This window comes from Streptomyces sp. NPDC005374 (genome assembly GCF_042872225.1).
Taxonomy (GTDB): Bacteria; Actinomycetota; Actinomycetes; order Streptomycetales; family Streptomycetaceae; genus Streptomyces.
In genome coordinates, this window is the sequence record NZ_JBIAKA010000006.1 from 1 (window position 1) to 57,671 (window position 57,671).

The window sequence follows — 57,671 nt, forward strand, 5'->3', positions numbered from 1 at the left end:
TGGCAGCGCGGCCTGGCAGACGCGGGGTCATATCTCAGATTCCCACCAACGCCCCTCTACCGAGCACTTATTGAAATACGAGCCCCCGCGGTGCCGGAGTACTGCCGTTGCACTCCTGCCGATCGGGTGCCCTTCTTCAGGAAGCCGGTGTCGTCGACGATGAGCACCGCGTCCCGGTCGCCGAGGTTGTCGACCACGTATTGGCGCACGTCGTCGAGGACCTCGTCGGCGTCCCACTCGATCCGGTTCAGCATCCGCTGGATTCGGTCCGGCCCGTCATGGCCGGCCTCCTCCGCCAGCGTCCAGCCGTTCTTGCGCTCCAGCGGAGCAATCAGCCCCCGCATATAGGCAAGAGCCGATTGACGCGGCTCCGACCTGTTGAAACGGTGCACGAACCGCCCGTGCACCGCATCCAGTTCACTCGCCCACACACGCACATCAGCAAGGTCCCCACCCATAACCACACCAACGACCGAGCTGGCCAGCAGTCACGGTAGACACCGTTGCAGTACTAAGCCCAGTCGCCTTCACGGTTGACGACGGTCGGTTCGGTGATGCGCGGGCCTGTGGTGTGTTCCACGTCCAGGTGGAGTCTGGAGCAGGCACCGTACAGGGCGGTCAGCTGCGGGTCGTGGTCTTCGAGGAGGATCTCGCCGAGCGTGTAGCCCCTCATCCGCAGGCCCACACGGGTGAGCATCGTGGCCGTTTCCAGACAGGCCCTCTCAGGGTCGTACTCGACAATGGCCCCGGTTGCGGAGTGGTGGAGCACGACGGGCTTGTCAGGCCACGCCGTGCCGCGGCGTACCCGGACGGGCACGAGGCTGAGCCAGCAGCGCGTGACGGTGGTCATTGCTTCACTCCCATCTCCTCGAGGATCCGGCAGACGGCCCGAAGCCTCAGGCTGGGATCTTGGTTCACGGCAACCGCGATGGTCCGGTCGTCCCGGGAGTCGTGGAGAGCCATAACGCGGTCGCCGATGTTTCCGACGAGCTGCGTGAAGTCTCGTTCCTCGATCGTCAGACAATGCTTGGCGACCAAGGCCTCGAGAGCCGCGGCAGCCCGCTCCTCAGAAACAGGCCCGCCGGCGACTGGTTCGGCGGGAGCGACGGGGAGCCTCACGCGATCGCCTCCGCTCCCCCACCCAGGCGGTGGCAGTGCGCTGCAGGGACCCCCGCGAGCAGCAGGGAGGGCACGCTCGTCGGCATAGTGCAGGGCCGGATCAGTGGGCACTTCATGTGTCTTCTCCTCATGGGTCGGGCCAAGAGGCAGGCCGCCAGCCAAGGACGGCTGTGCCGCATCGTCCACCGATATGGCGTCCAGGCCCACGGCCGGGCTCGGGCTCGGGCTCGGGCTCGGGCTCGGGCTCGGGCTCCCAGAGGAACACGAAATGCGCAGCCGCCTCAGCGAGGTGGCGAACTCGCCTCAGAAACCGAAGAGTTGCTGGTAATCTGCGTCCGCTTTCGCCGATCGACGCCGGGAGACTCCGCGGTGCTCTGTCGCCGTGCCCGTACCTCCCTGCGGCGCCCAGCAGGCACGGGACGTCGTCGAACCCGCCTCATGGTGCTGCTCTGTCTGGTCCGGGCTCAGCGGTCTTCGTCAGACGCCGGTCCGTGCGGTTGCTTCATCTTCCCGAAAGGGGACGTGCACGCCTGGCGTGGAGCTGTTGGTGATGGGGCTGCTCACGCCTTGAACTCGGTGTCGCCGCCGACGTCCATGGTGAGGAGCACTGTGCCGTCGGGACGCACCAGTTCGGCTTCGGCGGTGTCCAGGTCGGCGTTCGCACTGGAGTACCAGCTGCCGAACTGCTTGATAGCCGGGCTGCCTACGCGAGCACCGAGGCCTCTTACGCCGGGCTCCGCTTGGCTCCTGGGGCCTCACATTCATCAATCCGCTTTTTGACCTGCGGGTGGTCGGCCAGCTGCTCGGGAAGTTCCGTATCACGGGTGATGTGTGCCTTGATGAGCTGGCGGACGCTCAGTCCTCTGGCGGTCCTCAGGTTGGCAGCAGTGAGGTCAGGGTGTGCGAGGTCGGCGTGTGTCAGGTCGGCTGCGCCGAGTTCGGCCCCGGTAAGGTCTGCTGCCTGGAGTTTCACGCTGACAAGGTCAGCGCTGTTCAAGTCCGCTCCCTCCAGGACCGCCCCGCTCAAATCGGCATGCTCGAGTCTTGCATGACGCAAGACTGCCGTCCTCAGGTGTGCGCGCGTCAGAGTTGCAGAGGACAACTCTGCATGGCTGAAGTCAACGTGGGAGAGGTCCGCCCCCACGAGAATCGCTCTCGTCAGGATTGGGTTCGTGAACTTTGTGCCCACGACGTTCACTGCGGTGAGGTTGGCATCCGGGGCGATCGCGTAGGAGAGATCGCCTTCCTCGAGCGTGGCACCGGTCAGCGTCGCCGATGCGAGAGAGGCACCGGTCAGGACGACGCCTTGCAGTCGGGCACCCGTGAGTTCGGCGCCGCGCAGATCCGCGTCCTGGAGGTCTATGTCGTGGACGGTGGCTCCGGTGAGGCGGGCATGGCGCAGGTCTATCACGAGTTGGCCCTGCCGCGGCGGCTGGCGCCCAAGAACTGTCAAGGCGGCAGTGACGTCAGGGGTGAGAAACGTGCGGGGTCTTTGCGCCGAGTCCTCATCCGCGTCGTCTCTTGTCCCATGGTGCGGCCTGTTGGCGTCCAGTGCTGGGGTGCGCACGAATGCCGACAGGACCTCGATGACCGTCTGATGGTCCTTCTCGCTGTCGTTCATGATGCGTTCGAGGCTGTAGATACCGCCGAGCCGTTCGTGAAGATTGCCGGATCCGAGCAATTTGATCGCTTCGACGTATCGCTCGGTGACTTGTCCCTCCCGTGTCAGCTCTGCCTGCTCACGGTCCTTTTCACGCAGGTGCGTGAACTGCTCCTGGCTGTGTTCGTACAGCTTCTCGGCATGCCGATGGTTACGGTGGGTGTAGTAGAGGCCGAGGCCGGCGATCGCCCCTGCGCCGACTGCGACAAGCATGGTCCGGAAGCCGGTGATGACCACACCGTCGGCTGGCTGGAGGTTCTTCTCGCGAAGGTGGGCGCCATCGATCCACCACGGTCCGCGCCACAGGAGCAGGACATACCCGATGGCTGCGGCCGTGCTCGCTGCGGCGAGAACAATGCGCCTGGTCTGCGGCTTCATGCTGTGCATGATGGACCGAACTCGCTGCAGCGCACGTATGAACAGTCCATCCCTGAGGTGAAGTTGAGCCTTGAGACGGCAAGCGCAGTGAGGCGGATCAGTCCGATGGTGTCCGGTGAAATCATCTGCGCCGAGCTGGGAGGTGCTGTGCGCTGCCGTGGTGCGGGCGTGGTTCCGCCGGAGCCTGGCGCGGCGAAACACCCGGGTCGCTCACGTCGGCAGGGCCGGCGCCGGGGCTGTCCTTCGGCTTCGGCTGGTCTATGCCGATGTGCGGGCCCAGCGCATGTCCAGAGCCTCGAGTGCGTCGAGTTGTTCGCGGCTCAGGCGGTAGGGCCGCAGCCGTTTGTCGGAGATCCACTCGCCCAGGTGGAAGGACCTGCCGCGGTCCCAGACGACATGGTTGTAGGGAACGTTGAGGTGTTGATGGGTTCGCCAGAATGCGTGGGCGTAGCGCAGTCCGTGGACGAAGGCGCGTTCGCTCTGGCTGCGGGGCGGGCGTAACAGCAGGGCGAGGGGATGCTCCAGTGGCAGCGCGCCGAGGAGGTTGTGCTGGTCATGGCTGAGGGTTGGCAGGGCCCACAGTTGCTCGTCGAGCCAGGACTCCAGTGGTGAGTCGTCCTGGTCGGGGGCGAGGTCGGGGAAGGTGAGTTCGCCGCGGCGGGCGGCTGCCAGGGCGCGCGCATAGCTGCGCCTCCATTCTCCGCGTTTGTCCCATCCGGCGTTCCACCATGGGTTGATGTCGGTGAGGGCGCGCTGGTAGCAGTAGGGCAGTTGTCCACGCAGGGCTTTCTTACGGCAGGTATTGAGCCAGTGGCCGATGTCGATTCCGCCGTAGCGTTCCCTGCTGAGGGGTGCGAGGTGGCCGTGCTGTGCGTGGTAATCGCGGACGATGTTCAGTCGGTGCTCGATGCTGGTGCGGGGGTGGTCCCAGATCATGTCCAGTGCGTCGAGGGCCTCGATGCGTTCGGGTTTGAGGCTGTGGTTCATGCGCAGGGATCGCTGGTTGCCCAGCCACCAGCCGAGGTAGAAACGGTCGGGGCCGCAGTAGGTGCTGGGGACCTTGAGGTGGCCGTGTTGTTCGCGATAGCGCCGTGCGCACTCGAGGCCGATTTTCCAGACGCTGTTGTGCGGGTCTTCAGCGTAGGGCCGGAGCAGGGGGATGAGTTCGTCGGCGCGTTCGGGGCGGGCGGCGGGATGCAGGGGGTTGCTGATGGAGTGGCGTAGTTGGAAGACACGGTGGAAGACGTGCTCGTCGTAGAGCGAAAGGGCGAACAGAACCTGGTAGAGGATGTGGAAGGGGGTGCCTTTGGCGGCATCGGCGAGGTCTTGGCCGGGGGCCTTGTAGATGGGGACGATGATGTGGGCGACCTTGGCCTGGCCGGGCAGTGGACGCAGGGCGCGGCCGACGGCCTGGACGATCTGGTAGGTGCTGCTCTTCGGGCTGGTGAACAGCACGGCGTCGATGGCGGGGACATCGACGCCTTCGGCGAAAATCATGCAGTTGGTCAGGACGGCCCGCAGCGGCTTCTTGTCGCTGGACGTCAGGGATGCTTCTTTGAAGGCGCTGATCTGGTTGAGCCGTTCGTAGCGGCTCTGGTTGCAGTTGACGGTGCCGACCTGGAGCGGGCCCTGCATCCGTTTGGGCATCAGGGCGGCCGTTTCCGGGAGAGTTTCGGCGAAGATCTCGGCGACGGCGATGCGGGGGCAGAAGACCAGGACGCGTCGTAGGTCGTGTTTGTGCATGGCGCGCTGCAGGGCGACCTGAGCGGCCGCCACACGCAGGCCTTCGGAGTCGGCGGCGAGCATGGGGTTGCGGTTGAGGATGGTGCGCAGGTCGGCGTCGTCCACGTCGACGGCGACGATGCGGTAGTCGGCGAGCAGTCCCCGGTCGATGGCGTCGGCCAGGGAGAGGCGGAAGACGGGGGGCCCGTAGAGGTTGAAGTCGTCCATCGAAGCGACCTCGATGTCGACGGGGAGGTCTTGGCCCGGTGTGGGCTGGAAGTTGCGGGGGGTCGCGGTGGTGAAGAGGCGGTGGTGGGCGAAGATCCGGTGGTTGTCCAGGAGTTGGGCCCAGGGCTTGTGGAGGTTGCCTGCCGTGCGGTGGGCCTCGTCGCAGACGAGTACGTCCCAGGGCGGCATGTGGAACAGCCGGTGGGCTTCGGCGACCTTTGTCAGCGAGTGATAGGTCGCGAAGACGTTGACCGGGCCGTCGGCCTGGGAGACCTCGGCGGCCAGTGTCGCTGCGTCGGTGACTGCGGTCAGGGTGCCGCGCAGGGCCGGGTTCCTGGGCAGGTGCCGGTCACCGCTCAGTGCCAGGTAGCGGCCGGGGCGGCCTTCCTTGTGCCACTCCCCTGCGGTCTGCTCGAGGAGGTCCAGGGTGGGCACGACGACGATGGACGTGCCCGCGGGCGCCATGCGGTTGACGATGTGCAGGGCGATGAAGGTCTTGCCGCTGCCGGGGGGCGCGTCGATGCGGCAGCGGGGTGCGCCGAGGAGGAATTCGGTGACGCCGTTGTCGACGGCCTGCTGCTGGTAGGGGCGAAGTGGGGTGCGGAGCTGAGGCAGTTGGGCCATGACTGTGCTCCTTTCGGCTTCTTTTTTTGGGAGGAGCCAGGACTTGTTTCGAGGGTGGGAGGACGGTGCGACGGTCGGTGATGGCTAGACGCGGCTGCTTCACTCGAACGGGTGAGGGCGTCTTGCGCTCATGCACACCCGGGGGCTGGGATACGGAAGTTTCGTCGCGCGCTGCGTCCGCCGGGGCTGCGGTGTGCGGCCGAGCCGAAAATGCGCCGGTGGCCTGGCGGGGTGGGAGACGGGGATGGCAGACAGGACGGGCGTGTGGGGGCCGCAGCGGCGGCTGAAGGGGGTCGTGCCGTTTCTGGCCGGCGAGTCGGCTGGGTCGTTCGCCAATCGTCTGGCGCATGCGCACGGCCTGGAGCTGGGGGCGTTCCTGGACCGGGTGGGTACGGGCCGCCAGCCGGTCAATCCCCGGCTGCCGGCGCTGGCGGAGCTGGATGTCAACCGGGCGGCGCTGGACAACCTGGCGGTACTGTCCGGGAGGACGCCGCATCAGTTGCAGCTGGCCCTGACCAATCTCCAGGGCCGTTTTCTGCTGTCGGGTGATGATGCGGCCCGATGGCAGTGGCCGTTCAAGGTCCGGGAGGGGCACGTGGTGCGCTGCTGTGATCTGTGTGCGCGGGCCCGGGGCGTGGATGAGGCGGCGTGGCTGCTGTGGCCGGATCAGTGGCGGGTGTGCCTGCGCCATCGGCGGTTCACCGACGATCACCGTGGCCAGGGCCCCTGCGTGGTACGGCTGGACGGGCTGGCGGAGGTGGTACGTGCGCACAGCGAGCGGCTGCGGCTGGAGCGCCGTTTCGGCGCGGCGGGAGCGGAGCTGTTCGCCGACAGCTTCCAGGTCGTGACGCGCTGGTGGGCCCGTATGCCCACCGCGTGGTGCTGGACTCAGCGGGCCTGGCGGGCGGGTTTGGAGGCGCAGGAGCTGCGCACCGCCCCGTTGGTGATCTATCCGGAGGCCATCCAGTTGGCGCGGGAGATGCTGCGCTTTGAGCAGTGCGCTGAGCGCACGCGTGCAGTACGGGCGGTATGGGTGGCGGAGGTTCAGCAGCTGATGGCCGGGTGGGGGCTGGAGGATGTGGACGGTTGGGGTGAGCTGGTGCAGTGGCTGGATCATCACGCTCAGCCCGCCGCTGTCCCGTTCTCCGACGGTGCCGGTGGAATCCGTCGGCGACGTCGGCGGGTACTGGCCGTGGGGCACGGTCAACTCGCCGAGCCGTCCGGTTCGTTGGGGGATCGCTCCTGCATGGTGTGACAACTGATCCTTGTGAAGGGCGAGTTGATCCGAAGCGGAAGCCGGGGGGTTCGTCAAGCAGGTGTCACTCGTTCGGGTGACACCTGCTTCGCTGTGCTGTCAGTCGCCGACGCCAGACGGCCAGGCTGGCGCCACGGCTCGGCGCGGGGCGACAAACTTCGGCCGGGAGGTGCGCGGGCGGGAGGCGGCGGGTGCGTGAGGTGAAGGCGTGGCATCTCGACGAGGACGGCCGCTTGGTGTGCGTCGCGCCGCAGGCGCTGTGGGGAGTGGCGTTGGAGGAACGTCAGCCGCCCTCGGATCCGGTCGCCTATCACGGCCGGCAGGGCAAGCTCAGCGACTGGTGGTCGGCGACGACGGGCACGTTGGTGGTGTGCGGGTCCAAGCGGCGCACGTATGTGGCCACCGAGTTGGACTTCGATCCCGCGGTCCGCCGGTTCGCCGGGGAGCCGGTCGAGCTGCACTGGGAGCAGGGTCGCGTCCGGCACCGGTGGCGGCCGGACTTCATCGCCCTGACGCGCGAGGGGACGCGGCAGGCCGTGGTGCTCGCACCGCACCGGATGGGGCCGCAGTGGCGCGAGCGCCTGGCCGCGCTGGGCGAGGTCGCCGCTCAGGCCGGCTGGAGCGTGTGCGTGCGAGTAGTGCCGCATGGGGTGCGGCGGGAGAACCTGCTGCTGGTGGCGGACTACCGGCAGCCGGCCGTGTGCGAGGACGCGCATGAGCGGGCCCTGCTGGCTGCGTTTCGGCGGCCGCGGCCGCTGGCGGAGGGCGTCACCGTCAGCGGCGTGCCTGACTTCCTCGGCTTCGACCATGCGTACCGGCTGATCTGGCGTCGCCGCCTGGACATCGACTGGCGCCAGCCGCTGCTGCCCTTCTCTCCGGTCTGGGCGACGGGGAGGCGGCGATGACGGGCACGGTGTCGGGCTCGTTCGAGACCGACCGAGTCCGCCTGGGGGATCTGGTGCACTGGCGCGGTGGCGTGTGGGAGGTCACTGCTTTTCAGGGGCGGCAGATCAGCCTGCGGCCGTTGTCGGGCGACCAGGCGCCGGTGGACACCTTGTGGCGGGAGGTGGAAAGCGCCCCGGACTTCGCCGTCCTCGATGAGAACGGGCAGAGCATGGCCCGCCGGCGGCTGCCTGCGCTGGGCGAGCTGCTGGAAGCCGCCACCCCCGCCGAGCGGGAGAAGGCCCTGTGGTGGCACGAGCACATGAAGGAACTCCACACCGGGCTGCGGCCCGGCCGCACGACGGCACGTCCCGGCTATGACCCGGACACCACCACGTTCAAGCAGCGCTGCCAGACCAAGTCGGCCGAACTCGCCGCCGCGGGAATCGAGTTCAGCTGGCGGGCGCTGGACGACCGGCGCCGTGCCTGGAAAGCGGCAGATGAGAATCCGCTGGTGCTGCTGTACGACGGCCGCAAGACCCGCACCCCCGACCCGGGTGGCCGCACCGACAAGCGGGTCATCGCGCTGATGCACGAGGTCACCGCCCGCCATGCCCGCGAGTCCGGCGGCCGGGTCAACCGCGTGTACGAGGACGTGGAAACCCTCGTCCGTGAGCGTTACAGCCGGGAGCTGGAGGATCCGAGGGAGGTGGAGCGGCTGCTGCTGCCCCGCTCGACGTTCTACACCCGGATGCACGAGCTCGGGCTGACCGAGCAGCTCAAGAAGACCACGCGCCGGCGCTCACGCCAGGACAGCAAGCCGCAGCGCCCCTACACGCCGTCGGTGGCGCTGCGACCGGGACAGGTGGTGCAGATCGATACCTCTCCACTGAAGGTCAAGTTGATCGGGGACGACGGCCGCGCCGTCTCGGCCGAGCTGACCGCCGCGATCGATGTCGCCTCCCGCTCCTGCATGGCGCTCATGATTGTTCCCGTGGTGACCGGGGAGGGGCCGCCCGGCCGGCGTATCGGAGGCCGCGCCACCAAGGCCTTCGATCTGGTGCTGCTGCTGGCGCAGTGCTTCGCACCGCTGCCCATGCGGCCCGGCTGGGACCCGCTGACCGCGGCACGCGATTCGGCCCTGCCCTACGGCGGGCTGTGTGCGGCCGACGCCCGCTTCGCCGAGGCCGTCGCGGCCCGCCCGGTCATCCACCCGCGGACCATCGTCATCGACCAGGGCAGCCCCTATCTGAGCGACCACTTCAAAATGGTGTGCAGCTTCCTGGGCATCAGCATCGAATACGCCCGCAAGGACACCCCCACCGACAAGCCACTGGCCGAGGCCTTCTTCCATGGCTTCGCCGACACCTGCGCCCAGTACGTGAAGGGCTGGACGGGCCGCAGCTTCGAACAGCGCGGCTACGGCGTCGAGCGCCAGCGCCTGTTCAGCATCAATCAGATGCAGGCCCTTGCCGAGGAATGGGTGGCGCTCGACTACCAGCAGCGGCCGCACGAGGGGCTGCGCAGTCCTCTGTATCCGGGGATGGTGCTCTCCCCGAACCAGATGTACGACCTGCTGGTGGCGGGCTACGGCTATCGGCCCCGGCAGCTGACGGCCGAGGACAACCGCAAGCTGCTGGTGCCGGCCTGGGTCAAGGTCACCGACAAGGGCGTTCAGATCGAGAACCGTACCTACCGCTCCCTCGAGGGACCGCTGTGGGACCTGGAGGGCCTCGACTCCGGAATCGCGGGCAAGAACGGCCGGTGGGAGGCCCGCTACAACCCCTACTATCCCGACGTCGCCTGGCTGTACGACCACCGGCTGAGCGGCAGGTGGATTCCGGTGGAGTTCCTCTACCGGCACATGCTGGCCGACCTGCCGTGGACGCACTACCACTGGCAGGACGCCGCCGAGGAATGGGCGCTGGGCGGAGGCAGCCGCGAGGACGAGGTGGCCATCACCCTGGCCGTGAAGGAGCGCCACCGGCGCACCCGCCGCGGGCCGACCGCCCGGCAGGCGGCCGAACCCCGCCTGCCGTTCCGCGGCGTGCTCCGCCTCGAGACGGGCGACACGTCCGGCTCCGGGGCGCCGGCCACGCCGCTGGACCCCGACACCGTTCCCGCCGCACCCTCGCTGCCCGTGCCGGCTCGGGACGTCGGCAACGGCCGCTACACCCTGCCCTCCTTTGCCCCGGCCGACTCCGAGGACGACCCGCCACCGGCCGGCACCGCTGCGCCCGCATGAACCCGCCCCCCACTGCACCCGCCGAGGAGAGCTGAATGAAGACCACCGTGCCCGCCTCATCCGATGCCCGGGCCGAGATCGCCCACCTGGTGCGCACCGCGCCGCCGCTGCCCGCATGGCTCTTCTCCTGGGAAGGCTGGGACCGGTATGTGCGCACCGAGTTCAAGCCGCCCGACCTGCTGGACTGCGCACCGGCAGACGTGGACGTCGACGAGGACGACCCGCGGGTGGACTACCACCGCCATCTGCTGATGATCGACACCGCGTTCCTGAAGGACTGTCTGGTGCGGGCCCGAGGCACCTTCGGCGTCAACGGCAACCGGTATGAGGGCCTGCTCGACATGGTGATCGACGGCCCGGCCGGTACCGGTAAGACGTACCTGCTGCGGCTCATCGGCCGGGAGTTGCAGCGCAGGGTCGAAAAGCACTTCGACGACCGGGTCCCGGTCGTGCACATCACCGTCCCGTACGACCCGGAGAACAAACTCAACTGGATCTGGGAGATCGCGTCCTTCCTTGCCCTGACCCCCGAGCCCAAGAGCGAGGCGGAAGCCCGTCAGCCGCGCCGCATCCCCGACCTGTCCCTGCCCGTGCACACCGTCATGGAAAGGAAGCAGACCCGCCTGCTGCTGGTCGACGACATCCAGCGGGTCTCCCCCAGCCAACTCGCCCCGGTCCTGCACTACTTCGACTACCTGCGCACCCGGCTGGGCATCACCACCATCTTCTGCGGCACCGGCGCGACCGACATCGTCCACGCCGCCCGCAAAGGCTGCGACCGCCGCGACGACGCCCTGTGGACCGCCCACCAGCGGCTGCAGCCGAAGGCCACCCCCGCCCAGTTGAAGGCAGCACTGGCCAAGGAACAGAACGTGCGCAGCCTGCTGCCGGTCACCTGGGTAGACCCGCTGCCCTGGAGCGACGACGCCGAGGGCCAGGCCCCCTTCCTGACCGTGCTCAAGGGCTACGAGAAGAACCTGCGCATGCGTAAGCTGAGCAAAGACGTGCTCACCCAGCATGCGGGGTATCTGCACGATCGGACTGGCGGCTACTTCCTGCACTTGTCCCAGCTCATCTGCGGCGCCGCCGTCAACGCGATCCTCGACGGCACCGAGGACATCACCCGCAAGCACCTGGAGGCCGTCCGCATCGGCCGCGAAGAGATCCTGCCCCGGAACTGAGCGGACTGCGCACTTCGGCCGCGCACCGCCCGCGCCGGCTGCCTGCAGGACTTCGGCACGGTGCCAGCGCATGACAGCCCGCTTTCGCCTGCATCCCTTTGAGGACACCCGCTATGAGCGTGGATCGGACCGGCATCCAGGATGTCCATGCCCTGTGGCTTCAGACGCTGGACTTCCTGCGCTGCAATGCGCCCCAGACGTGGGCGGACATGTTGTGCAAGGAGGGAGTGACCTTCTTGATGCCGCCCGCTGTGGCAGCGCTTGAGCGGGCAGAGGATCAGGCCGCCGCCCTGGCCAACGCGGAATGCCGCCGGCTGCGCAAGGCGGACCTGTTCTACATCACCAGGGAAGCCGCCGAGAGCGTCACCGACCTGACGGGCATCCCGTGCATCGCTCAGATCGCCAGCATCGTGCCCTCACCATCTGGGCTGTTGGTGTGGGAAGAGCCGCCGGTTTGCATCGAGAGGGGTGTGGTGCTGCGGGCCGTGTCCTGGGGGCCCTCCTACGATGGCGGCACTTGGTGGTCCTGGTGGACGGATACGGCAGCCTGTGTGCGCGCCGGCATCGCCGTGCCGAGCATGCTGATGGTCAACGGCGGGCTGACCTTCCACGAGGAGGTCTACGCCGAGCCCGATTTCTGGCCGGTGCAGGCCGATGACCCCGCGCAGCCGGGGCACCTGCGGTTTCGTGCCTTGCTGTTCACGTGGATGGCGATCTCCTGTGGACTGCTGGTGTACCGCGAATCCGTGACTCCCAGCCAGGACATCCGCGGGCACCTGCGCCGTACAGGTGTGGAGTCCCGGCCGGTGCACCGGGTGATCCCGGCCAGCGGGGGCGAGCGGCCAGGGCTGGCGCAGATCCTGCGCCGCCAGCTTCAGCTGGACGGAACGGCCTTGGAGGAGCGGCCCTACCCGTGGCCCCTGCCGGCAGCGTTGGAGCCGTGGCACGTCTATGTGCCGGATCTCGGGCACCGTCTGATCGTGGAGATCCCCTTTCTTGAACCCCGGCAGACTGCGGTGCCGACGCTGGGCGCCGGAAGCAGGGTCGGCAACCTCGCGTTCGCGCCGGTCAGGGCGGTGCTGCGGCAGGGCTGGCAGTTCCACAACGGCTATGTGCGCTCCCCGCTGCTCTACGATCCAGAACTCGGGTTGCTCACCGATCCCGACGACGACGAGTTCTGACCGCGGACACCCGCCTGCCCGCAGACGCCACCGGACGCGGCGCTGCGGGAAGGGATGTGGGGGGAAGCGGGCGCGTCGGTCCACGGCGAATTCTGCACACGCCCGCATGTGGGGCATATTCCGCTTACCATCGTCTGCTGATCATCATCGCTCAGGGTGACGTGTCGGGGACGGGGGGCGGGCGGTGTACGTGTCCGAGGTACTGGTGGAGAGGTTCCGGTCGTGCGAGCGGGTCCGTCTGCCGCTGCGGCCGGAAGTAACGGTCCTGGTCGGGGAGAACAACGCGGGCAAGTCGAGCGTGATCGATGCGGTGCGGCTGCTCACGGATCCTCTGGACGGGCGGCGGATGCGCTATTTCGAGGAGGCAGACGTCCTCGCTGTGGCCGCCGAACAGGGCGGTCCCAGTCTGCAGCTGGACGTGGCCGCCATCGGCCCGCAGCAGAGCGGCGCGTACCTGGAGGCGCTGCTGCCTGAGGGGGCGCCCGAGAGCCGTACCGCGCGGTGGCAGGTGTCCTGGACGCCGCCGAAGACGGGCAGGCGGCGCGGCAGCACGGTCTGGACGCAGGGCGCGGGCCTTCCTGTGACGGGCGAGCCTGCCGCGCGGGGTGGTGTGCGGCATGTCTATCTGCCGGCGCTGCGTGATGCGGAGCGGGAGTTGGCGTCGGCTGGCGGGGATCGGGTGCGGATGATCCTGCGCGGGCTGCTCGGGGACGACGAGCAGGTCGATGCCTTCGTGGAGCGGATCGGCAGCGAGCTGAAGAAGGTGGCCGCGGACCCGGATGTGGTGAGGGTCGGTGAGAAGATCAACGAGCCGCTGCGGGACCTGACGGTCGGTGCGCATCCCCAGCAAAGTGAACTGGCCCTGGCCGAGCCCACGTTCGCGTCGATTGCCCGGTCGCTGCGGGTGCTGTTGGGTGATGCCTCCGCGCAGCCGTTTCCGCTGTCTGCGTCGGGGCTGGGGTATGCCAACACGCTGTTCATTGCCACGGTGATGGCGGAGCTGGACGCGGCGGCCGAGGCCGACCTGACGGTGCTGCTGGTGGAGGAGCCCGAGGCGCACTTGCACCCGCAGCTGCAGACTCTGCTGCTGCGGTATCTGCAGCAGCGGGCGCGGGCCTCGCGGCGCCGGCCTGCGGGCGATCCAGCGGAGCCGGCCGGGCATCTGCAGGTGGTGGTCACCACCCACTCCCCCATCCTGTCGGCCGCGGCAAGCGTGGAAGACCTGGTGGTCATGGCGCGTTGCCCGAGCGGACTGTCGGACGGCTGGCAGGCGCGTCCGCTGCCCATCCCGCGGCTGCAGTTGACCCCGGAACGGGTGCGGCATCTGGACCGCTATCTGGATGCCACGAAGAGTGCCCTGCTGTTCGCCTCCCGGGCGATTCTTGTGGAGGGCATTTCCGAGCTTCTGCTGCTGCCGGCTCTGGCTGAGCGGGTTCTCGCGGCTGGCGAGGGCGCTGACGCACCGGCTGTGCGGGAGGCGTTCGAGGCGGTGGAGCGGTTCTTCGGCACCACCCGGGTGATCGTCGACGGTGTCGGGTTCGAGGTCTATCTGCGGGTGCTGCTGGCGCCCGTCGACGGCATCTGTCTGGGACGGCGGGTAGCACTGATCACCGATACGGACGTGGCACCCGGACAGCCGGAACCGACACGGCTTCAGTCGCTGCGCAAGCTGCCGCAACGCTGGCATTCTCCTGGCGTGCTGCACCTGGCCGCGGCCCCGCGGACGCTGGAGCCGGCCCTGTGGTCGGACGGCAACGTCACCGCCCTGCGGGCGGCGTTCATCCGGTGCGCGCCCCGCTCGGAGAAACGCTGGGAGCAGGTCGTCCAGGCAGAGGACCCCGCGCTGGCCTTCGGGGAGCTGTTCGTTGCGAAGGCCGGCCGGAGCGTCACCGGTGCGGACGGAGAGCTCGCCAAGGGCACGCCCATCTCCAAAGGGGAGTTCGCGCAGCAGCTCGCCGACGTACTGGCCGACTGGACGGTGCCGTTCACCGTGCCCGCCTACCTCGACGATGCCATCCGCTTCATCACCGCTCCTGACGCCGGCTCCCCCACGGTGGGCGCGCCGTGACCCCTGCGGAGCAGAAGAGTGCAGTGCGGGAGGCCGCTGAGGCGCAGCAGCAGGCAGCCGTGGCCGTGACCGCGCCTGCCTTCGTACCCGCCTGCCCCGGGGCGGGCAAGACCTATGTGATCACCAACCGGCATCTGCAGTCGCCCCGGCGGCCGCTGCGCAAGGGCCGGGCTTTGATCTCCTTCACCCGGGTGGCGCGGGATCAGATGGCCCGCCGCTGCCGCCAGGCGGGCCGCGCCGACCTGGTCCAGGCGCCGCACTTCATCGGCACGCTCGACTCGTTCTTGTGGGAGTTCCTGGTCAAACCGCGGCGGAAAGCCGATCCGGAGCCCCGCCTGCTGGAATCATGGGCACGCATCAAGGCCCCGGTAGAAGGCGTGGACCGGGAGATCCCCCTGCACCGCTTCCCCATGACGTTGGACCCCTCGCACAACTCGGCGCACGGGAAGGTGGCCTGGGACAAACTCGACTACGACACGCGCCAGCTCATCGACGCCAGCGCCTGCAGCCGCTCGGTGTGGGAGGAGAAGATCCTCACCACCCGCAAGTCGTGGTGCGAGCAGGGGTATTTCACCGGGCACGAAGTGCGGGCCGTGGCCCTGTGGAACCTGCGCAACGCCAAGGCCGCCGCCGCATTGCTGCCGCCGCTGCGGTCCCGGTTCGCGGAAATCATCGTCGATGAGGCGCAGGACTGCTCCGCCGCCGACCTGGCGATCCTCCGGATGCTGCACGACGCCGGCCTGCCGCTGATCCTCGTCGGTGACCCGGACCAGGCCATCTATGCCTGGCGGGGCGCCGAACCCCAGGCACTCGGAGCCTTCGCGGCACGCCTGTCCCCCACCCCGCACCGCCTGACGGGCAACTGGCGCAGCTCCCCGGTCATCTGCCGGCTGGCGGCCACCCTGCGCACGGGGCAGCGCCCTCCGGACACGTCCGTCAGGCGTGACGACGACATCCCCGTCCTGCTGCTGCCCACCCACTTCGCCGCTAAGGGCAGCCGCCACATCCACGCCCCGACCGGCACCGGCATCGTCGACGCCTTCCGCACGCTCACCGAGGAGTACGCCGTCCCGGCACAGGACTGCCTGGTGACCGCCTACAGGTACGCCACCTTGCCGGGCATCAGCCGGGAGAAGCCCAACACCAACGCCATCACCAGCCTGGCCTGGGCCCGCACCGTCGCCCACACTCCGGGCGCCTCGGGCGACGACCTGGCGCGCGCCTGCGCGATCGCCGTGCGTGTCCTGTTCGGTTACTGGTACCCGGGCCAATCCGGCGGCCCCGACCGCATCATGGCCACCCACCGCCTCCCGGCCGACCAGGTCAACCGCACGGCCTTCGCGTTCCTGCACAGCCTGCCCCTCCCCCACAAGAAGTGGGGGGCGCAGGTATGGCAGGCCATGAAGACCTGGCCCGCTCTGCCCGGGGCGGCTCCGCAAGGCGGAAAGGGCCGGCTCGCCGGGAAACCCACCCTGTCCCGGCCCCAGCCGGCCACCGGCATACGCACCAACATCGTCCACCAGCTTAAGGGCGACGAAGCGGACGGCGTCCTACTGTTGCTGCCCGATGCCGGAAGCGTCCAGCGCTGGGCCACCGCGGACCCGGCCACCGACGAGGTACTGCGTGTCTGGTATGTCGCCGTCACCCGCGCCCGCCGCCTGGCCGCCATCGCCTTGCCCCAGGAGGAAATTGATGCGCTCACGCGGCTCTTGACCGGCCGCCAGGTACCGGTCCGGGTTGCATGACCCTTCGGGCGGCCTGTCTCCACACACCCGCGCGCCGGTGTGCCGGCCAGGGGGCGGGCCGAACGCCCAGCGGGGCGCGGACCGGGGATGGCGAACCTGCACGCTGCCGGGCAGCCGCAGGAGACAGCGGTCAGGTCGGTACCTGTACCGGCACCGCGAAGATCTCATGGTCCTCGGCCGACCCCCTGGTGGAGGAGACCTCCCGGTGCCACAGGCCCAGGACCAGTCCCGAGCCCGCGCGGTGTGCCGCCTGAATCCACTGCTCGCTGGCGTCGGCTGAGTGCTCGGGGACCACGGTGAGACGGCGGTGCGGCGGGCAGTGCGCCGGGCCCGGTCTCGCGGGCGTGTTCTTTGGTCATGGCGAGGGCCTCGAGTCTGCGCTCCCGGCCCCATGATCCGGTGCGCGGGATCGGGCGCATGTGGACCTGTTGGTCAAGCTGGTGAACAGCAGTGGGGTTACGCGCAGTTGATGCTGCTGGCCGCTCTCGATATCCCGGGCGCCTTTGCCGTATGGGACCGTTCATGGGCCAACCCCGGGCTTGGGCCGATGCGCTTGGCCTGTGGAGAGGTTAGCGTCTGCAGGCTGCTGTTCGGGGTGTTTCCCGGCCTCGGGTCTCTCGGACGCCAGGTACCAGTCCGTGGCATATGATCCTTCGCGGTGTGTCCCCGCATGCGCCGGGGACGGACGTACCAGTCAACGGTCGTGAGGGGTGAACCATCTCTGGATGGAGGCCACGTCCCTCAAGTGGGCGGTGTCGGAATGCAGAGCTGATCGTTCAGCCGCCGCCACGGCCGCCAGAAGCCAGTCCATGGGATAGTCGAACGGTGCGTCAAGAACGGCTGCGACCGCGTCGGGATCACCCAGGGACATGACGGCACGCTCGGGGCCGGGCTGCGCGGCGTAAGGGCTGTGTGTCGGGACGGACGGGCTCTGCGTCCGGGGGCCGAAGGCCTTCAATCCGTCCAGCAGGGACCGCGAGGGCGCCTGTTTCATCCGCTCGCTCAAGGCGTGCTGAGCAGGCCACGCAGCGCGACCATAGCGGGCCATGGCAGCAAGCGTTGACTCGTCCAGGGCGGAGAGTCGCCGGTCACGGCGGACGTGATGGGTGAGGAGATTGACGGTGGCAAGGCTTCGGTCGCCGGCCGTGGCCAATACGTCCGCGGACAACGGCCGGTTGTAGGCCGCCGATCCGATGCGGCTGGAGCTCAGACGCAATGCAGACAACGTTTCGTCGGGCAGCCTGCTGACGGCATCGTCCAGACGTTCGAGATGCTCGAGGGCGATGTCCTGGTCGGCGACGCTGATCAATGCCAGGACCCAGGTCGCGCGCGAGAGCGAGTCCGTGTGGGTGGCAAAGGCGTGTGTCCACCACGGGCTGTTCGCGCGGTTGTCACGCACCTCGTGCAGCAGGTGTCCGTAGTCGGGGTGAGGGCCGAAGGCCTCGGCCGGGAGAGGGAATTCGCCATCAGTCGCGACCACCTTGGGGTCCGTGGCGGCTCCGATGATGGCGATTTCAGCACCCAGCCAGCACGGACCGAACAGTTCGCCGACGGCTCGGGCGGTGCCGCCCCACAGCGCCGTCGTGTTGGTCTGCCCTGCGGAGATCTTCGATTGCCGCAGGCGGGAGAAGCGGGTATCTCTTTCGCGAAGGCGCAGCAAGGCATCCGCTCGAAGGTGCTGCGGCCGCCCGTAGCCCAGGGGCGACCGTTGGGCTTCATGCCGTGCGCGGGCTCTGCGCGTGAAGTAGGCGGGGTGCAGTACCTGCAGCACATCTCCGGCATATCCCGGGACGGGGTGGTCGATGGCGCTGGCGTGACCGGCGAGGACGGTGCGCAGCAGCGTGTGTTCTGCCGCGGAGCCTTCTTCCGGCTGGGCGCCGGCGGCGAGTGCCGCCGCTGCGGTGGCGGCGTCCGCCAGGGCGAGACGAGGCACGATTGCTGCGCCAACGCGGTTCAGGCTCTGTGCGGTCGAGGCAATGCCAAGCCAGGTGCGCTCATGGCCGGTGCCGACCGCAGCGAGCATGTGCGGGTGCCACCACGCGTCGAAAGCCGCGGGGTCCAGGCGCCATGCCAGTTGCACGCGTTCAGCGGTCGCCCGGCAGTCCGGCTCCTTGGCGACGAGCGCTCTCAGTTCGGCTGCCAGGTGGTTGCCGCCGCGGTCACCTGCCGTGTCGGGCAGTGCCCGGTGAGTCAGGCCGTGCTCGATGAGGCGGACGCTCAGATCGTCGAGGAAGAGTTCAGCGGCCCGGTTCTGCGAGCTCCTGCGTCCGGTGAACACGCCGTCGGCCAGCAGGTTCCAGGCAGCCGTGCGGACCTGGCCGGGGTGCATGCGTGCATCGCGTTCCTCTTCCAGCACCTCGACCATCCCACCGAGTTCGTTGGGATTGGCGAATCCGGCGTAGAAGCGCAGGGTGTTGAGCCAGTATCCGCGTCGGACCATGCTGCGCAGGACCTCGCCGGTGTCGAAGCCCCGCTGGTCGGCACCGGCGTACTCGTAGAGGTACCGGGCTGCGAAGTATTCGCGCAGCGGTTGCACGTCGAACTCGAACGTTCCCTGCACTTTACTGGTGAGGGCCCAGACCCGGTCGGTGACGGCGGTGAACAGGTCGCTGAACATCGACGCGTCCTTCTGCACGTCGAACAGGTAGTTCATGATGGCTCTGAGCAGCTCACGGGTCGGCAACTGGCCGTTGCCGTTCTCCGCTTCAGCGCGTGCCTGCAGATGCCATCCCAAGAACGCGGTGACTTCCTCCAGGTCGGCCCGGTGTCGGTGCACTGCGGGAGTTTTCGCCGCCTCCCGGTCCAGGAAGGTCTCCATGTAGGAGGTGTAGAGCGCAGTGCGGCTGTTGGGTACGGAGTTGGCGCGCCGCTGCATCAGGTACAGCAGGATCGTCAGCTGCATGGGGTTGTCTGCCAGTTGAGCGATGTGTGGTTCGGCGGAGCGGTGCTTGAAGGTGCGCTCCAGCTCGGTCAGGTCCTGTCCGGTGATGGCTCGGGCCCGCGCCCATTTGTGCAGGTAGGTGCTGCGCAGTTCGGGGCTGAGGCGGGTCAGCGTGATGGTTTCGAACAGTGACCCGGACGGTTCGGCCAGCTCTGCCGTGTTGGGCCGGGTAGTGACGATCATCTGTGGGCTAAATGCCATGCTCAGCCTGGCGGCGAAGCCGTCGATCTCGCTGACGACGCATGCGCGGGTGCTGGCACTGGCGACTTCGTCGAGTCCGTCGAGGACGACCAGCACGGGCAGCCGGGCCAGGAGATCGTGCACCACGGTGGTGTCAGCGGGCAGGCCCCCGCTGTGGGCGGTGAGGAATACGGCAAGGAAGTGCTCGAGATGCCCGTCGCGGCGCAGCCCTTTCTCGGCCGTTCCCGGTTCGTCGGCAAACGGTTCCTGGCCCACCAGCCAGGCCGCGTAATCCTGCAGGTCGACCCGCAGGGCAACCCGCGCATTGGCCGCGCCCTCCTGTGCCGCCGGGGCCAGGGCCGTGTCATCTGTTTCGTTGAGGTAAGCGGCACGGTGGCGCTGGCACACGTACTGGCTCAGGGTGGACTTGCCCTGGCCGGGTTCGCCGCGCACCAGGGTGAAGGGCCGGGAGGTGTGCAGCAGGTACTGGGCGGCGCCGGTCAGGTCGGCTGGTTCCTCGCCCAGCTCCAGCTGTTCGGTCCGGGCACGCAGGCTGCGCGGTTCGGACGCGCGGGTGGCTTCGACGTCGATGAACAGGTCGTCGAGGTCATGAGTGGTCAGTTCGACCTGCTTGAACTTGACCTTGGAATCCTCTTCCCACTGGGTGGCCATCACCTTCATCACCAGGGTGCGCAGTGCCTGGTCCCTGGCCGTGGCCTGGGTGCCGTGGACGAAGTAGCGCACCAGGTCGTGCCCGGCCAGCATGTCGGCGTGGGCCCACTTCAGTTCGGTGGGCGCGGCGTCGACGCGCGCGTCGATGTCGCAGCGCCACCACACGTGCATCGGGATGCCGAAGTCGCGTGCATGCCGGGCAAGTTCGACATCCAGGCGGTCCATGCTGCCGCGGCCCGGGACAGCGGTGCCGGCCACCGAGGTGATCAGCACGTACCGGGTGGCGCCGTCGGCCACCAGCCGGCGGATGTTGTCCGCTTCCTGCCTCACCGCTGCGCGGAGCCAGGCAACCGGGTTCTGGTCGTGTCGGCTGGCCCACTTCACCTGGTAGACGATGGCTTCATCGCCATCGGTGCGGGTCATGTCCCGGCCGCCGTCGGAGTGCCCCACCGGATAGCAGCGCGCGCCTGGGTAGACGTGGGCGAGAAGTGCTGCGCACAGACGCTGAAACGCCTTCTCCGTCAGCCGCTCGTAGAGATAGTTGCCCTGCCCCGTGCCGGCGTCCGCCACCCTGTTCCCCCGCTCGAACTCCTTGTTCCCGTGCAGAAAGACAACCCTAGAGGGCGCCTGTGACAACGGCGCCCGGCCTGACGCAGAGCCAGAGGAGACCGATGCGCTGGCCCAACTAATGGCCAGCCACCAGGTACCGGTCCGCGTCACACGAGCCCTGGTGCTGTCGGTCCCCGCACGCAGCGGGGCCGTTGGGGACCTGGGGCCCCCGCGGTCACCGGGCCGTCACTCCTTCAGAGCTGCAGTCGTGCTCGCACAGCGAAGATCTCCTGTGCCTGCACGGCATGGATGAGCGAAGTGAAGTCTCCGGTCCACAGGCCCAACACCACGACCGAGCCGGCACGTTGGGCCGCGTCGATCCACTCGCTGGTCGCCTCGGCAGGATGCTCCACCGAGCCGAGGGTCAAACTCCGACCGCCGTCCCCCTGGCGTACGCCCCAGGGGCGCAGTGTCGCCGAATGCTGCTGCAGGATCCAGGAGCTCACGTCAGGCAGCGTGTCCCACGCATAACAGGGGAAGCCGTAGCGTTCGGCGAGTTCCTGGATGCTGCCGCTCATGTCCGGTGACGCGAGGGTGAGGGCCGGGAACGGCCCTTGCGGGGTGGGGACGAAGCCCGTGCGGCCGGCCCGGTAGACCGGCGGTGGGGCCGGGGCCAGATCGATGATCATGGAGGTGAGGTCGGCCCCTGTCAACGTCCTGCCGCCCCCTCCCAGGTGCGGGACCACCATGGTCCAGATGCTGATCAGGTCCTCGAGGAAGTTCTGGCGGTCGACCGCTCCCAGACCAGCGGTGAAGACATAGGTGTACGGGTGGTGTGCGTGCGGCTGAACCTCGTCCCAGAAGACGTGGGTGACGGTGGAGAATTCCCGGTTCGGCACCAGTGGCAGGGAGGCGGCCAGCACGGCCAGGACCAGTGATTTGCCCAGCATGAGCCGGGCCATGGCGGAGGCCCGGCAGGGGTCACAGTCGGCCAGCCCGGCGCCGATGGCCGCGGAGGCGGCCGTCATGTCGGCGGTGTGAGGCACGCCGAACGGTGCGCCGCTGACAGGCACCAGTGTGGGGGCGGGGTGAGTGTGCAGGGTTCCGGCGTTGGCGGAGGTGTAGGACGATCCGGTGTTCTGCGCGGTACGCCGCACCCGGCGCTTGCGGGCGTGATCCTTGCTCATGGCATGGCCTCGAGTTCTGCGCTCCGGCCCCATGATCCGAGTGCGCGGATAGCGGGCACATGCGGATCTGCTGATCGCTCTGAACAGCTCTGGCGGTGCGCGCAGTTGATGCAGCTATGCCGTGCACGAGGCCCGGGCACCTTTGCCGGTGTGGGGCTGTTCATGGGCCAGCCCCGGCTTGGGCCGATGCGCTCGGCCCATGGGAAGGGTACCGCTGGCGGGGAGATCACAGATACTGATCCGCACGTTCGGCCGGGGAGAATCCGCGATGCTGGAGCAGTGCCGCGGCATCGCTCGCCCTGACGAGTCCGTGCTGCAGCTTGCCTGATGGATTTTCATATGTCTTGCCTTTAGCGATGATTGAGGTAGATCGGGCGATGAATCGGAAATCCGTTCGCTCATCCTCTTCGTGGAACTAGCCGAACGTCACCACCCGTCTCCTCGGTAAAGACAGTCATACACGGCACGCTGGAGGTCGTTCACGTGAGCTTCACTCCCGGCGATCCTCCCGCCTCCGCTCCCGGCTCTGGCGCCGGTGGAGCGGGGGGAGCAGGTGGAGAGGGTGGCGCAGGCAGCAACAGCGGAATCGGCGGGGCAGGTGGGGCGGGCGGAGCAGGTGGGGCGGGCGGAGCCGGTGGGGGGCCGAACAACAAGGTCTACCTCACCGGGGGCATCATCTTCGCGATCATCGCTGCCATCGGTGGCATCATCGCTGCCCTCATTCAGCAGAGCCACGACAACCCCAGCTCAACCAGCGGCACTCCCCCACCCGCAGTCCCCCCGAGCCAGTCCGCCTCGCCCTCGTCCGCCCCCGCCGCCTCTCCGGACACCGTTTCGTCCACTCCCGCCACTGTGGCTTCTGCAGCGGGCGCCTCCTCTGCGTGTTCTGGCTACCCAGTCACCCTCACCGGTCCGCAGAAGTCACAGCGGGCCTTCGACCTCGAATACACCGTCAACTGCGGCCGCCCACTCCCGGCCGGCAAGCATTACGTGGTCATCGCTGAGCGCGAAGATCCCGATGGAGCCGGGGAGAGTCATCCCGAGTTCTATCCAAAGGGGGAGCTGCAGGTGACGGGGCCCGGATCCCACTCGTTCCCTGTCAACCTCGAAGACGCCCTGGTCGGCTCTCATCGATATTTCTACGTCGTCCCGCTCACCACAGAGCAGCAGTCGCAGCTCAAGACGGGAGGCATGGCGTTGAAGTTGCCGACCGAGGCGAGGGTGTCGAACCGGCTGGAACACGTCATCCAGTAGACCCGGTGCGGGCAGTTCAGGCATCCTCGAGCGTGCTGCCGCCCCTCGGGGGTTGGAGGTGCACGGTGACAGCGGCGGTTCCCGTTGGACTGCCGACGATGACGTCAGGCGGCCGTCGCATGGCCACTGCCTCCTCGCCCCAGCCTCGTTATGGACCAGTGGTATCTCGGTGTGTCACGCCGGCCTCAACAGCGCCTGTTCCAAGTCCTGCCAGGCTGGTGGTGGTTGGGCCGCTGAGCGCACGACGGTGAGCAGGCGCCCGTCGAGGCAGGCGTCGAAGCGGCCTTCGGCCCGTGCGAGTCTCTCTCGGACACCGACTTGAGGTGGGGGCTGTTCGGCCAGGACGGCCAGCAGCACCTCGTGCTGGGCAGGTCCCAGCGCGTCGGCGGGCACCCAGGTGCCGCGGACGGGAATGTCTGCGAGTTCCGCGTCGAGTTCGGGGGCGGTGTCGTACAACCGCTGCACCATGCGGCCGGTCCGTGAGAGCGGGTCGACCCTGGGTGGTGTCGGGGCAGCAGCGTGCACCGACATCACCGGCTGCAGCGTGTCGAGCGGCGTGGTGGATGGCGTGGCGGGCGGCGGCTCGGGATCGTCGGCCGGCATCTGTTCAAAGGGGTCCTCGGGCGGTCTGCGCCGTCGCTCACGCACGGGAAAGCGCCACTGGTCGCCTGCGCTCTGCCGCTTCCAGCGGGCGTCCAGTGCACCGTCCCAGCGTTTGTCCTGAGGAAGGAAGATGTCTACGGCGACGCCGGAGCGACCGATCCAGACCCAGCTCATGAAGTAGGCGTGGTCGCGGTGGGACGCCGACCACAGGGCGAGTTCCTGCAGTCGCCTCTTCTGCTCGGCGAGTGGCCGCGTCGGCAGGAGCGTCTTGGCGCGGCGATGCCGACCCCGGGCCTCTCCCGCGACTCGGCCGCCAGGCAGATGGAACAGCAAGTCCGGCCTGACACCGCCATTTTGATAGCCCGTCAGCATTCGGCCGGGCAATGCGTCGAAACTGTGCAGGGCGTGCGCCGCGTTGTCCCAGGCGAAGAGGGCTTCGCTGGCCGCCGTCAGCATGCCCAGCCCTGAGCTTTCGGTGACGAAGCTGCGGATGTGCCGCGAGCTCGCCACAAATGCCCGGTGATCGACCTGGAGCGGGGCACCGGCGCTGGGGGCATCGAGATAGCTGGCCAGAAGGCGGACCTCGAGCTGCTTGGTCCGGTAGTCGACGACCCGGTTGAGATCGCAGGCGAGCGCATTGATGTGGATGAGCCGGGCCAGCCCCACCCCCAGGTCACCCTGTCCGACCTGTGTGGCGGTCACCATCGGCCCCTGCACCCGGAACTGCCACACCCGAGCCCATACGGTGTTCAACGTCGTGTTCCTCCCCGATGCGGTGCGCCCGCGTTATGGCGTGTCACAAGCCGTCACGTCCGATTCTCCCCGCCCTGAAGCCACCCAGGTGTCACGAGCGAGGAGTCCGTGCTGCCTGGCGTCAGTGCTGGAAATGGCGCAGGTACATGGGCAGGACGGTACGCATGAGCTGTTCACCGCGGGTGGTGATGGCTCAGGTACATGGGCAGGACGGTACGCATGAGCTGTTCACCGCGGGTGGTGATGGCGTCGAAGTGGGTGCGGTTCATGGCACGGAAGTCGGTGGGGTAGGTGGCTACCGCGCTGCGCGGGACGAGGTCGTCGGGCGGTGCGGGCAGGCGGTCGTCCTTCATGCCGAGGTAGGCCAGCGCGAAGCCGTCGATGCGTCCGTTGGCGGCCCATTCGTGCAGGCGGGAGCGTGCGGAGTCCTGGGCCTTGCGGTGGACGGTGGCAAAGGAGCGGCTGAGACGGCCGGCCATGAAGTGCGGTGCTTTCAGGGCCAGTTCGCCCTGGCCGGCGTCGCAGGCGATGATGAAGGGCACGTCGTAGACGTGCTGGGTGTGGTGGGGTGAGCGTCCGGGTTCCAGGACGGACAGGCCGAGGTTGTCGTAGACGCCGCCGTCGGTGAGCAGCACGGTGTGCTGCTGGCTGTGCCCGTCGCGGTGCCGGAAGGTGAAGGTGCGCTCCAGGGCTGGCAGGAGGGCGGGGTAGGCGGCGGAGGCGGCTACGGCGGTGGCGACGTGGATGGGTTCGGTGATGGTGCCGTAGCGGGAGCAGCCGCTGCAGGTGCTGCCGAAGCGGACGGCGTTGGTGGTGGCGAGGTCGGTGGCGGTCAGGACGACGTCCAGGCCGGGGTGGGTGACGTCGGCCATGGTGGCGGTAGTGAAGGCCTTGCGGGCCAGGACGGCGGCGAGCGCGTCGGTGCGGTTGGCGGGTCGGGCGACGCTGATGTCGGTGGTGCGGGTGAACAGGTGGCGTGCTCCTGCCCGGGCGGCCGCTGTGAGGTTGCGGGCGGCTGCGGAGGGCTTGAATGCCTGGCGTGCGATGTCCAGTTGCAGGCCGTGGCGCAGCAGGTCGGTGGCGTGGGCGTCGAAGTCGGCGAAGTCTCGCGGGCCGTAGGCCCACAGGGCGGCGAGCAGGGATCCGCCGGAGATGCCGGAGACGACGCGGATGCGGTCGAGGAGATCGCGGTCGTTGAGGGCGCGCAGGCAGCCGAGGTGGAAGGCGGCGGCGCGGGAGCCTCCGCCGGACAGGGCGAGGCCGATGGTGCGGGTCATGGGCGGGCATCGTCCGATCGGCGTGGGGCGGTCTGCGGTGGCGGGGCGGGTGGCGTAGCCGCCGGGCCACCACGTACCGGAGCCGTGTCGGGGGGGTGGTTGTGGCGGGGACGGCTCGGTCGAGGCGGAGGACGCGGTGCGGGTGGCGAGGTGTGCGTAGAGGTCGGGTCCGTCTGCGGTGGTGAGCCATGTGTCCCAGACGGGTTGCGGCCCTCCGGCGATGAGGACCAGGGCCCGGGCGGGGGCATCGTCCAGGGGCAGGGTCAACAGCTCCATGGCGGTGCGGTCGGTGGCGCTGGGCTGTGCCGGGGAGTGGGGGTGGGTGTGCCACAGGCCGAGGAAGCGGCTGGTGTTGCCGGTCGCGGTGCGGCGGGCGGCGAGGTGGCGGGTGACTCCCTGAAGGCCGTGCTGGAAGTAGGCCTCGCTCAGCAGGGAGTCCGGGGGCGGGCCGGTGGCCTCGTCGACGTAGATGATGCCGGTGGCGTCATCGATGGTGCCCAGCAGCATGCCGCCGGTTTCGACGCGGGGGCCGCGTACGCGGGCGCCGCGGCGAGCTTCGGCCCGCATCTCGGCGAGGGCGGCGGGGGCGATCCGCACGTCGTAGCCGGTGGCGTCGTCGGTGATGATTGTGTCGTTGGGCCAGGTCAGCCAGCGTGGCCCGGCGGGCTGGGGGTCGGTGGGGCCGCTGGGCGTGCGGACGGTGAGCGCGGCCATGGTGTGCTGGTCGGCGGGGGCGTTCAAAGCGTGGAGGATGCCGGTCACCAACTGTCCGGCCAGGGCGGCGACGTCGGCGGCGGAGCCGGTGAAGGTGGCGTCCGAGCAGCCGGGTTCGGGCTGGAAAAGCTCGGTGCGGGGCTGGATGGGGAAGAAGTCCTCGACCATGTCGTTCAGAGCACCGGTGGGATCGGTGCGGGCGCTCAGGGCGGTACGGCGCAGCACGTCGGTGCCGCCGCCGGTGGCCCCGTGCGGTGAGAAGGCGGCGATCCCGAGGGTGGCCTGGTGGCCGATCATCACGGTGGCCAGGTGCGGCCAGGCGGTCGGGTCGGTGTGGCGGGTGCGTTCGAGGTAGGCCCGCACGACGCGGTTGGCGGTGCAGTCCCAGATGAGGTCGAAGGAGTGCACGTCGAGGGTGGGTAGGGCGCGGGTGATGTCGGCGACGACGGACTCGACGCGGGTGGCGTGCGGGTCGATCTGGTTGAGGCGGGCGGCGAGGACGTCGGCCTTGGGGTGGCCGATGTCGGCGTCGGTGTAGGGCTGGCGGGCGTGGATGCCGGGGTGCACGACTGACTGGTCGACGACCGTGATGTGGGCGGCCCCGGCGCGGGCGCAGATGTCAGCGGCGGGCGCGCCGAGTGCCCCGGCGCCCAGGACGAGGATGCGTTTGCCGTGCAGCCAGGCTGCCGGGGTGTGGTGGTCTCGGCGGACGGTGACTTCGGGGCGGGCCTCGTAGAGAGGGATCCACTGGGTGGTGAGGGTGTCGAGCCATTCCTCGCCGATCTGCATGAGCTCGTCTCCGAGTTCGGGCAGTTGGCGGTCGACGTAGGCGCTGACGGCGCGGCGGGTGAGTTTTTCGGCGAAGTCGGGCAGGTGCCAGGCCACCAGGTGGGTGCGGCGGGCACCGTGACCGGCAGTGCCCCGGGAGGGAGTGCCGAACAAGAGGTGGACCGGGGCATGCGGGTGCGACGTACCGTCCGGCCCGCTCTGGCCGGTGGGGCGCAGGCGGCGGTTGTGGTCGGCGACCACGCCGACCAGGCCGAGGACCATGCGTGCGGTGATACGGCCGCGGGCGAGGGCGGTTATGAGCTTGCGGGCCGTACTCGGGTACTCGAAGGTCAGATGATCTGCTGTGATGGCGACGGGGGCGAGGAACACCTCGGCATCGTCGGGGAGTTGGGCTTCTGAGAGGGCCTGGGAGAGGGTGCCCGGCCATGGTTGGCCGAAGGGCAGCCAGCCGACCACGTCGCTGCGGTCGGTGCTGATGCGGTGCAGGAGGGCTGCGCCCAGCCAAGGTTCGTCGTGCTCGGCGGTGGGCGCGTCGCGGCGGACGACGAGGAGACCGTCCGCGTAGTCGCCCACCGCATGCGGGGGATGCAACGGCTCTCCGGGGGCGTCGAGTTCTCCGGCCGCGGCCGCCTTGAACCAGTCCAGTAGGCGGGTGATGAACCCGTACATGCCATCGGCCGGGTCCCACTCGGTGGCCGTGGAGCGGTACAGGCACGGGAAGCGGGCCCAGACGACGTGCGGGGCCCCGGCAAAGCGGGTGTGCCGGGTGTACACCAGCGGGACCTCGAAGGGGAAGTCCGGCGGGATGTACAGCGTGACGGGCTCCTCGCTGCGCAGCCGCAGCCCGCCCTCGGCGTGGGGCAGGCCAGCGCATCCCACGCTGATGCGCGCCTCCACGAAGCCCTTGGGGGCGGCGGGTGCCGTGTCCATATGGGAGAGGAAGACCCCGCCGCGGTCGGAGCTGGCGATCTGCCGGAGCTGGTCGAGGGCGAGGTTCTGGCCGGCCGTGATGGGCGTGGTGGTGCGTTCGCTCACGCGTCACCGAATCCCAGGGGCGTGGCGGGAGCGGCCTTGTCTCCGCGGGCCTGCTCGACGGCGCTGCGAGCGGCGGTGGCCGCGCGCGGGGAGGGAACAGCTGCGGTGGCGGTGAAGGCGGCGGCCGGGAAGCGGGTGGTGCCCAGCGCGGCCAGCATCCGCCGTCCGCCGCCCGCGGCCTTCATCACCAGGGACTTGTTCTCCAGCTCGGCGACGTCGACGAGTTCGAAGCCGAAGAGCGGGTCCAGGGCGAAGACCACCGGCCGCGGCTCGTCCTTGGTGGGGTACTCCCCCGTGCACAGCACCGGCAGCGCGGTGATCTCCTCGTAGGCGTCCCGGGCCAGCAGGTGGGGCGGGTTGTGGCCCTTCTCGTCCTGGTCCCTGAAGGGCCGGGAGCTGGCGATCACCCGCGCGTCCGCGCTGGCGTAGGTCTCGAGCTGGTCGAGGATGTCCTGCTTGCGCTCCTCCTCGCCGTCCTCGCCCTTGGCGTACATAACCTTCTTCGAGCAGTGGTGCGGGGAGAGCAGCAGGTCCCACCCCAGCCGGTCGGTGTTGCCGAAGTACTCGCTGTTGTCGAGGATCTTCTTGATCGTGGGGTAGGCGAGGTCGCCGAGCAGGAGCAGCCGGCCCGACGTGCCGGTGCCGGTGGGCATACGGATCTGCAGGGCGAGGGAGGTCTCGTTGCGCTCGTCGGCGCAGTCGTCTTTAAACGGGGCATGGACGAACGCCTCGAACGTTGCCGACAGGTCGTTGCCGTCGATCATCGTGATCGTCTCGCCGGGAAAGGTGAAGTACTCGTCGGGCAAATCCTTGTAGGAGTGCTGGTCGCGGTCGTCGTCATAGCCGATGATCCGCACCCGGTCGCCGCTGGCGGGCTCCTCACCGTTGTCGATGGCCTCCAGGGTGGCGGCGACGCGGCGTTCGACCTCGTTCTGGAAGAGGCGGGCGTCCTCGCACATGGTCTTGTCTTCGGAGATCTCCCGCCACAGCCGCGGGGTCGCCCAGATCTCCCCGATCAGAATGTCGCTGTCCAGCAAGTCCCCGAACCCACAGCAGTGGTCCGAGTCGGCGTGGGTCAGGGCGAACACCGCCAGGTAGGGGGTCTCCCCGTCCAGCCAGTCGGGGCGCGGCAAGGTATCCGCCAGACGGTCGATGACCGCGGCGACCACCGCGTCCTTCTCGTCGGCCTGCTTCATGTCCCGCAGATCGACCTGGAGGACCAGGTCGCCGCCGAGCACGAGCGTGGTGGAGTCGCCTGTGCCGACCGGCCAGAACACCACTCCCCGCTCGGGTAGTTCCGTCTCGACCATGCCCTTGCCTCTTCACTCGCCATTGATCAACTAGCAGGAAAATCACCCGAGTTCTCTGTGACTTCACATCTACCACGCGCCACTGACAATGCGGCCTCACCAGGCATTCCATGCACCCCGGGGCCAAGGCCGGGGACAGTCGCCCCGAGCGAGACCTCCCGGCAGACACGACGTGCCGCCGCAACAGCGGACCGGTGGGTCCCGCTCCCAGGCCAAGAGCGCGGGAAGGGGTGCCGGTGCGTAGGCGGTCCTTCCCAGACCCCGGTCCCTTCAGCTCCTGTTCCTGTACTGACCCGCGATGCGCTGGGTACCGCATCCGGCCTCGGCACTTGCAACGGCGCCCTGAGGGCCCCGGAAGCGCCGTACGAGGGACGTCCGAGCCGGGCGGTTCGAAGCTGCGTGTACGGCTAGGCAAGCCACAACCCAGCCCACCGCGAGCCGGGTTCTGCTGCTACGCCAGACTGGCGTGCCCCACGCAGCCCGTTGGCCAGCCCGCGTGCAGTGCGCAAGCACAGGAGTCCGCGGGCACGCCCTCCATGCTCGCAGGGCTGCTGTCGCGAACGGGTTCGCTACGGTGACCGGGTGAGTGTCGAGAACGATCCCTCGGGCGGCGATGCCAGCCCCACCGGTTTCGCTGTCTCCGCCGAACTGTCCACGGCGCTGGCCGCTCAAGGGCCCCACGGTGAGCGTGCGTTGAACCTCCTGTTGGATGCGGCGTCGGTCTTGTCCGATCCCGGCCGGTGGAACGCGCCCTACGAGGTCGCGCAGTCCTGCTGCCGGGGAGCGATCGACAGCATCCTCAACCTGGCGCCGAGGGACATCTTGGGTATCGAGGCAGCCAGGGACGCGGTCACGGATGCAGCCAGGGCCGCCGTCGAAGCCTGCCGGGCCAGCGGCTCCGTCCCACAGGGGCTGTTGGAGGAACTTGCCGCTGCGGTCGACGCACTGCGCGCGGAGGAGGCCAATCCGGGCGGGCGGCGCATCCGTCAGATCGGGCACCTGGTGCAGGAACTGACGCGGCAGGAAATGGGCCTGGCCGAGGTGGAGGCCGTGCGCAACTCCTGGACCCGGTTCTACCGGGACACCTCCGGCGTCGTGCACGGCTCGGGCGCTACGCCCGAACAGTCCCGCGAGCGGTTCGAGGGCGTGGTGGCCGCCTTCGAGCAGCTCTTCCTGGGGTTGCCGGAGCGTGCCGAACGGCTGAGGCATCTTGCGCTCAGCGAGCAGCCCTCACAGGAGGATGCGGACGAGGTCGCGTCGATGTCGGATCCGCGCGCTGGCAGCTACTTCTTCCGTGCGGCGGTGAGCCCGCGCTGGCTTGACCTGCTGCCGCTGGAGCGGCTTCTGCCGGAAGCCTCCCGCTGGCCGGCCCTGCCCTATCTGCGGCGGCTGCTGGAAGCCGACCCGCCACAGATGTGCGGGTGGGTGGCAGATCGTCTCACCGCGATCACCCAACGCGGCCCGGGCGCGGTGGGCACCGCGGTGAGCCTGGTGGCCGGAACGGGCATGACGGCATGTGCACTGCTGCAGCAGATCGCCCGGGACCAGCAGGACCGCCATGTGCTGCTGCGGATCAGCTTCTGGGCCCGGGACGTCCCGATGTCCGAGCGCAACGGACAGTGGGTCCCCGTCGTCGAGACGGTGTTGCGCACCCCGTCCTTCGGCACCGCGGAGTCCTGGGAGGCCGCGCAACTGGCACAGGCACTGGCCCACACGGCCCACCCGGGAGGCCGGCTGCGTCCGGCCGGGGACCGGTTGGGGGGCATCATCCGGTCCGTGCTGGCGTCTGTGCTCGCCGTGCCTCTGGCGGAGGCCGACGCGTGGCGGACCAGCATGGTCAACGACCTGCGGGAGATTTCCCTCGCCGATCCGCCACGTGACGTGCTGTTCACTTTGATGCGGGCGGTGCTCGACCTGGCCCGGCAGGACGCACGGCTCGGTGTCCCACTGCCGGAGCGCTGGCGGGTACTGGACAGCAAGTTGCCGGCCGGTGCTGCGGCTGACCGGCTGCGCGCGGTCGTCCTTTTGGAATCGTATGACGACGACCGGGCCGATCCGGTCTCGTTGGCCGCCTGGTGGGAGCGTGCCCTGCCGCTGGCGGGCCGGCTGGTGGCGGCCGGATCTGCGCGGGCGGATGTCGCGGACTTCCTCGCCCTGCTCGAGGGCGCCTGCCCCGACGAGCACCGTGCCGATCTGCACCATGTGTTGGCCCAGGGTCTGGGAGAGGCACCGTCCGCGTCAGAGATCTCTGCCTGGAAGGACGCCTACGAAACGGCGTCCGAGCCGCTGCCGGATGCTTGGCGGACCGTCTGGGACCTGACTGCGGTTCTTGCCCCGCAGGTGCTGGAGCCGTGGCGGCCGATGCTGGAGATGCTCACCGGCCTGACCGGGCAGCCCGCGCCCGCGCGTCCCGTCCCGCGCCTGCAGGTCACCTCCTGGGTCGTAAGGCACGGCGGTCTGCCCGCGGACGGGTTCGCCGCCCAGGCGGCGCAGGACGGGCCGGCCGCCGCGGTCGGCCAGCTGGCCGTCGCGCCCGTCGCCCGCGGTGACGTCGACGCCGAGGGCGCTCGCGCCGGTCTGCTGGGGGACCTGGTGTCCCAGGATCCGCAGTTGTGGGCCCGCGACCCTGACGGTGTGGCGGTGGCCGCGGCCGGCGCCCCGGGTGTGCTGGCCGCCTACTTCAACTCCCTGCACCGGGCTGCCCGTGAAGAAAAGCTCTCCCAGGGCGAACTCGCTGCGATCGCCCTGGCCGCTTTCGCCGCCCGCCCCGCAGCCGGGCAGGACGGTGCGGGCACGCTGCAGTTGCAGCAGGTGATCTGCAATCTGCTGCACCGGGCGTGGGAGAGCGGCCTGCTGCTGGACATGGCGTCCGGGGAGGCAGCGGGCGCCGTCGAGTGGCTGCAGAACCTGGTCACCAGCTGGACACGGCCCCGCACGGACACCCCGCAGCCGCTGTGGGCGGCCTTCGACCAGCCGGGCGGGACGGCGCTGATTTCGCTGATCGCCTGGGCTCTCCAGCAGGCTCACCGTAGCGGCCAGGCCCTGCCGGAGCCGGCCCGCGGTGTGCTGGCCCGTCTGCTGGCGGACGAGCCTGACGATCAGGCCCTGGCCGTCATCGGCCTGGGTCTGGGCCAGCTGGCAGACGTCGATGGGGCGTGGGTCGAGGAGCACGCAGAGCCGCTCTACTCACTCGACGCCCCCTGGCGGCCCGCCGCGGCCTGGCTGCGTCAACCGCGGCCGCACGCCGGCGTCTTGGCGCGCCTGGACCGTGCGGCGCTGCTGCAGGCGGCGGCCGGCCCGGACAACGCCCCGGTCCTCGGCAAGATCATCTTGTCGTTCCTCGACGGCTCCCAGGTGCTGGGCCCGGCCCCGGCCCTGCTGGCAGAGCTCGCTGCTCAGGACGGCGGGTTGCAGGCGGTCTCCGAGCTGTTGTCCCACCTCGCGCAGGCCGTGATTGGCTGCGGTGAGTCGAGCCCGTGGCCCGAGCGTGCAGCAGCGCTGTGGCGCTCCGCGCTCGAGGCACCACTGGAGCCCGCTGCTCTGTCCGGCGCGGGCCGGTTCGCCTACGCCGACCACCTCGACGATGCCGCCTGGCTGGAGTTGACCGCCCGCACCGTGGCCCGCCAGCCGGATCTGGAGGCGCCTGACGCAATCGCCGAACGGGCCGCGCGCCACCCCGACTCGGCCGATGCCCTGCTGATCGCCGCGGCCATGCTCGGCGTTGACGTGGGCTCCTTCCACCGGCAGGAGATCCAGCGGCATGCGGCCCGGCTCTTTGCCCAGAGCACTGCGCAGGGCACAGCCGAGCACGAGCAGCTACGGATCGCGCTGATCAATGCCGGTGCGATCGAGGCGGCCTACAACGACCCTGCGCCCGGCCCATGATGGCCCGGGCGCAGGCGGGGTGGTTGTCCGGCACGGCGGGGCCCGGTGCCCGGCTACGGTGTCGGGCATGAAGTCGCACATCATGCAGATCGTGCGGTGGGATGCCCCGCAGCCGCAGCGCGAGGGCACCGCATGCAGCGCACGCGGAAGAAGAAGCTGCGCCCGCGACCTCGTCGCCGAGGTCGTCCTCCGCGATGCGGGCAGTCCTCGCATCCGCTGGACCGTGCCAGTACTGGCTCGACCATGAACCCGCCGTCGCCGCTCACGAAGCCCGCCGGGAAAGCCCTGGAACGGGTTCTGGCCAGGCTCGCCTGGAGTAGGGCCGCCCGCGTGCGCTGGGGACCCTGCCTGCGCCGGTGGCGGCGGACCGCCACACTGTGCTCATGGGTGCCGACGTCACGCCTGCCAGCCGTACACCCCTTCGGCATGCCCCGCCGACCCACAGCACCGTCAAGGAGTTGTACGCCACAGCCCTGGCCTGCGGAATCCCCGCGTGTGGGGAGCCGCTGTACCGGGAGAACCCGGTTACCGGCCAGCGCCTGCTCAACAGCCGGATCGCGCATATTCACGCCCGCAGCCAAGGGGGCCCGCGGTGGGACCCGGCGATGGGCGAGCAAGACAACCGCAGCTTCGGCAATCTCATCCTGCTGTGCGAACGGCACGCTTCCGAGATCGATGCCACGCCGGACGACTATCCGGCAGATCGGCTGCGTGCCTGGAAAGAGCAGCAGATCGAGACGCGCTCGCGCGCGGTGGGCCTGGCGCTGAGCGACGCCGAGGTGGCCCAGGCCGCTGCCGTCTCCTTCACCATGGACGACCTTACGGAGCGTCTGAGCGCCATCGTGCCGTTTACGCCGCGCCTTCGCTCCCGCGAGGAAGGCCTCGACCTGGCCTTGCGCAGTTGCCGGGCGCGCAGCCGCGTACGCCTGCGCAGCACTCCTGCCGACCGTGTGCGTGCCGTCCTGGTGTGGATGGCAGAGCATGCCGGTCCGGCGGTGATCGTGCCCGAGGGCGCCCTTCGTGTCCTGGTCGCCCCCATGGGAGCGGGCAAGAGCGAGGAGGCCGAACGCTGGTGGAGCCAGGGTCTGACCCAGGCGTGGGCAGACCCGGAGATCGACATCCCGCTGTGGCTGGAGGCCCGGGAGATCACCTCCACGCTGGCCCAGGCAGTCCAGGGCGCGCTGGGCAACGACCCGGTGCGCACCTGCCGGGTGGTCGTCGACAATCTCGACGCGGTCAGCCCTCGCCAGGCGGACCAACTTCTGTTCGATGCCCGGCAGTTGGTCCTCGTATGGCCTCGTGTCAGTGTGCTGGCGACCACCCGGCCGGGCGCGGGGCGTGTGGAGGACAACGAGCGTCTGCCCGTGCCGCCCTGGTCCTCTCGTCGGGGCCTGGAACTGCTGCGCACTGTGCTGGGCGAGGACCATGCCAGGATCCCGGAACGGCACGAGACGTGGCAGCTGCTGACCAGTCCACTGCAGGTTCACGCCCTGGCCGGCCGTCTGCGTGCCGGCGGCGACACGCAGATCTCCGCCCGGGAGTTGCTCTCCGGGCTCGCTGCCGACATCCTCCAGCGCGAGCGCCCGCAGGCCTCGACGCAGGTATGGGAGGCCCTGCCCCGCCTTGCCGCGCACATCCTGAACCAGCACGGTCCGGTTCAGGCCAGTTCATTTGCCCCACAGCATCTGGTCTGGGAGCTGGAGAAAACCGGCCTCGTCGTCCACGACGGCGATCTCCTGCGCTTCGCACTGCCCCTGTTCGAGCAGCACTTCGCCGCCCAGGCCCTGCGGGAGGGCCACACACCGCTGGAATCCGCCGCCGCACCCAAGTCCTTCCCCGACTGGCGCTACGCCATCGCCTTCGTCATGGCGGCCGCGCCGGACGAGGAGGCCGAGGCGTTCATGCGCACCCTCACGCACACCAACCCGGCAGCAGCCTCCTGGGTCCTGGACGAGATCGCAACAGCCCACGGGCGAAGGCCCCTATCCCCGGCCGTACCGGCGGGTAAAGCGTCCGCCGACGGTGACGATCCGCAGCAGGTGCCCGCGGTGGCACGCCGACTGCGGGATGCCACTCTGTGCTGGCTCGCGGGCCTTGAGTCCCTCGGCCCTCTTCTGGCCCGGCACGAGCAGGGCCGGCTCATCCCGTGGGCGGTCCAGCCATGACTGGCTGACCGTGGCACAGGCACGGCCCGGCGTCCTGGACGAAGACCTCGTCGCGTGGCCTGACCTCGCGTCGTTGCCCAATCCCCTGGCCCGGTTCCATCACCGGACGAGCTTTCCGGCTCCGCACGGGCGCCTGGCCTGCTGGGAGCGGGCCCGCTCCCAGCTGCGCCAGGCTCTGGCCGACCGGATGCGGCAGCGCACCCTGCCCGTGGCGCCCACGTCACCTCTCGCCGCCGAACGCGCGTGGTTCCTCGCACGGCAGATCATGGCCAAGGGGCAGTACTCGCGGGTCGGCCAGCACATCCGTCTCAGCGATCTACAGACCGAGCTCGACATCCTCAAGGATCAGTCCGCAACCTATGTGCGGGCATCGTGGCAGTGGGGCGCCGGCCGCAAGATCGACTCCGACGATGTCCGCTGGCTCAGCGTGCACCTGCATCACGTTCAGGGGGACACCCTCGCCAGCCCCAGACCGCCCGCCGACCGGACGAGCCCCCCTCCCCGCTACTTCTGGCAGACCTACTCCCCCGCGCTCACCCGGTCCATCACCGCCGACGTGCTCCGCGACGCTCTCACCGGCTACCGCGATCTGGTCGAGGTCAACTTCCCGCGGTTCGGGGCCGCGCTCGGCCTGTACAGCGTCTTCCCCATCCGTGTCGAAGGCTTGGTCGTCGTACCCTCCGACGAGTCAGAGCCCCAGCCCGCCACGGTCACGTACGCCCTGCGTCCTGATGAGACGTCCGGTCCGCAGGACCGACCCGTCGTCGATCTGTGCCTGTCCGACAAATCGGTCTTTCCCGAAGAGTCGCTTTGGGCGAAGGTGCGCGAGGACCGCTCCACAGCATTCCGTCTCCCCGGCATGACCCAGCAGGAGGCGCTGCTTCCCTACCACGACCGCCAAGCAACGAACCTCGCATACCGCTGGCTCGCCCGAGATCTGCAGGCGGTCGGCTGGCTGGAGCGTGCAGTGACCTTCTCTGACTAGCCGCCCGCGCCACTTGATCAGCGCGACGAGCCGCTGAATGTCAGACCCACCTGCCATCCTTCCCCCCAACTCTGCGCGGAGGGAGGTGAAGGAGATGTCGCAAAAGGAGAAGGCGGCAGTCGCCATGGTGGTTGCCCTGGTCGGAAGCGCGTACCTCGGCAGCAAGGCGCGGCGCTCGGGTCGTCCGCAGTAGCCGTGAGCGCCATCGGTTACGCGCTTGCCTCCGCCATGGCGTAGCGCGGTACCGAGCCCCGACCTCAACGGGGAGGGCGGGGCCCACGATCACACCAGGTAGCCAGGAAGCCATACCGTCAGCCTGGCCCGCACCCGGCTCACAGGCCCACGCGGAATACTGGGGCCATGGTTCAGCAGCCGCGCCCTGATGCCAAGCCGCCCGTCGCCGAAGTGCTGTACGCGCGGTATGCGGGACTTGAGCGCGGGCGTCCGGCACCGGGTCAGTGATCCGGCGCGCGAGATACGCCCCGGCCGGCCTTCGCGGCAGTGCGATGCGTGAGGTCACCCCATCGGGTCACAACACGGACACACCGACCACGTTCATGCTCCACGACACGCATGATGCCCCCCTCGACAGGAACGACCAGGGGGGGACCACGCGCACCATTACCATCGCCGCCGTCTTGCTGATCAGCGCGAGCGCCACCGCCTGCGGAGGCAGCGGCGAACCAAAGACCATCCGCGTCACTGTCACACAGACCGTCACCGCGTCGCCGAGCACCGACAGCGCATCGACGACAGACACCAGCGTCCTCAAGATGGGTGCCACGAAGACAATCGTTGATGCCGAGAGCGACGTTGATGCCACCGTCCAGGCGCTCGCCTATCAGCAGCCCTACAAGGGCCCCCAGCCCGCGAAGCCCGAGGCCTTTCAGGGCGGCGACATCTGGGCGACCGCCGACGTGAAGGTCTGCAACATCGAGGGCGCCAGCTCCAGTGTCGACCAGTTCCCATGGTCGCTGGCCTACGAGGACGGAACCACCATCAAGGTGACCGGCTCCTCAGGCGGTGACATGCCGAAGCCGGAGTACCCGATGGACAAGACTCTCACGTCCGGGCGGTGTGCCCGCGGTCTCGTCGCCTTCCCCGTGCCAAGCGGTAAGCAGCCGGAGCGCCTCGTGTACCAACCGGGCAGCGGCGAGCCCACCGAATGGACGATCTCGACGACAGGATGAGGAGGACTCCGGCAGCCGCGTCCATTAGGCGGTGAGTTCTCGAGCGAGCTGGAGCGGGTCGGCGGCAGCAGTCAGTCGGGCGAGGCGAGAGCGCTGCTCTCCGATGCCGCAGCACCCCTCCAGAGTTACGGATCCGTGGACGCCCACGGCGGCCGACGGGCCTACTTCGGCTTGACCGGACCAAGGTTCTCGTACCCGATGCCCTGGAAGGCCGTCCGCGCGACCTCATGGCCAGCGCGCAGCTTCTCGAACCAGATCAGCAGATCCACCCTTGCCTGCTCGTCGACGGAATACTTGCCCAGCTGGCCAGCCAGGGGTTTCGCCGCCACACCGAGGAATCCTCCGCGCTGGCTCGATGTTCGGATGACGTGGCTGAGGAAGTTGTCGTTGCCGTTGCCCTGGTCGTGCGGGAAGCGGCGGATGAAGTACGCGAACAGCTTGTCGAACTTGGCGGGGATGGACAGGTAACGCCACTGCGTCCTCGGCGCGCGCACGGCGTCGTTGATGTGCATGACCCAGATGGACGCCTCGAAGAGCAGGCTCAGCCCTTTCTCAAAGGCCTGGTCGTCACGGTCCTTGTCGATGTCTTTCGCCAGCAGCGTCGACAGCTGCTTGGCCGCTTCAGGGGTGACAGTGCCGCTCTGCAGACCGGTGACCAGGTTGTCGTAAGTGCGAAGGGCCGTGAGCTCATGAACGCGGGCGTGCGCGTAGGCCGCCCGCCGGATCGCCACGCTCGCGGTGTCGCCCTCCAGTGGAACGGGGCTCGGCAGGGCTCCTTGCTTGGGCCAGTGTGCCTGGCTCTGCGTGATGACGACTCCGAGCGACTGCTCGGCGAATCCCGTCCAGAGGTCGCGGACGGCGTCATTGCGTGCAAGAAAGCGGTCAGCCATCGTCGTCGATTCGGTGAGCCCGATGGCCACGTTCAGCCCTGCGGCGTCGAGGGCGGTGCTGAGCTGCCTCTTGGCGACCGCGAAGCCCACCGCCCTGGTGCTGAGCGCTCGGACGAGCGGGGCGGCGGCCGGCCCGAGCGCGAGCGAGATGAACACGTCCATGAGGAAGCTGTCGGACTCAGTGGGCGGCGGGTTCTCGAGCAGCTTGAGGCGTACGTCCTGCACCTGCTCGCCGGCCAGCGTCGCTGCGTCCCGGACGGTGTGAACGAACAGCAAGTCGCGGTCGCGGGCCTGCTGAATCATGGACATCGTCGACGCCTCGAGCCCGGCGGGTAACTGCTCTCCGTTCATTACGCGCGGCTATCGGTCGGTTCCGGGGGCTGCGGCGCCATCCGTTGCGGGCGCTGGGGCGTCGTCAGGCGTCCATGCCCAGCTGTCCGCGTCGGTCCGTCGCCAGGTGGGCAGGTCGCTCCCTGCCCGCACCAGCACCATGGAGGTTGGTATCCGTACCTCCCACGGGTCGCCGACGGGCAGCTCGCCCTGGCCGCGCCCGGTGCGCTCGCTGATCTCCTTGACGATTGGCAGATACGTCTCCGACTCGACCTCCGGGTCCACCGCCGAGGGCGGCAGTGTCCGGAACTGCAGGAAGTGACGGATCGCTGCCTCGAAGCCCGGCCGCGCGGGTACGACGACGCGCGCCCACCCGGCTCGCCAGAAGTCGCGGAATTCCGGATCCGCATCCTGCCGGCCGAAGCGCTCGGCCCACGTCTCCTTGCGCGCCCAGAAGTACGGGTAGCAGACGTACTGCAACTGGTCCCACTCGAAGGCATGCTCGAAGAACCGGACGAACGCCCCCTCTGCCGCGGCGCGTTCGAGGTCGAAGGTCGGCGGTGCCCCGTCCTGGGGCGCGCTGATGGCGTCGTACGTCTGCCCGGTCACGATGGTTAGGCAGTGCTTCTTCAGCTCGTCGCGCACTGTAGCTCGGTTCTGCTGCGGCGACGCGCCGTACGGCGACACAGGGCTGGCCTGTCGTGCCTCCAGGTCGGCGACCTCCTGCTGGTGCTCGCGCAGCCGGTCCTGGTAAGCAGCTTCGATCTTGGCGTACGTCGTGAGCCGCCACTGTGTGAGGATCGGCTCACGGCGACGGCAGACCAACTCGGCGTTGACCGTGTACGCGTTGGTCTCGTAACCGATGACGGTGAAGGCGAGCTTGGTGTCCGCGACTGCGTCGACAGGGTTTGAGGAGAAGTCGGCGAACAGCCGCAACGGGAAGCTGTAGAGCTTGTGGTCCTTAGCGCTGTCGAACACCTCGCGGTCGCCGGCCGTAGCGCGCAATAGCAGTGAGTGCCACCCAGTGCTGATCGCGATGACGGGCAGGTCGTCGGTCATGGCGATCCCAGTGAAGGCCGCGTGCCAAGGGGTGTAGCCCGCCGGGACGGCGAGGTCCAGCCGCCCCCGGCTGCGCAGCCGACCCTCCTCGGTGGCTCCGTCGGCCGGGCCATGGTCGAGGACCGCCGTGACGGTGACGTAAAGCGGCGGCGGCGCTTCCACGTCGGTAGCACCGTACAGGGCCGCTAGCTCGCGGAAGTTCGTCGCGTCGACGTAGCCGGCGTTCGGGGCATAGCTGTCGAGGCGGGGCGGAGGGACGGGGAGCCGTGGACCCGCGACGGGTGCCTGCTCCCGGAACCACAGGAACGACGCTGGCTCGGGCACCATGAAGTCGAACATCTGACGAATGCCGTAGTCGAAGACCTGCGCCTCGTAGACCTTGTCGAGGAACTGATAGATCGCGCTGTGGTGGTCGTCGGTCGAGTTGGTCATCTCGTGCAGGTTGCGCTCCTCGGTCTCCTGCACGATGCGTCGGACCCGTTCCTCGCGTACCCGCTCCACGACCCGTTCCAGCGAGCGTTGGACGACCTCCTTCGAGAAGGTCGTGGCGTTCCTTGTCGACTCCTCCTTGGCCTGCTCCACGGTCATCTCGGCGTTGCTGGTGAACTCCACGGTCGGGCCATACTTGCCGGACAAGCTCAGCTCGACCCCCGCCTGCCGGTCCTCCCGTAACGTGCGTGAGGTCTCGCGGTTGAGTTCAAACCGGTCGGTTGTCTCGAGCTCGTTCTCCCTCTCGCTGGACCGCTCAGTCTCGATGGTGATGATGTCCTCGGTACGCTCAAGACGGCGGTGCTCACGCACCCGTCGCTCCCCGGCGATGACGTTCTCCACATGGGCGATCTCAGCAGCCTCGTACCTTTTGATCTGCTGCTTCACGACGAGCAGCGAGGCAATGCCGACCGCCTTGACCCTGGGTCTGTGGCCTGCCTGCAGCACCGCACCCTTTCGTGCGACGACCATGCCCGGCGTGCCCAGCATGCGCTCTCCGTGTGCGCCAAACGGCTGCCGGACCGGTGTCTCCGCGAGGTCGTGCAGCAAGCTGACCGCGGCGTACGCGGGCGTCTTGGTGAGGTCTATGGAATGGCTCGCCAGCACCGCTGTCGTACCAGTAGAAAGGCCGGCCCGGGCAGCCGCGGTCAGCGTGAACGGCACCGATCCCGTGATCGCTCGGCCCTTCCCGTCGGGCTGGACGAGGTGGCCGCCGACGTCGAACCGGGCGATCTCGCCCGCCGCATCCATGGCGTTGCCGAGCACCGCGGGCGCGCCCTTCGCCCCGCCTCCTGCGACCACGGGGAGCGAGTCAATGGCCGTCCCCAGGCTCGCGGGCGTTGCGGCGCTGGGCGGGCTCGGGGGCGGACCAACCACAGGGATGGCCGCTAATTCCGCCAAGGTGACGTTGTGCCCGTCGCCGCTCGCCGCGAGGCGGAGCGCGGCGTAGAGCCGGTACACCAGGGCGAGCCTCCGCAGGTTGAGGTCCGCGTCACGCGTGCCGTAGGTCGAGGCCAGCAGCGTGTTGGACAGCCGCGTCCGGTCGTCCTCGAACTCCGGCCGCGCGACGAGCGCTTCGACGTCGCTGATCTCGGCGACGAGGGTACCCACCGTCGGGGTCTCCTTGCTGCCCATCTCCCCGTAGGCTTCAAGGATCTCGGGTCCCAGCGCGAGCTCCCCCACGTTGCGCACCGACCGCTCACCGTCGCTCAGCACTTCGTTGGCGAGCACGATGCGTTCATCCACGGTGGTCGCGTCGCCCAACTGCTGGCTCACCTCGCCGATCACAAGCGCGACGCCGTTCGATTCCCGGACAGGTCGCGCTGGTCGCAGCTGCGCGAACCGGAAAACATCCGCCAGGGAATTCTGTCCGTCCATGAGCGACCTCCGCGGGTGCGCACTCCGGATTGGAGCCACGGCTCCGGCGCCCAAGCGAGCTGGTTGCTCGTGCGACCCGCAGTATGTCCGTTGCCAAGGTAAGGATGCGCCCGGATCCACGAACGGTCCATGCGCACGTTCGCGTAGAAGTGGTACGACTGTGCCCCCGCGCGGGTTCGGCGACCAAAGAGTCCTTGCCGGTTGACTGCACGAGGATGGCGCGCCGCGTCCATCAACTCCAGCAGCCGCAGCCAGACGAGATAATTGGGTGCACTCCGGAATCCTCAGTGTCCGTGGTCATGCGGCCGATAGGAACGACTTCCCGTACAACTAGCACAGCGGTGCGGCCAGCGGATCATCCCAAGTCGGGGATCGAGGTGAACCCCAGAAGGTCAACCTTCGTCGGGTTGTCGTCCCACAGCTACAGCTCACTCATCATGTGCCCCGGCAAGCTCGTCCTCTCTCACCGCCTCGCCCTCGTCCGGCCCGGCCAGTCGGGGAAGTGTCACCGCGGGAGCGGCCTCGGGTGGTGGAGCACAAGAGCTCAGTGCCCCACCACCGCACCGTTCTCATCGACAGCCTCATGCTCAGCACAGCACTGACGCAGCCTCAGGAAGCGACACACCACCCGAAGCGGCATAACAGCAGCTCGCACTGTCGCTGAAACGGCGGGAGAGGCCGTCACGCTGGCCGCGGCGCAACGGGCGGGCGGTGGGAGCTGTGGATACGGCGCCTGTTAGGACCCAGCTAGCGCCGATCGCCGCCAGGTGCGTGGCACTGTGGCTCATGACAGTGGCAGTGAGCGACGTTAGCGTCTCCCCCAGGGTGGTCGCCGACAGCAAGCGACTTGCCACCACGTCTCTACAGCTCCCTGACCTGCACACATGCAGTAGAACTCATCAGGATTCCCGAAGTATCAGCGACATTCCAGCTCTATCACGTCTAACAAGGTCACAGCGCTGCCATCTCTGGCCAAACATGAACGGTACGTAGTATGCGCCTGTCAGATGACCTGTCACCGTTCACCCAGAAATCCAGGTCCAGAGCCGATGTTCCACGTCATGAGCTTCCAGACCTCGCGCCAAAACCGGGAAGGCACACTGCCACTTCCCGCCAAGTACTTCGAAGTGGAACAAAATCGAGCACCGGCTCTTCTCCCACATCACCCACAACTGGCGCGGAAGGCCGCTCACGAGCCACGACGTCGTACTGCAGACGATCGCGGCCACCCGCACCCGAACCGGGCTGACGGTGGAAGCCCACCTCGACACCGGCGACTACCCCACCGGCATCGCGATCAGCAAGGACCGCTTCGCCGCCCTGCCCCTGGTCAAGCACGAGACCCACGGGCAGTGGAACTACAGCCTGCTGCCCGAACCCACCGAGCCGACGGCCCCACCCGTCACATGCGAGACGCTCGGCGTCGCCGACCGGCGCAATTCTCTCCTGGCCCGCCTGGCCGATCCGCGACTGACCGGGCTTGACAGCGCAGAACTCGCCGACCTGTGCGCCGAGTTGGCTCCACTCCAGGCAGCACGGGCTCAGGAACGCTACAGCGAGCAACGCGGCGGACGCGCCCGTCGGGCCACTGGCAAGCTACGCGGCAGCAGGCCGCTGTTCGACGACCCGACCCGGGTCATGCTCACCCTCCTCTACCAGCGGCAGGTCTGCTCGATGCGACTGCTGGCGGACATGCTGGAAGTGACTCCCGAATGCATCGGCCAACTCGTCGCCGAAACCCGACGAGTACTGGAGGACCACCGTCACCAGCCCGGATACGCGCCGACCCGCTTCACCACGGCGACCGAACTGCTGGCCTTCCTCGACACCGCGACGACCCCGCCCCGCACTCAGGTCATGGAGGACCTGTCCCATCCGCGTCTGACCGGCATGTCCCGCGAAGACCTGAGCGCACTCGCCCGCCGGCTCGCCCCACGCCAGCTCGCTCAGACCGAACGAGCCTCCTACCAGCGCCGAGGCGCCGACCGCCAGCCGGGCAGCCGCGGCGGCGTCTTCCCCAAGAAGATCGGCGACGAAGAGCGCGTCGTGCTCGCCCTCCTCTACCTGCCGAAGCTGTGCACCATGGACGTCCTCGCTGACGCGTTGGGAGACGTGAGCAGGTCCTCGATCGGCAACACGATCCGCGAAATCCGCCCCCTCCTCGCCGAATCCGGACTCCTCCCACCCCCGGCCAGCACTCGCTACCGCTCCGCCGCCAAACTCCTCGCCGCCGCACGAAGCGAAGACGACACACCGACAGGTTGATTCCTTACGGCTTCACAAAACCGCAAATGTGCTCGACGCACTCCCGAAATCCGCCCAGCCCGCGGCCAAGCGCGCGATCCAGGAGATCTACAACGCCGAGGACAAGGAACACGCGGCCAAAGCAGTCCGCGACTTCGAACGGGCCTACGGGGCGAAGTACCCCAAGGTCGCCAAGCGGATCACCGACGATGAGGACGAGCTCCTGGCGTTCTTCGACTTCCCCGCCGAGCACTGGATCCACCTGCGGACCACCAACCCGATCGAGTCGACCTTCGCCACCGTGCGACTGCGGACCAAGGTCACCAAGGGCGCGGGCAGCCGCGCCGCCGGACTCGCCATGGTCTTCAAGCTGATCGAGTCCGCCCCGGCCCGCTGGCGGGCCGTGAACGCACCCCACGCTGTCGCGCTCGTCCGCGCCGGAGCCCGCTTCGAACGCGGCCGCCTCATTGAACGCCCGGAGGCTCTTGCGGCATGATCAAAGTCAGTCGATCCCCTGGAGACCTCGCGTGACCTGGTCCGAGCGCATCGTGGTGCGCGACGGCGTCCGACTTGTCTGCCGGGACTGGGGTGGGCCGGGACAGCCCATCGTGTTGCTGCACGGTCTGGCCGGCCATGCGGGCGAATGGGATGCGACATCCCGGCGCTTGAGCCCCGGGTATCGGGTCGTCGCGGTCGACCAACGCGGGCACGGCGACAGCGAACGCCTCCCAAAGGATGTCTCCCGCGCTGCCTACGTCGCCGATGTCATCACCGTGGTCGATCAGCTGGAGTTGCGACGGCCGATCCTGGTCGGCCAATCCCTGGGCGGGCACACCGCCATGCTGACCGCCGCCGCACACCCCGAGCGAATCCACGCGCTCGTGCTCATCGAGGCCGGTCCAGGCGGTGCAAACCCCAACACTCCCGGCGAGATCGCCGGATGGCTGGACTCATGGCCGACACCGTTCGCCTCTCTCGATGTTGCCGTCCAGTTCCTGGGCGGCGGACCGGTCGGCGAAGGCTGGGCAGCCGGCCTGGAAGAACGCGACGGCGGCTGGTGGCCGCGCTTCGACCGGGACGTGATGGTCCGCTCACTGGCGGAAAATGCCCGGCGTACCTTCTGGGACGAGTGGGAGCAGGTCAAGTGCCCGACCCTGGTCACCCTGGCCCAGTCCAGCATCATCCCGCCGCTGGAAGCCGACGACATGCTCCGCCGACGCCCCGCCACCGTGGCCGTCAGCATCCCCCGAACCGGCCACGACCTACACCTGGAACAGCCCGGGACTCTGCACACCTTGCTCTCGGACTTCCTCAACGAACTCGCCTGACAACTCCCGCTCGGCCACAACGACGGGTAAGTCGATACCGCAGACAGTCATCGATCCACAGGTCTTGACAATTACTCAGTCCTGCCGGGGGCGCCACACTGCTCTCCTCGCGCCTGTTGCCCGCCGTCAAGGTCACCTCACACGGTGAACCTGACGGCTTCGAGCCACAGGTCGTTGGTGAGGGTGCCGCCGAAGATCAGGTTCTCGCCGCCGGGTTCGTCGCAGCCCATGCCGTGCCAGCCCTCCTTGTGGACGTACGAGGTCTGGCAGATGACGCTCGTGCTGTTGCCGACGTTGATGGAGAAGCCCAGCATGTCCGGGGCGCTGTTCCTGCCGCTGCCGATGTAGTTGTCGATGCCGTCGACCGCGCCCTTCCACGGCGCGTTGTAGTGACCCTTGCCGTCCGTCGAGTCGGGGTTGTGGACAAAGGCGGTGGCAGCCGTACCGTTGGTGCCGGAAACCGCGATGTTCAGCGCCTTGATCGGCCTGCCCTGGCCCGCCGCGCCGGCGGTGGCGCCATCACACACCGCGGCCTGCCAGCCGAGGTTCTCCACATACGCCCGGTAGCAGATGTGTCGGCCCGGATTCCGGGTGGCCAGCGCCTGCACGGCGACCGCGGCGGTCCTCACCTGCGGCTTGGCCGCCTTCTCCGTCGTAGCGGCCGCCGGCGCCGACGTGACCGGTGCCGCGGACGAGGTCCTTGGGGTGACGACGGCCGGAGGGGCCTTGACCTCGGCCTTGGCGGTGGGGGTGGCCTTCATCTTCGTCTTGGTGGGCGTGGGTGAGGGCGAGGTAGGGGGAGGGGGCGCGGCGGGGAGGCTCTCCGCGGTGACCACTTCGCTACTGTCCTGCGAGGTGAGGACGTCGCTGCCGACCAGCGGGACGCCGACGGCGAGGACGACCGTCAGAGCGGCGGCGGTCCAGCCCAGGCTGATCCAGACCCGTCGTCCGGGCACGAGACCGCGGGGTGAACGGGCTGGTTTGCGAGCGAAGGTCTCCGAGAAGCCGTTCGGCGACTTCGAGGGCTTCGGTGACTGTGCGGGCATCGAGGTTGCTCCGGGAATCGTGGACGGTGAGTCGGGCATCGTCTTTCTCGTACGTCACGCACGCCCCGCTCAGGGGACCGTCCATTTCTGGGCCGCGTTGCCCGAGCACCAGGCGATCTGGAGCGGAGAGCCGCTGGCCGTGCTGGCGTTGGCGACGTCCAGGCACTTGTCGGCGGCGACGTTGACGATGTCGTAGGCGCCGCTGACCCGCCACTGGGTGACCGTGGTCGAGTCGCAGGCGGCCATGACGACCCGGGTGCCGTCGTTGGTGGAGCGGCCGGCGAGGGACAGACAGCGGTCGCCCTTCTGGAGGGTGCCGTTGGCGGCGAACCTCCACTTCTGGTCCGAGCCTCCGTCGCAGCCGTACAACTTGAGGACGCTGTCGACGAGTTGGACGCACTTACCGACAAACCCGTCGTAGTGGCCCGAGATCTGGCCGACGGGGCGGGAGAAGTCCTGACTCGGGGTGGATGCGGCGGTGGCCTTGGGCTTGGCGGCGGCGGTCTTCTTGGCGGCGGGTGCCGAGGTCTTCGGGGCGGCGGTGACGGTGGTGACGGCGCCCGGGCTGGCCGGAGCTTGGGGCGCGGCCGGGTTCGCGGTCTTCCGCGGGGTCTTCGCCGGCGTCCTGGCGGGGGGCGCTGACCTCGGGGACAGTGTGGGGGTGGGGGTGGGGGTCAGCGACGGGGTGGGCGGCGCGACCCGGACGCTGCTCGCAGCGGGCACCTCGTCGTCGCCCGAGGCGAAGACTCCGCTACTGGCCAGGGAGATGCCGAGGGCGCAGACGCCGACCAGGGCGCCTCCCCAGCCGAGACCGGCCCAGACCCGGCGCCCGGGGACAAGACCGCGGGGCGAGCGGGCGGGCTTGCGGGCGAAGGTCTCCGAGAAGCGCTGCGGGTGTTTCGAGGGCTCCGGGGGCTTCGAGGGCATGGAGGTTGCTCCGGGGAATCGGGAGTGGGGGCCGTAGGACGGACAGGGGCCGGTCAGACGGGTGTGGCGGGCTGGGGCAGGTCCTGCTCGTCCAACAGCACGAGTTGGGCCGCCTCGGGCGCGTTCAGTTCGGCGACCCGCATGGCCTGCCGTTCCGTCATGCGCTGGAAGAGCTGACGGGCCGTGCGACCGTTGCCGAACTGGGCGCCTCGCGGGATCAGTTCGACGTGCTCAGCCAGCGCCTTGCGGGCGCCCGTACTGAGTTCGTACTGGTGGCGCTGGGCGTGGTGCTCGACGATGCTGACCAGTTCGGCCGTGGAATAGTCGGCGAAGACCAGGCTGCGGGTGAAGCGGGAGGACAGGCCGGGGTTGGAGCCGATGAAGCGGTCCATGTCGTCCGGGTATCCGGCGGCGATGACGACGACCTCGTCCCGGTGGTCCTCCATCAGCTTGACCAGGGTGGCGATCGCCTCGCCGCCGAAGTCGTTCGCGGTCCCGGCCGGGACCAGGGCATAGGCCTCGTCGATGAAGAGGACGCCGCCCCGGGCGCGGTGGAAAGCCTCGGTGGTCTTCGGGCCGGTGTGGCCGACGTACTCGCCGACCAGCGCGCTGCGGTCGACCTCGACCAGGTGGCCGCGGGCGAGCAGGCCGAGGGCCTTGAGGAGACGGCCGTACAGGCGGGCGACGGTCGTCTTGCCGGTGCCGGGGTTGCCGGCGAAGACCAGGTGGCGGCTGAGGGGCGGGGCGGGCAGGCCCGCCTGTTCGCGCAGCCGTACGGTCTGCATCAGTTTGACCATGCCGCCTACGTCGCGTTTGACGCCGTCCAGGCCGACGAGTTCGTTCAGCTCGGCGAGCAGGTCCTCCAGGGTCTCCGGCTCGGGTTCGGGCTCGCCCTGCTGGGCCAGGCCCGGGGTGCCGGCCGCCGGCACGGCGGGGGTGGTCGGGGTTCCCGCGGGGGTGCGGGGTGCGGCCGGGGCCGTCGGCAGGTCGGAGAGCGTCGGAAGCAGGGCCGTGCCGACCCGGATCGAGGCGCAGTCCTCGAACACCGGCACGGCGCCCTCGGCGAGTTGCGCGTCGTGGCCGCAGTCGAAGACCCGGCAGCCCCGGAACCGCGGGGTGGCGCCCCGGGCCATGTGCAACGCGGGGAACGCGGTTGCCGACACGTCGCAGTGGTCGAAGGTGCCGCCGGACTCCTCGCCGACGAGGATCCCGTTCTTGCCGGTGCCCTCGATCCGTACGCCCCGCACCTCGGCCTGTGCCTTGTGTCCCAGGACCAGGCCGCCGGCCCCCGCCCCGGAGACTCCGCCGCCCTCCATGACCAGCCGGGCCCCGGTGTCGACGGTCACGCCCGCGCCGCCGACCTCGGCGATGCGGGTGCCCCGCAGCACGGCGACCGCGTCGGCGGTCAGCTCGATGCCGCCGCGCCGCTGCCCGGTCACCGAGCAGTCCAGGAGCTGCGACTCCCGGCCGGAGCGCACCCGTACGCCCGTCTCGCCGTCCTCCACGCGTACGGCGGCCAGCACCACCTGTGCCTCGTCGTCCACCTGCACTCCGCACGCCCGCGCACCGGCCAGCGTGGTCCGGGTGACCTCGGCCTGCGCGCTCCCGGCGGCCGACAAGGCGTGCTCCCCGCTGCCGGTCACCCGGCAGCCGGTCACCACCGCGACCGCCCGCTCGTCCAGGTGCAGGGCCGAGCCGCCCGTCCGGGCGAACAGCGAGTCGGCCAGCGCCACAGTCGCACCGCCGGCCGCCAGCAGCCCGTGGCCCCCCGGGTCCAGCACATGGCAGCCGCGTGCCGTCAGCCGGGCCGCGTCGCCGGCCTCCAGGCCGTGACCGCCCGCCCCGGTGATCCGGCAGTCGGTCAGCTCAGCCCGTGCCTCGTGCGAGACCTGGACACCGGAGCGGGCCACGCCCTCGATCCGGCAGTCGGCGAGCAGCGCCTCGGCGGTGTCCTGGACGAGGACGCCGTTGCGTCCCGCGCCCACCAGGCGCACGTCGCGCACCAGCAGCCGGGAGCCGCCACGAGCCCGCAGCGCGGACCCGGAGTTCTCCTGGATCCGCAGCCGCTCGGCGAGCAGCACGGCCGTGCCGGACAGGACGGCGCCGATGCCGTCGACCGACTCGATCACCGTGTCCTCGACGCGGGCGCGGGCGTCCCCGGCGAGGTGCAGCGCGGTGTGCTGGGCACTGCTGAGCCGGGTCCTGCGCAGCACGAGGACGCCGCCGCCCAGCGGGTCCGCCAGCTCGGCGGCCAGGTCGCTGTCCAGGTCCAGAGCGGCGTTGGCGACCGCTCCGGAGCCGTCCGGGGAGCCGAGCACCTCGATACGGCCGTGGCCGAGCCGGCAGTCCTCCAGGCTGAGCCCGGCGGCGTCCTCGACCCGGATCAGCGCCTCCATGGGGTCGGCGCCGCGCAGCACCAGGCCGGTCAGCAGGCACTCCGGGGCGGTGACGGTGAGGGCGGTGCCCGCGGGGGCCCGCAGGACGACCGAGCCGGGGCCGTACTCCGGTTCCAGTGTGACGCGCCGGTCGAGCCGCAGGGTCTCCTCGTACTCGCCGGGCGCGACGGTGACGACCGCCCCGGCGGGTGCGGCGGCGAGCGCCGAGGCGATGCTGCGGTGGGCGCCCCGGCCCTTGGGCGCGACCCTGATGACCTGGTCCGTCACGTGCCGCCTCCGCCGTTCCAGCCGTTGCCCCCGACGACCGAGTCGCGGACCACACCGCTCAAGTACATGTTGGAGAAGATCTTGTCGACCATCTTGCCCATCCCCGCCACCACGAAGATGTCGAAGAAGCCCTGGCGGTGGTACCAACGCCCGGCGATGTTCTGGGTGATGATCGTCCGGGCCAGGCCGGTGCTGACACCGCCGATCACACCGGCCGCCGCGCCGGCCGCGCCCACCAGCAGCGCGTCCGCGCCGTACAGGTGCACGGTGTTGCCGTCCTTGTCCTTGACGCCGAAGATCGCCGCGCTCGCGCTGCCGCCGATGAAGCCGGAGAGGGCGCCGCCGAAGATGCCGAGGCCGAAGTCGTACGTGCCCGAGCGCCAGCGGGTGACCTTCTCGTTGCCCGCGAACTCGCCCTGCCAGCCGTCGTCGTTGGGGCGCCGGGAGTAGGGCTGGCCCATGTCCATCTGGCCGAGGCCCGTCTTCCAGGGGCCGCCCCGGAAGGTGGCCAGGTGTCCGGCGGAAAGGGTGCCCTTGACGCCGGCGCTGACGGTCGCGCCGAAGGCCGCCTTTGCTACGTCGTTCCAGCCGAACTCGCCGCCGGTGGCGGCCGCGACGATGCCGTAGACGACCAGGTTCATGCTGAAGTCGAGCAGCCACTCCTGGCCCATCTCGACGGCGAGCATCTGGGCGGCCTTCCCGGCGAACGGCGTGTAGACGGACTCGCCGCCGACGCTGCGGCCGAAGTCCCAGCGGTTGGGCTCGCGCCACATCCGGCTGAAGCCGCGGTATTCGCCGAGCGCGCCGATGTAGTTGGTCTCGCGGCCGATGAGCGTGGTCCGGCCGAACGTGTCGGTGTTCCAGATGTATCCGGAGATGGCGCGCTGTTCGAGGAGCGTCGTGCCGGTGGGGCCGCCGTAGCGCCGCCACTGCTTGTGCCACTCCTCGCTCTCCAGGAAGGTGTTGTCGCCGAGGTCGGTCTTGCGGCGGATGTCGATGCCGTTGTCGAACTCCTTCCATACGTTGGAGTTGAACGTGCCGCCGACGTCGGAGACGTACTCGCGCACCCGGAACGGCGCGTCGGTGGCCCAGGAGTGGATCGGGCCGGTGGCCGGGCGGGCCGGGATCTCCTGCACGGTCATGTGGTTGATGGTGGCCGGGTTGTTCGGGTCCGGGGTCGCCACCTCGTCCCGCCAGCGGGCGTCCTGCCGCCAGGCCGTGAGCGGGTTGCCGTTGGAGTCGATCCAGCTGCGGATCCGGTTCGCGGCGCCGCCGCCGAAGTCCATGACGTTGCCGTGCCGGTCGATCTTGTTCCACTGCCAGGTCTCGATGCCGGTGACCGGGTCCCGGCTGACGCGCCAGGCGTCGACGGTGGTGCCGTCCCCGAGCAGCCGGTGCTCGCGGATCAGCCGGAGCTCGTCGGTCGGCGTCATCCGTTCGAAGTCCTGGAACGACTCCTTGTCCCAGGCCCAGGTCTCCATGCCCCGTTTGTTCTCCGTCACCCGTGGTCCGCGCGTGCCGTTCGGGCCGCGCCACTCCAGGTTCTTGGCTCCTGCCGTGCCCGTGGCGGTGATCGTGACGGTGTTGTTGCCGCCCGCGGCCGGGTCGGGCCAGGTGTCCTTGCGGGCGACGACCATGCCGTGCGGGTCGTACCTGGTCCAGTCGCCGTTGCCCGCGTGGATGTTCTGCCGGGAGGCGATGTCCCCGTTGCCCGCCTGGCCGTCCGGACGGACGGCGGGGGCGGGCCGGTACTCGACCACCGAGCCGTCGTTGAGCCCGGTCCTGGTGACGTGCCACTGCTTGGTCGCGTCGGGCGAGAACCAGTCGCCGTTGGCCCGGTTGGTGGTGAAGCGGTCCTGGAAGAGGATGTCGGTCTGCTGGTAGCCAGCGCCCGGCTGCACGGTGAAGTCGCCCTGCACGTAGGTGCGGTGGCCGTTGAGCTTGCCCGCCCCCTCCGACCAGGGCAGGTAGTTGGGCCCCGCGTTGGCGCCGGCGCGCGGCGGGACGTTGGCGCCCGCGGGCAGCGGGACGTTGCCGACGGTGAGGTCGTTGCCGCTGGCCACCTTGCCGGTGACCCGGACGACGCTGCCGTTCCTCGCGATGTCCGTCGTGACGCCGCTCATGCTGACGAACCGCACGCCCCGCTGGGGCAGTCCGCCGGCGGCGGGCGTCAGCTTCCACTCGTGGATCTGGTACCTGCCGTCGAACCGCAGCCAGTTCGCGTTGGCCAGGCTGGTGGCCCGGTAGTCCCCGCTCATCGCCCAGCGGGCGAAGAACGGCGGGCGCTGCTCGGCGAGGCGTTGGGTCTCCAGGAAGTCGCCGTTGCTCAGGGTCGTGCCGCGGCCGTTCTCCTTGCCGTGCGCGGAGTGGGACATCCAGTCCCGCTTGGGGATGCCGTCCGCGCCCATCTCCACCTGGAAGTAGCGGCGTACGTCGTGCGGGGTGGGGGTGAAGCGGCCGAACTTCTCGTGGACGAGGGTCGACGCGTTCGTCTTCGGGTGGTGCATGGTGTCGGTCCAGCCCCGCCCTGGACCCCACTTCCTGGCCCCTTCCGCCAGGTGGTTGTAGTCCGCGTCGAAGCGGTGCCAGGTGCTGCGGCCCGCGCTCTGCGTCCAGACCGTGCGGTCCAGGTTCGCGAACACATGGCCGCCGTCCGGGTTCTGCTGGAAGTGGTGGACGCGGGTGTCGACGCCCCGGGTGGTGGTGACGTCGAAGTAGCTGCGACCGCTCTCGCCCCAGTGCCGGGTGCCGTGACGGGTCGCCACGCCGGCCCCGTCGAACTCGGTCCACACACCACGCTGGTTGAAGCGGCCGAAGGTCCCGGCTCCGGCGGAGGAGTGGTACGCGTCGATCGAGCCGCCGTTGCCGAACGGCAGCGGGCGGCGCTCGAACACCTCGGCGCCGGAGTGGCCGAGCAGCCTGAGCCGGCCGTGGTCGAAGCCCTTGAGGTCGACCGTCCCGCCGTCGTACCAGGGCCGGTTGGCGTTCTGTGGCCGCGGGGTGCCGGTCCCGTCGAGGTGGACGCGTACCCAGGTCGGCTTGGCGCCGCCCGCGGCCGGATAGGTCACCTCGATGTGCTGGTTGGGCTTGATCTGGCCCTCGTGGATGACGTTGATCCGCTGGGAGGCGAGCCGCCCGTCGGCGTCGTACAGCTTGAACTCGCCCTGGTGCGGGGCACCGACGCCGTTGACCTTGTACTGGCCGTTTTGCATGGTGACGTGGGGTGTGCCGGGCGGCGGGGTGGGCACCTGGGCCAACTCTCCGTCCAGGACGCGGAGCTGGTTGATGTCCGTGCGCAGGAAGCGGGTGCCGATGCCGTCGCCGAGGCGCACGGTGTCGTAGAGGCGGGTGCCGTTCGCGTCGTCGACCCGGAAGATGCCGCCCTGGCCGGCGTCGACGACGGAGCGGTCCAGCCTGCCGTTGTTGCCGTGGAGCTGGAAGCTGCCGTCCGCCTGCTCCACGCGGTGGCCGCCGCCGGGCCGCGCGGTGACCTTGACGTTCGGGATCGCGGCCAGGTTGTTATCCAGCAGCTCCAGGGCTCCGCCGGGGCGGACGCCGGCGTTCTGCCCGAGCCGCGCGCCGGCCCCGTCGTAGAGCCGGACGGCGTCGATGTCGACGGTGCCGTCCGCCGCGTTGTGGACCCGGATGTGGCCCGGTTGTTCGATGAGGTAGCTGCCGTCGGCGCGGACGGTGAAGTTGGCGTTGGGGACGGCAGCGCCGTCGGCCTGCCTGAGCACGGCCGGCCCGCCGCCCGCCGGCGTGTGGACGAACTCGCCGTTCGCGTGGGGGGCGGTACCGCCGGCGAGTTGCCGGACGTCGGCGGTGTGGACGCCACCGGCGTCGACAAGGACGTGGTCGTCGCCGCGGATGATGCGGAAGCCGTTGCCGGCGCCCGGCTGGGCGACGGTGGTCACGTTCCGGCTGCCGATCAGATGGCCGGTGCCGTCGGGGTTGAGATGGAGGCGTCCGCCGTTCAACGCGCCCCCGGTCAGCGGGAGTTCGTCGCGGACGTGCGTGAGGTTGGCGTCGTAGAAGGTGATCCGGTTGTTGGCGGTCGGGACCTGGTACCCGCCGCCGACGGGAGTGATGCCGCCCTGGGGCGCGCCGGCCGCATCCGTGCGGACGACCACGCCGCCCCCGACCGGCGTGTGCACGAACTGGCCGCCCGCCGCACCGCCGTTGAACGGCCGGGCGTCGTGGGTGTGCCCACCGGCGCTGTCGACGACCGTGTGCGGCTGGCCCCCGCCGTGATCGATCCGGAAGCCGCCCGAGCCCCGCTGCGGCTCCACGTGGGCGCGCTGCAGATGACCGCCGGTCGCGTCCAAGAAGTCGTGGGTCGTGCGACCGGCCTCGGGAAAGCGGATCTGATGGCCGTTCGGCACCGGCAGCACCCGGTGCACATAGGCGCCGTCGACCCCGTACACCCGCAGCCAGCTGCCGGTCGTCTCCGACACATGGAAACCACCGCCCGGCAGGACCGTGACGTTCACCGTCGGTTGGCCCACCAGGTGGGCCGTAGTGCCGTTGGCGTCGATCTGCAGCACCGTGCCGTTCGACGCGCCCCCGTTCAGGGTGAGGTGGTCGTACGCGTAGGTGTAGTTGGCGTCGTAGAACTCGATCCGATTGTTGGGGGCGCCCGGGACACGGTACTCGCCACCGACATGGGTGACTCCGTCCGTCTGGACCACCCCGGCCGCGTCGGTGCGGATGAGCCCGGGCGGCCTGCCCGCCACCGGCGTGTGCACGAACTGGCCGCCCGCCGCACCGCCGTTGAGCGGCCGGGCGTCGTGGGTGTGCCCACCGGCGCTGTCGACGACCGTGTGCGGCTGGCCCCCGCCGTGATCGATCCGGAAGCCGCCCGAGCCCCGCTGCGGCTCCACGTGGGCGCGCTGCAGATGGCGGCCGGTCGCGTCCAAGAGGTCGTGGGTCGTGCGACCGGCCTCGGGAAAGCGGATCTGATGGCCGTTCGGCACCGGCAGCACCCGGTGCACATAGGCGCCGTCGGCCCCGTACACCCGCAGCCAGCTGCCGGTCGTCTCCGACACATGGAAACCACCGCCCGGCAGGACCGTGACGTTCACCGTCGGTTGGCCCACCAGGTGGGCCGTGGTGCCGTTGGCGTCGATCTGCAGCACCGTGCCGTTCGACGCGCCCCCGTTCAGGGTGAGGTGGTCGTACGCGTGGGTGTAGTTGGCGTCGTAGAACTCGATCCGGTTGTTGGGGGCGCCCGGGACACGGTACTCGCCACCGACATGGGTGCCGCCCGGCTGGGGCGCCCCCGCCGCGTCGAAGTGCCGCAGGCCGCCGGCGCCGCCCGGCGTGACGTCGATCCTGACCGTCGTACCGCCGAAGTGGCCGCCCTGCAGGGTGATCTGGCGCTCGGCGCCGACCAGCCGGGTGCCGTTCGCGTCCACGTCGAAGTCCCAGTGGCGGGTCTCGCCCCCGTTGACGTGCTCGATGCGGACGACGTTCCCCTGGCCGATTCGGTCCGCGCGCAGCCCCTGGAAGCCGTTCGGGTTGGTGATGTTCGGGAGGGACCCGGGAGTGATGTCGACGCGGACGCCGTTCAGGCCGGGCACGTTGACCGCGTGGGTGGCGGGTGCGCTGTTGAGTCCGGAGGGGCCGGCCGCGGCGTTCTGATGCGGCAGCGGGACCTGCGGGGTGAGGTTCTGGAGCTCGATGTCCGGGATGACCCTGCTGTCGATCTGCTGGTGGTTCAGGGCGGCGCTCAGGTGGTAGTCCGTGCGGCTGACGCCGCCCGCGACGTCATGCTCGATCCTTAGGAACTGGCCGCCACCGCCCGGCAGGGTCTCGAACGTCGCCCTGACTCCCGGGGTGGCCGGGACGACCTGCGGCCCGGTGGCCGTCGGGGTGACCTCGACCCGCACGTTGGGCAGCCTTGGGATGTTGGTGAAGGTGTGCTGCAGGTTCAGGGACTGGGACTCGGTCTTGACCATGAAGACCTGGATGTTCCGGTGCTGGTCGCGGAACGCCGCCAGGTCGACACGGCCGAGCTTCGGCAGGTCGACGAAGAGGCCGTCGTTGCCCAGCAGGCCGAGGGGGCCGTTCTTGGCCGGTCCCCCGGTGCCGGGCGGCGGGACGTGCGCCCCCGGGCCGCCGTCGAGCCCGCCCGGGGTCGGAGTCGGGGTCGGGGTCGGGTGCGTTCCCAGCGCGTTCGCCGGCGCCGGGTTCACCGCGGGCGTACCGCTGACGGGCGCGTCCACCCGTCCCAGGGCCGTGGCGGGCGGCACCTCCACATGGGCGGCCCCGGCGCTGACATCCGACGCGCCTCCCCTCAGCCCGTTCACGCTCCCGGTGGGCGGGACGTCGACGCGGCCGACCGACGGCATGCTCACACCCCCGGAGCCCGGGACGTCCACCCGGCCCACCGAGGGCACGTTGACGCTCCCGACCGACGGGATGTCCACCCGGCCCACGGACGGCATGTTCACGCTGCCGGTGGCCGGAACGTCGACGCGGCCGACGGACGGCATGGTCACACTGCCGGTGGCCGGGATGTCCATCCGGCCCACCGACGGCACGTCGACCCGGCCCAGGGACGAGCCGACGCCGTTCACCGAGGGGATGTCGGTCATCCGCGCGGACATCGCGGGGGCGTCCACCCGTACGGTCGTCGGGCCGTTCGACAGCGCCCCCGGGTTCGACACGTTGACCTGGTGCAGACTCGCCGTGGGGACGTCCACGCCGCCCATGTTCACCGTGGGCACGTTGACCTGGCCGAGGCCCATCGTGGGCACGTTGACCTGGGAGACGGACGGGACGTCGACCTGGCCGACGGACGGCGAGGACACGGACCCGAGGCCGTTCACCGAGGGGATGTCGGTCACCCGCGCGTCCATCGACGGCATGTCCACCCGCACCGCGGTCGGCCCGGATGCCACCGACCCCAGACTCGGTACGTCGATCCGGGCGACGCCGACCGCGGCGATGTCCCCCACGCTGAGGTCGGCGCCCCGGAGCCCGGCCACGCCGACCGTGCCGACCTGGCCGATCTGACTGACCTGGCCCAGCTGCGGCAGGGTCACATTGCCGATGCCGCCCAGCTGGGGCATGTGCACACCGCTGAGCCCGGTGACGGCGGGCAGATCGGTGATACGGGCGCCGATGGCCGGCACGGGCGCGTTGAAGGACCCGCCGAGCCCGCTCAGACCGCCGGTGAGATTGACGTTCCCGATCGAGGGCGACAGGTTCAGCGACGGCACGCTCGCCAGCCCCGCGCCGAGTCCGCCGGTCGGGGTGGGAGTGAAGCCGCTCACGTTGATGTGGGACAGGCCGCCCAGGTCGGCCCCGGGCCGCAGCAGCGTGAGCCCCGAGGCGGCGGCGCCGCTGATCTTGCTCGACGCGCCGAGGAACTGACCCCCGGCGAAGGCCCCGTACCGGTACATGCCGAAGACACCGCGGTCGATGACGCCGATCCTGAGCGCGAAGAGCAGGCCGTTGCCCATCTCGTCCGCGGCGACCGGCAGGAAGAACCGCAGCCCGTTGAGCCCGCGCACGCCGTTCAGCATCGTGCTGCCCAG

30 protein-coding genes and 3 pseudogenes (1 of these 33 running past the window's edge) are annotated in these 57,671 nt (G+C 69.5%); 16 read left to right on the plus strand and 17 right to left on the minus strand.

The features are described 5' to 3' along the window. Positions 1–83: 83 nt before the first annotated feature. From ACFYRX_RS16325 to ACFYRX_RS16345, 5 genes and pseudogenes are all read right to left on the minus strand, one after another. Positions 84–458 (minus strand): annotated as a pseudogene (locus tag ACFYRX_RS16325) (transposase); the annotation flags it as partial. A 53-nt stretch (positions 459–511) separates the two neighbouring features. Next, positions 512–850 (minus strand): hypothetical protein, encoded by a 339-nt coding sequence (locus tag ACFYRX_RS16330; RefSeq protein WP_389100028.1) that lies wholly within the window; start codon positions 848–850, stop codon positions 512–514. After that, entirely contained in the window at positions 847–1,119 is a 273-nt protein-coding gene (locus tag ACFYRX_RS16335; protein WP_389100029.1) for a hypothetical protein, read from the minus strand. Before ACFYRX_RS16335 ends, ACFYRX_RS16330 begins: the two co-directional genes overlap by 4 nt. Before the next feature lie 724 nt (positions 1,120–1,843). Then, positions 1,844–3,157, minus strand: a complete 1,314-nt coding sequence (locus tag ACFYRX_RS16340; RefSeq protein ID WP_389100031.1) for a pentapeptide repeat-containing protein — start codon at positions 3,155–3,157, stop codon at positions 1,844–1,846. 258 nt (positions 3,158–3,415) lie between these two features. Then, positions 3,416–5,731 carry a Helicase associated domain protein gene (locus ACFYRX_RS16345; RefSeq protein WP_389100033.1) on the minus strand — a complete coding sequence of 772 codons (2,316 nt, stop codon included), beginning with the start codon at positions 5,729–5,731 and terminating at the stop codon, positions 3,416–3,418. Positions 5,732–5,975: 244 nt separating this feature from the next. Here ACFYRX_RS16345 and ACFYRX_RS16350 point away from each other — a divergent pair, with 244 nt between their 5' ends. From ACFYRX_RS16350 to ACFYRX_RS16380, 7 genes are all read left to right on the plus strand, one after another. Next, positions 5,976–6,986 carry a TniQ family protein gene (locus ACFYRX_RS16350; RefSeq protein WP_389100034.1) on the plus strand — a complete coding sequence of 337 codons (1,011 nt, stop codon included), beginning with the start codon at positions 5,976–5,978 and terminating at the stop codon, positions 6,984–6,986. Positions 6,987–7,177: 191 nt separating this feature from the next. After that, complete coding sequence (locus ACFYRX_RS16355; RefSeq protein ID WP_389100036.1) at positions 7,178–7,891, plus strand: TnsA-like heteromeric transposase endonuclease subunit; 714 nt, start codon at positions 7,178–7,180, stop codon at positions 7,889–7,891. Continuing rightward, positions 7,888–10,113, plus strand: a complete 2,226-nt coding sequence (locus ACFYRX_RS16360; protein ID WP_389100038.1) for a transposase — start codon at positions 7,888–7,890, stop codon at positions 10,111–10,113. Before ACFYRX_RS16355 ends, ACFYRX_RS16360 begins: the two co-directional genes overlap by 4 nt. A gap of 35 nt (positions 10,114–10,148) precedes the next feature. Further along, complete coding sequence (locus ACFYRX_RS16365; protein WP_389100040.1) at positions 10,149–11,294, plus strand: ATP-binding protein; 1,146 nt, start codon at positions 10,149–10,151, stop codon at positions 11,292–11,294. Positions 11,295–11,407: 113 nt separating this feature from the next. Continuing rightward, positions 11,408–12,475, plus strand: a complete 1,068-nt coding sequence (locus tag ACFYRX_RS16370) for a hypothetical protein (RefSeq protein WP_389100042.1) — start codon at positions 11,408–11,410, stop codon at positions 12,473–12,475. Positions 12,476–12,665: 190 nt separating this feature from the next. Beyond that, positions 12,666–14,543 (plus strand): ATP-dependent endonuclease, encoded by a 1,878-nt coding sequence (locus ACFYRX_RS16375; protein WP_389100044.1) that lies wholly within the window; start codon positions 12,666–12,668, stop codon positions 14,541–14,543. A 23-nt stretch (positions 14,544–14,566) separates the two neighbouring features. Further along, positions 14,567–16,288 (plus strand): UvrD-helicase domain-containing protein, encoded by a 1,722-nt coding sequence (locus ACFYRX_RS16380; RefSeq protein WP_389100046.1) that lies wholly within the window; start codon positions 14,567–14,569, stop codon positions 16,286–16,288. A 130-nt stretch (positions 16,289–16,418) separates the two neighbouring features. On the opposite strand, the gene ACFYRX_RS16385 is transcribed toward ACFYRX_RS16380, so the two are convergent. The 3 genes from ACFYRX_RS16385 to ACFYRX_RS16395 form a co-directional block, all read right to left on the minus strand. Next, positions 16,419–16,583 carry a hypothetical protein gene (locus ACFYRX_RS16385; protein ID WP_389100048.1) on the minus strand — a complete coding sequence of 55 codons (165 nt, stop codon included), beginning with the start codon at positions 16,581–16,583 and terminating at the stop codon, positions 16,419–16,421. 399 nt (positions 16,584–16,982) lie between these two features. Then, entirely contained in the window at positions 16,983–20,651 is a 3,669-nt protein-coding gene (locus ACFYRX_RS16390) for an NACHT domain-containing protein (protein WP_389100050.1), read from the minus strand. Between the two features lie 233 nt (positions 20,652–20,884). Then, positions 20,885–21,817, minus strand: a complete 933-nt coding sequence (locus tag ACFYRX_RS16395; protein ID WP_389100052.1) for a hypothetical protein — start codon at positions 21,815–21,817, stop codon at positions 20,885–20,887. An 852-nt stretch (positions 21,818–22,669) separates the two neighbouring features. Here ACFYRX_RS16395 and ACFYRX_RS16400 point away from each other — a divergent pair. After that, entirely contained in the window at positions 22,670–23,071 is a 402-nt protein-coding gene (locus tag ACFYRX_RS16400; RefSeq protein ID WP_389100054.1) for a hypothetical protein, read from the plus strand. A 174-nt stretch (positions 23,072–23,245) separates the two neighbouring features. Here ACFYRX_RS16400 and ACFYRX_RS16405 read toward each other — a convergent pair whose 3' ends face one another. The 3 genes from ACFYRX_RS16405 to ACFYRX_RS16415 form a co-directional block, all read right to left on the minus strand. Next, positions 23,246–24,427: a hypothetical protein gene (locus tag ACFYRX_RS16405; protein WP_389100056.1), complete on the minus strand. Its 1,182-nt coding sequence runs from the start codon at positions 24,425–24,427 to the stop codon at positions 23,246–23,248. 173 nt (positions 24,428–24,600) lie between these two features. Continuing rightward, on the minus strand, positions 24,601–28,242 hold the full coding sequence (locus tag ACFYRX_RS16410; RefSeq protein WP_389100058.1) for a ThiF family adenylyltransferase: 3,642 nt from the start codon (positions 28,240–28,242) through the stop codon (positions 24,601–24,603). Then, positions 28,239–29,552, minus strand: a complete 1,314-nt coding sequence (locus ACFYRX_RS16415; protein ID WP_389100060.1) for a hypothetical protein — start codon at positions 29,550–29,552, stop codon at positions 28,239–28,241. Before ACFYRX_RS16415 ends, ACFYRX_RS16410 begins: the two co-directional genes overlap by 4 nt. Positions 29,553–30,134: 582 nt before the next feature. On the opposite strand from ACFYRX_RS16415, the gene ACFYRX_RS16420 reads away from it, so the two are divergent. The 5 genes from ACFYRX_RS16420 (at position 30,135) to ACFYRX_RS16440 (ending at position 37,777) form a co-directional block, all read left to right on the plus strand. Beyond that, positions 30,135–33,437 (plus strand): hypothetical protein, encoded by a 3,303-nt coding sequence (locus tag ACFYRX_RS16420; protein ID WP_389100061.1) that lies wholly within the window; start codon positions 30,135–30,137, stop codon positions 33,435–33,437. Positions 33,438–33,504: 67 nt separating this feature from the next. Beyond that, positions 33,505–33,684 carry a hypothetical protein gene (locus ACFYRX_RS16425; RefSeq protein WP_389100063.1) on the plus strand — a complete coding sequence of 60 codons (180 nt, stop codon included), beginning with the start codon at positions 33,505–33,507 and terminating at the stop codon, positions 33,682–33,684. 358 nt (positions 33,685–34,042) lie between these two features. Continuing rightward, positions 34,043–35,602: a hypothetical protein gene (locus ACFYRX_RS16430; RefSeq protein WP_389100064.1), complete on the plus strand. Its 1,560-nt coding sequence runs from the start codon at positions 34,043–34,045 to the stop codon at positions 35,600–35,602. A gap of 10 nt (positions 35,603–35,612) precedes the next feature. Further along, positions 35,613–36,587: a hypothetical protein gene (locus ACFYRX_RS16435; RefSeq protein WP_389100872.1), complete on the plus strand. Its 975-nt coding sequence runs from the start codon at positions 35,613–35,615 to the stop codon at positions 36,585–36,587. A 557-nt stretch (positions 36,588–37,144) separates the two neighbouring features. Continuing rightward, entirely contained in the window at positions 37,145–37,777 is a 633-nt protein-coding gene (locus ACFYRX_RS16440) for a DUF4352 domain-containing protein (RefSeq protein ID WP_389100066.1), read from the plus strand. A 161-nt stretch (positions 37,778–37,938) separates the two neighbouring features. On the opposite strand, the gene ACFYRX_RS16445 is transcribed toward ACFYRX_RS16440, so the two are convergent. Together ACFYRX_RS16445 and ACFYRX_RS16450 are read right to left on the minus strand one after the other, a co-directional pair. Beyond that, positions 37,939–39,018, minus strand: a complete 1,080-nt coding sequence (locus tag ACFYRX_RS16445) for a hypothetical protein (protein WP_389100068.1) — start codon at positions 39,016–39,018, stop codon at positions 37,939–37,941. A gap of 9 nt (positions 39,019–39,027) precedes the next feature. Further along, entirely contained in the window at positions 39,028–41,922 is a 2,895-nt protein-coding gene (locus tag ACFYRX_RS16450) for a hypothetical protein (protein WP_389100070.1), read from the minus strand. A gap of 1,101 nt (positions 41,923–43,023) precedes the next feature. Here ACFYRX_RS16450 and ACFYRX_RS16455 point away from each other — a divergent pair. From ACFYRX_RS16455 to ACFYRX_RS16465, 3 genes and pseudogenes are all read left to right on the plus strand, one after another. After that, positions 43,024–43,296: pseudogene (locus ACFYRX_RS16455) on the plus strand (ISAzo13 family transposase); the annotation flags it as partial. 904 nt (positions 43,297–44,200) lie between these two features. Beyond that, positions 44,201–44,662, plus strand: a pseudogene (locus ACFYRX_RS16460) (transposase); the annotation flags it as partial. 31 nt (positions 44,663–44,693) lie between these two features. Next, positions 44,694–45,494, plus strand: a complete 801-nt coding sequence (locus tag ACFYRX_RS16465) for an alpha/beta fold hydrolase (RefSeq protein ID WP_389100071.1) — start codon at positions 44,694–44,696, stop codon at positions 45,492–45,494. Positions 45,495–45,631: 137 nt separating this feature from the next. Here the strand turns inward: ACFYRX_RS16465 and ACFYRX_RS16470 are convergent, their stop codons facing one another. From ACFYRX_RS16470 to ACFYRX_RS16485, 4 genes are all read right to left on the minus strand, one after another. Beyond that, a complete protein-coding gene (locus ACFYRX_RS16470; protein WP_389100072.1) occupies positions 45,632–46,450 on the minus strand; it encodes a hypothetical protein in 819 nt (272 codons plus the stop codon). Positions 46,451–46,609: 159 nt separating this feature from the next. Beyond that, positions 46,610–47,467 (minus strand): RICIN domain-containing protein, encoded by an 858-nt coding sequence (locus ACFYRX_RS16475; protein ID WP_389100074.1) that lies wholly within the window; start codon positions 47,465–47,467, stop codon positions 46,610–46,612. A 53-nt stretch (positions 47,468–47,520) separates the two neighbouring features. Continuing rightward, positions 47,521–50,130: a right-handed parallel beta-helix repeat-containing protein gene (locus ACFYRX_RS16480; protein ID WP_389100076.1), complete on the minus strand. Its 2,610-nt coding sequence runs from the start codon at positions 50,128–50,130 to the stop codon at positions 47,521–47,523. Beyond that, on the minus strand, positions 50,127–57,671 hold the 3' portion of the coding sequence (locus ACFYRX_RS16485) for a hypothetical protein (RefSeq protein WP_389100078.1). Its footprint extends 1,068 nt past the window's final position; only the last 7,545 of its 8,613 coding nucleotides appear in the window; its start codon lies off the right edge, out of view; the stop codon is at positions 50,127–50,129. The genes ACFYRX_RS16480 and ACFYRX_RS16485 overlap by 4 nt, the downstream gene beginning before the upstream one ends.

What these genes read in the sequence shown, in the direction of transcription:
- ACFYRX_RS16425 (WP_389100063.1), top strand. Translation starts at nt 33,505, where the DNA reads ATGAAGTCGCACATCATGCAGATCGTGCGGTGGGATGCCCCGCAGCCG.
- ACFYRX_RS16365 (WP_389100040.1), top strand. Translation starts at nt 10,149, where the DNA reads ATGAAGACCACCGTGCCCGCCTCATCCGATGCCCGGGCCGAGATCGCC.
- ACFYRX_RS16350 (WP_389100034.1), top strand. Translation starts at nt 5,976, where the DNA reads ATGGCAGACAGGACGGGCGTGTGGGGGCCGCAGCGGCGGCTGAAGGGG.
- ACFYRX_RS16440 (WP_389100066.1), top strand. Translation starts at nt 37,145, where the DNA reads ATGCTCCACGACACGCATGATGCCCCCCTCGACAGGAACGACCAGGGG.
- ACFYRX_RS16330 (WP_389100028.1), bottom strand. Translation starts at nt 850, where the DNA reads ATGACCACCGTCACGCGCTGCTGGCTCAGCCTCGTGCCCGTCCGGGTA.
- ACFYRX_RS16360 (WP_389100038.1), top strand. Translation starts at nt 7,888, where the DNA reads ATGACGGGCACGGTGTCGGGCTCGTTCGAGACCGACCGAGTCCGCCTG.
- ACFYRX_RS16370 (WP_389100042.1), top strand. Translation starts at nt 11,408, where the DNA reads ATGAGCGTGGATCGGACCGGCATCCAGGATGTCCATGCCCTGTGGCTT.
- ACFYRX_RS16415 (WP_389100060.1), bottom strand. Translation starts at nt 29,552, where the DNA reads ATGGTCGAGACGGAACTACCCGAGCGGGGAGTGGTGTTCTGGCCGGTC.
- ACFYRX_RS16340 (WP_389100031.1), bottom strand. Translation starts at nt 3,157, where the DNA reads ATGAAGCCGCAGACCAGGCGCATTGTTCTCGCCGCAGCGAGCACGGCC.
- ACFYRX_RS16345 (WP_389100033.1), bottom strand. Translation starts at nt 5,731, where the DNA reads ATGGCCCAACTGCCTCAGCTCCGCACCCCACTTCGCCCCTACCAGCAG.
- ACFYRX_RS16445 (WP_389100068.1), bottom strand. Translation starts at nt 39,018, where the DNA reads ATGAACGGAGAGCAGTTACCCGCCGGGCTCGAGGCGTCGACGATGTCC.
- ACFYRX_RS16450 (WP_389100070.1), bottom strand. Translation starts at nt 41,922, where the DNA reads ATGGACGGACAGAATTCCCTGGCGGATGTTTTCCGGTTCGCGCAGCTG.
- ACFYRX_RS16395 (WP_389100052.1), bottom strand. Translation starts at nt 21,817, where the DNA reads ATGAGCAAGGATCACGCCCGCAAGCGCCGGGTGCGGCGTACCGCGCAG.
- ACFYRX_RS16475 (WP_389100074.1), bottom strand. Translation starts at nt 47,467, where the DNA reads ATGCCCTCGAAGCCCCCGGAGCCCTCGAAACACCCGCAGCGCTTCTCG.
- ACFYRX_RS16430 (WP_389100064.1), top strand. Translation starts at nt 34,043, where the DNA reads ATGGGCGAGCAAGACAACCGCAGCTTCGGCAATCTCATCCTGCTGTGC.